Annotated in this window: 52 protein-coding genes (2 of these 52 cut by a window edge); 8 read left to right on the top strand and 44 right to left on the bottom strand. The window is 71.1% G+C overall.

The genetic code is table 11. The features are described from left to right. Both ACFYV1_RS24290 and ACFYV1_RS24285 read left to right on the top strand, forming a co-directional pair. A protein-coding gene (locus tag ACFYV1_RS24290; RefSeq protein ID WP_389397633.1) for a uracil-xanthine permease family protein crosses the window boundary here: on the top strand, positions 1-1047 show its 3' portion. It extends 426 nt beyond the left edge of the window; the window shows 1047 of its 1473 coding nt (coding positions 427-1473); the start codon falls outside the window, past its left edge; it ends in the stop codon at positions 1045-1047. 81 nt (positions 1048-1128) lie between these two features. Continuing rightward, a complete protein-coding gene (locus ACFYV1_RS24285) occupies positions 1129-1833 on the top strand; it encodes a DUF5995 family protein (protein ID WP_389397632.1) in 705 nt (234 codons plus the stop codon). 18 nt (positions 1834-1851) lie between these two features. Here ACFYV1_RS24285 and ACFYV1_RS24280 read toward each other — a convergent pair whose 3' ends face one another. Both ACFYV1_RS24280 and ACFYV1_RS24275 read right to left on the bottom strand, forming a co-directional pair. Further along, on the bottom strand, positions 1852-3549 hold the full coding sequence (locus ACFYV1_RS24280) for a flavin monoamine oxidase family protein (protein ID WP_389397631.1): 1698 nt from the start codon (positions 3547-3549) through the stop codon (positions 1852-1854). A gap of 64 nt (positions 3550-3613) precedes the next feature. Continuing rightward, positions 3614-4447, bottom strand: a complete 834-nt coding sequence (locus tag ACFYV1_RS24275; RefSeq protein ID WP_389397630.1) for a carbon-nitrogen hydrolase family protein — start codon at positions 4445-4447, stop codon at positions 3614-3616. Positions 4448-4788: 341 nt separating this feature from the next. Between ACFYV1_RS24275 and ACFYV1_RS24270 the strand changes: the two genes are divergently transcribed. Further along, the gene (locus tag ACFYV1_RS24270) at positions 4789-5349 is read left to right on the top strand and encodes a Repetin (protein WP_389397629.1); all 561 of its coding nucleotides are present in this window, start codon (positions 4789-4791) and stop codon (positions 5347-5349) included. A gap of 131 nt (positions 5350-5480) precedes the next feature. Here the strand turns inward: ACFYV1_RS24270 and ACFYV1_RS24265 are convergent, their stop codons facing one another. Beyond that, positions 5481-5933, bottom strand: coding sequence for an Lrp/AsnC family transcriptional regulator (locus ACFYV1_RS24265; protein WP_389397628.1), 453 nt, complete (start codon positions 5931-5933; stop codon positions 5481-5483). A gap of 97 nt (positions 5934-6030) precedes the next feature. Then, positions 6031-7485, bottom strand: coding sequence for an amino acid permease (locus ACFYV1_RS24260; protein ID WP_389397627.1), 1455 nt, complete (start codon positions 7483-7485; stop codon positions 6031-6033). Between the two features lie 344 nt (positions 7486-7829). On the opposite strand from ACFYV1_RS24260, the gene ACFYV1_RS24255 reads away from it, so the two are divergent. Continuing rightward, entirely contained in the window at positions 7830-8240 is a 411-nt protein-coding gene (locus tag ACFYV1_RS24255; protein ID WP_389397626.1) for an ATP-binding protein, read from the top strand. A gap of 303 nt (positions 8241-8543) precedes the next feature. Here the strand turns inward: ACFYV1_RS24255 and ACFYV1_RS24250 are convergent, their stop codons facing one another. The 6 genes from ACFYV1_RS24250 to fmt form a co-directional block, all read right to left on the bottom strand. Further along, the gene (locus tag ACFYV1_RS24250) at positions 8544-9419 is read right to left on the bottom strand and encodes an RNA polymerase sigma factor SigF (RefSeq protein ID WP_389397625.1); all 876 of its coding nucleotides are present in this window, start codon (positions 9417-9419) and stop codon (positions 8544-8546) included. A 141-nt stretch (positions 9420-9560) separates the two neighbouring features. Continuing rightward, positions 9561-11003, bottom strand: coding sequence for a GuaB1 family IMP dehydrogenase-related protein (locus ACFYV1_RS24245; protein ID WP_389397624.1), 1443 nt, complete (start codon positions 11001-11003; stop codon positions 9561-9563). Between the two features lie 175 nt (positions 11004-11178). Next, positions 11179-12243, bottom strand: coding sequence for a sugar-binding transcriptional regulator (locus tag ACFYV1_RS24240; RefSeq protein ID WP_389397623.1), 1065 nt, complete (start codon positions 12241-12243; stop codon positions 11179-11181). Positions 12244-12363: 120 nt separating this feature from the next. Continuing rightward, positions 12364-13050, bottom strand: coding sequence for a ribulose-phosphate 3-epimerase (gene rpe, locus ACFYV1_RS24235; protein WP_389397622.1), 687 nt, complete (start codon positions 13048-13050; stop codon positions 12364-12366). Positions 13051-13479: 429 nt separating this feature from the next. Then, positions 13480-14913: an RsmB/NOP family class I SAM-dependent RNA methyltransferase gene (locus ACFYV1_RS24230; protein ID WP_389397621.1), complete on the bottom strand. Its 1434-nt coding sequence runs from the start codon at positions 14911-14913 to the stop codon at positions 13480-13482. Between the two features lie 34 nt (positions 14914-14947). Next, positions 14948-15892 carry a methionyl-tRNA formyltransferase gene (gene fmt / locus ACFYV1_RS24225; RefSeq protein WP_389397620.1) on the bottom strand — a complete coding sequence of 315 codons (945 nt, stop codon included), beginning with the start codon at positions 15890-15892 and terminating at the stop codon, positions 14948-14950. 199 nt (positions 15893-16091) lie between these two features. On the opposite strand from fmt, the gene ACFYV1_RS24220 reads away from it, so the two are divergent. Beyond that, positions 16092-16595 carry a hypothetical protein gene (locus ACFYV1_RS24220; protein WP_389397619.1) on the top strand — a complete coding sequence of 168 codons (504 nt, stop codon included), beginning with the start codon at positions 16092-16094 and terminating at the stop codon, positions 16593-16595. 448 nt (positions 16596-17043) lie between these two features. On the opposite strand, the gene ACFYV1_RS24215 is transcribed toward ACFYV1_RS24220, so the two are convergent. From ACFYV1_RS24215 to pyrR, 14 genes are all read right to left on the bottom strand, one after another. After that, on the bottom strand, positions 17044-19164 hold the full coding sequence (locus ACFYV1_RS24215) for a primosomal protein N' (RefSeq protein ID WP_389397618.1): 2121 nt from the start codon (positions 19162-19164) through the stop codon (positions 17044-17046). A gap of 101 nt (positions 19165-19265) precedes the next feature. Beyond that, on the bottom strand, positions 19266-20474 hold the full coding sequence (gene metK / locus ACFYV1_RS24210; protein WP_389397617.1) for a methionine adenosyltransferase: 1209 nt from the start codon (positions 20472-20474) through the stop codon (positions 19266-19268). A gap of 262 nt (positions 20475-20736) precedes the next feature. Continuing rightward, positions 20737-22047: a bifunctional phosphopantothenoylcysteine decarboxylase/phosphopantothenate--cysteine ligase CoaBC gene (gene coaBC / locus ACFYV1_RS24205; protein WP_389397616.1), complete on the bottom strand. Its 1311-nt coding sequence runs from the start codon at positions 22045-22047 to the stop codon at positions 20737-20739. A 97-nt stretch (positions 22048-22144) separates the two neighbouring features. After that, complete coding sequence (gene rpoZ / locus ACFYV1_RS24200; protein WP_005319902.1) at positions 22145-22417, bottom strand: DNA-directed RNA polymerase subunit omega; 273 nt, start codon at positions 22415-22417, stop codon at positions 22145-22147. A gap of 42 nt (positions 22418-22459) precedes the next feature. After that, on the bottom strand, positions 22460-23023 hold the full coding sequence (gmk, locus tag ACFYV1_RS24195) for a guanylate kinase (RefSeq protein ID WP_389397615.1): 564 nt from the start codon (positions 23021-23023) through the stop codon (positions 22460-22462). 38 nt (positions 23024-23061) lie between these two features. After that, positions 23062-23385, bottom strand: a complete 324-nt coding sequence (locus ACFYV1_RS24190; RefSeq protein ID WP_003956414.1) for an integration host factor — start codon at positions 23383-23385, stop codon at positions 23062-23064. Between the two features lie 461 nt (positions 23386-23846). Further along, positions 23847-24689, bottom strand: coding sequence for an orotidine-5'-phosphate decarboxylase (pyrF, locus tag ACFYV1_RS24185; protein WP_389397614.1), 843 nt, complete (start codon positions 24687-24689; stop codon positions 23847-23849). Next, a complete protein-coding gene (locus ACFYV1_RS24180; RefSeq protein ID WP_389397613.1) occupies positions 24686-25795 on the bottom strand; it encodes a quinone-dependent dihydroorotate dehydrogenase in 1110 nt (369 codons plus the stop codon). Before ACFYV1_RS24180 ends, pyrF begins: the two co-directional genes overlap by 4 nt. Positions 25796-25853: 58 nt before the next feature. Next, positions 25854-29162 carry a carbamoyl-phosphate synthase large subunit gene (gene carB, locus ACFYV1_RS24175; protein WP_389397612.1) on the bottom strand — a complete coding sequence of 1103 codons (3309 nt, stop codon included), beginning with the start codon at positions 29160-29162 and terminating at the stop codon, positions 25854-25856. Continuing rightward, on the bottom strand, positions 29155-30306 hold the full coding sequence (carA, locus tag ACFYV1_RS24170) for a glutamine-hydrolyzing carbamoyl-phosphate synthase small subunit (RefSeq protein WP_389397611.1): 1152 nt from the start codon (positions 30304-30306) through the stop codon (positions 29155-29157). The genes carB and carA overlap by 8 nt, the downstream gene beginning before the upstream one ends. Then, positions 30303-30872, bottom strand: a complete 570-nt coding sequence (locus ACFYV1_RS24165) for a hypothetical protein (protein ID WP_389397717.1) — start codon at positions 30870-30872, stop codon at positions 30303-30305. The genes carA and ACFYV1_RS24165 overlap by 4 nt, the downstream gene beginning before the upstream one ends. Positions 30873-30883: 11 nt before the next feature. Beyond that, the gene (locus ACFYV1_RS24160; RefSeq protein ID WP_389397610.1) at positions 30884-32170 is read right to left on the bottom strand and encodes a dihydroorotase; all 1287 of its coding nucleotides are present in this window, start codon (positions 32168-32170) and stop codon (positions 30884-30886) included. 4 nt (positions 32171-32174) lie between these two features. Then, positions 32175-33176, bottom strand: coding sequence for an aspartate carbamoyltransferase catalytic subunit (locus ACFYV1_RS24155; RefSeq protein ID WP_389397609.1), 1002 nt, complete (start codon positions 33174-33176; stop codon positions 32175-32177). A gap of 88 nt (positions 33177-33264) precedes the next feature. After that, complete coding sequence (pyrR, locus tag ACFYV1_RS24150) at positions 33265-33843, bottom strand: bifunctional pyr operon transcriptional regulator/uracil phosphoribosyltransferase PyrR (protein ID WP_389397608.1); 579 nt, start codon at positions 33841-33843, stop codon at positions 33265-33267. 228 nt (positions 33844-34071) lie between these two features. On the opposite strand from pyrR, the gene bldD reads away from it, so the two are divergent. Next, the gene (gene bldD, locus ACFYV1_RS24145; protein ID WP_005319862.1) at positions 34072-34572 is read left to right on the top strand and encodes a transcriptional regulator BldD; all 501 of its coding nucleotides are present in this window, start codon (positions 34072-34074) and stop codon (positions 34570-34572) included. A 393-nt stretch (positions 34573-34965) separates the two neighbouring features. On the opposite strand, the gene nusB is transcribed toward bldD, so the two are convergent. The 15 genes from nusB to ACFYV1_RS24070 form a co-directional block, all read right to left on the bottom strand. Then, complete coding sequence (nusB, locus tag ACFYV1_RS24140; RefSeq protein ID WP_389397607.1) at positions 34966-35394, bottom strand: transcription antitermination factor NusB; 429 nt, start codon at positions 35392-35394, stop codon at positions 34966-34968. Positions 35395-35396: 2 nt separating this feature from the next. Next, positions 35397-35963: an elongation factor P gene (gene efp, locus ACFYV1_RS24135; protein ID WP_366698241.1), complete on the bottom strand. Its 567-nt coding sequence runs from the start codon at positions 35961-35963 to the stop codon at positions 35397-35399. Between the two features lie 62 nt (positions 35964-36025). Continuing rightward, entirely contained in the window at positions 36026-37132 is a 1107-nt protein-coding gene (locus ACFYV1_RS24130) for an aminopeptidase P family protein (RefSeq protein WP_389397606.1), read from the bottom strand. Positions 37133-37615: 483 nt separating this feature from the next. After that, complete coding sequence (locus ACFYV1_RS24125) at positions 37616-38512, bottom strand: Pro-rich N-terminal domain-containing protein (protein WP_389397605.1); 897 nt, start codon at positions 38510-38512, stop codon at positions 37616-37618. A gap of 208 nt (positions 38513-38720) precedes the next feature. Then, positions 38721-39161, bottom strand: coding sequence for a type II 3-dehydroquinate dehydratase (locus ACFYV1_RS24120; RefSeq protein ID WP_389397604.1), 441 nt, complete (start codon positions 39159-39161; stop codon positions 38721-38723). Then, a complete protein-coding gene (aroB, locus tag ACFYV1_RS24115; RefSeq protein ID WP_389397603.1) occupies positions 39158-40252 on the bottom strand; it encodes a 3-dehydroquinate synthase in 1095 nt (364 codons plus the stop codon). The genes ACFYV1_RS24120 and aroB overlap by 4 nt, the downstream gene beginning before the upstream one ends. Beyond that, positions 40249-40731, bottom strand: a complete 483-nt coding sequence (locus ACFYV1_RS24110) for a shikimate kinase (RefSeq protein ID WP_389397716.1) — start codon at positions 40729-40731, stop codon at positions 40249-40251. Before ACFYV1_RS24110 ends, aroB begins: the two co-directional genes overlap by 4 nt. A gap of 29 nt (positions 40732-40760) precedes the next feature. Next, on the bottom strand, positions 40761-41945 hold the full coding sequence (aroC, locus tag ACFYV1_RS24105) for a chorismate synthase (RefSeq protein ID WP_389397602.1): 1185 nt from the start codon (positions 41943-41945) through the stop codon (positions 40761-40763). A gap of 149 nt (positions 41946-42094) precedes the next feature. Next, positions 42095-42454 carry a hypothetical protein gene (locus ACFYV1_RS24100; protein ID WP_389397601.1) on the bottom strand — a complete coding sequence of 120 codons (360 nt, stop codon included), beginning with the start codon at positions 42452-42454 and terminating at the stop codon, positions 42095-42097. Between the two features lie 41 nt (positions 42455-42495). Then, entirely contained in the window at positions 42496-43326 is an 831-nt protein-coding gene (locus tag ACFYV1_RS24095) for a shikimate dehydrogenase (RefSeq protein ID WP_389397600.1), read from the bottom strand. Beyond that, positions 43326-45140 (bottom strand): endolytic transglycosylase MltG, encoded by a 1815-nt coding sequence (mltG, locus tag ACFYV1_RS24090; RefSeq protein WP_389397599.1) that lies wholly within the window; start codon positions 45138-45140, stop codon positions 43326-43328. Before mltG ends, ACFYV1_RS24095 begins: the two co-directional genes overlap by 1 nt. Before the next feature lie 102 nt (positions 45141-45242). After that, a complete protein-coding gene (gene ruvX, locus ACFYV1_RS24085) occupies positions 45243-45713 on the bottom strand; it encodes a Holliday junction resolvase RuvX (protein ID WP_389397598.1) in 471 nt (156 codons plus the stop codon). Further along, a complete protein-coding gene (alaS, locus tag ACFYV1_RS24080; RefSeq protein WP_389397597.1) occupies positions 45713-48397 on the bottom strand; it encodes an alanine--tRNA ligase in 2685 nt (894 codons plus the stop codon). The genes ruvX and alaS overlap by 1 nt, the downstream gene beginning before the upstream one ends. Further along, positions 48397-48798, bottom strand: a complete 402-nt coding sequence (locus ACFYV1_RS24075) for a hypothetical protein (RefSeq protein ID WP_389397596.1) — start codon at positions 48796-48798, stop codon at positions 48397-48399. Before ACFYV1_RS24075 ends, alaS begins: the two co-directional genes overlap by 1 nt. A gap of 6 nt (positions 48799-48804) precedes the next feature. Next, positions 48805-49236, bottom strand: coding sequence for a DUF948 domain-containing protein (locus ACFYV1_RS24070; protein WP_389397595.1), 432 nt, complete (start codon positions 49234-49236; stop codon positions 48805-48807). A gap of 157 nt (positions 49237-49393) precedes the next feature. Here ACFYV1_RS24070 and ACFYV1_RS24065 point away from each other — a divergent pair, with 157 nt between their 5' ends. Next, positions 49394-51541, top strand: coding sequence for an ATP-binding protein (locus tag ACFYV1_RS24065; protein ID WP_389397594.1), 2148 nt, complete (start codon positions 49394-49396; stop codon positions 51539-51541). A 49-nt stretch (positions 51542-51590) separates the two neighbouring features. Here the strand turns inward: ACFYV1_RS24065 and rpsD are convergent, their stop codons facing one another. Then, positions 51591-52205, bottom strand: coding sequence for a 30S ribosomal protein S4 (rpsD, locus tag ACFYV1_RS24060; protein ID WP_389397593.1), 615 nt, complete (start codon positions 52203-52205; stop codon positions 51591-51593). 188 nt (positions 52206-52393) lie between these two features. Between rpsD and ACFYV1_RS24055 the strand changes: the two genes are divergently transcribed. Next, a complete protein-coding gene (locus ACFYV1_RS24055) occupies positions 52394-53089 on the top strand; it encodes a DUF2470 domain-containing protein (RefSeq protein ID WP_389397592.1) in 696 nt (231 codons plus the stop codon). 9 nt (positions 53090-53098) lie between these two features. On the opposite strand, the gene ACFYV1_RS24050 is transcribed toward ACFYV1_RS24055, so the two are convergent. The 4 genes from ACFYV1_RS24050 to ACFYV1_RS24035 form a co-directional block, all read right to left on the bottom strand. Beyond that, on the bottom strand, positions 53099-54454 hold the full coding sequence (locus ACFYV1_RS24050) for a replication-associated recombination protein A (RefSeq protein WP_389397591.1): 1356 nt from the start codon (positions 54452-54454) through the stop codon (positions 53099-53101). 89 nt (positions 54455-54543) lie between these two features. Next, entirely contained in the window at positions 54544-55188 is a 645-nt protein-coding gene (locus ACFYV1_RS24045; protein ID WP_389397590.1) for a vitamin K epoxide reductase family protein, read from the bottom strand. 238 nt (positions 55189-55426) lie between these two features. Then, positions 55427-56689 (bottom strand): histidine--tRNA ligase, encoded by a 1263-nt coding sequence (gene hisS / locus ACFYV1_RS24040; RefSeq protein WP_389397589.1) that lies wholly within the window; start codon positions 56687-56689, stop codon positions 55427-55429. A 13-nt stretch (positions 56690-56702) separates the two neighbouring features. Beyond that, positions 56703-56932, bottom strand: the end of a protein-coding gene (locus ACFYV1_RS24035) for an MBL fold metallo-hydrolase (RefSeq protein WP_389397588.1). It continues 481 nt past the right edge of the window; 230 of the gene's 711 nt are visible here — the last part of the coding sequence; its start codon lies beyond the right edge, outside the window — the gene reads right to left on this strand; the stop codon is at positions 56703-56705.

Below are 56932 nucleotides of genomic sequence, written 5' to 3'. Positions count from 1 at the left end.
ACCGGCGCGGTCGTGATGCTGATCGGCTTCAACCTCGCCCCGGTGACCGCCTCGACGTACTGGCCGCAGGACCAGTGGACGGCCCTGCTGGTCATGCTCTTCACCGGGCTCGCCGTGGTGTGCCTGCGCGGGTTCTTCTCCCGTGTCGCGATCTTCCTCGGGCTGATCTTCGGCTACGCGCTCTCCTGGGTCCTCGACCGGATCTTCGGAAAGATCCACTCCCCCGTGGGCGGCGCGGAGGCCGTGGACCACTGGCGACTCGACCTGTCCGCCGTGGGCCGGGCCGACTGGATCGGCCTGCCGTCGTTCCACGCCCCGAGCTTCGAGTGGTCCGCGATCCTGGTGGCCCTGCCGGTGGTGATCGCGCTCATCGCGGAGAACGCCGGGCACGTCAAGGCGGTCGGTGAGATGACCGGCGACTCCCTCGACGACAGGCTGGGTACCGCGATCGCGGCCGACGGGGCCGCGTCCATGCTCTCCACCGCCGTCGGCGGGCCTCCGAACACCACGTACTCGGAGAACATCGGCGTCATGGCCGCGACCCGCGTCTACTCCACGGCCGCCTACTGGGCCGCCGCCGGCTTCGCCCTGCTGTTCGGCCTGTGCCCCAAGTTCGGCGCGGTCGTCGCCGCCATCCCCGGCGGGGTGCTCGGCGGGATCACGGTGATCCTCTACGGCATGATCGGGCTGCTCGGCGCACAGATCTGGATCAACGCCGAGGTTGATCTGCGCAACCCGCTGAACCTCGTGCCGGCCGCGGCGGGCATCATCATCGGCGTGGGCGGCGTCAGCCTGAAGATCACGGACAACTTCGAGCTGAGCGGTATCGCGCTCGGCACGATCGTCGTCATCACCGGCTACCACGTACTGCGTGCCTTCGCCCCCGCCCACATGAAGGAGCGGATGAAGGACGAGGAGCCGCTGCTGGACTCCGGTACCTCGTCGTACGACACCGGAGCCGACGCACCGGGACCTGACGCCCCCGGCTCTGGCTCCGGCTCCCGCGACGGCTCCGGAGGGACCGGCGGCACGGGCACCGGCCGCTAGGCGCTGCGGAAACGTCCCTCTTTCCGGCGAAGCCCCGGCCCGTCACCGCCTCGGACGCTCCCGTACTGCGACCCTGCACCCATGGCGCAGATGGAACAGTTCGCGGTGCGGGCGGCCGACGGCCGGCCCGCGGTCGACTCCGTGGTGGAGCGGATGCACTCGCTGCGCTCCGCACTGCCCGCGACCGACGGGCTCGCCGTGTTCAACCGGGTCTACCTCGCGGTCACCGAGGAGTTCGGCCGGCATGTCGACGGCGGCCGGTTCCCCGACCGGCGGGCCGCCGCCACACTCGGCGTGCTGTTCGCGCACCGCTATCTGGCGGCCGTGGACACCGCCGACGGTGGAGGACGTCCGCCCGCCTGCTGGCGGCCGCTGTTCCAGTTCCGCCGCCATCCCGGAGTGCGGCCGCTGCAGTTCGCGCTCGCCGGGATCAACGCTCACATCGGACACGACCTCGCCCTCGCGGTGGTGGACACCTGCCGCGCGCTCGGCTGTGAACCGGCCGACCTCGAGGGCGGCTTCGAGCGGGTCGGGGACATCCTCGTACTGCTCGAGGAACGCATCCGCGAGGATCTGATGCCCGGTCCCGACCTGCTCGACATCGCCGACCCGCTGACCCATCTGGTGGGTGCCTGGAGCCTGGAACGGGCCCGCGACGGCGCCTGGTCGGCGGCGCGCCTGTTGTGGGGCCTGCGGGACGTGCCCGGCCTGGCCGGGGAGTTCACCGAACGTCTGGACGCGGGTGTCGGCCTGGTCGGACGCTGTCTCCTCACACCCTGTCGGTGAACTCCCGGCGCGGCGGCGTCAGTCCTCGGGCAGCTCGACGGGCGCGATCTCGTCGTACAGGTCGCCGGGGCCCGGGTTCGACGGGTCGGTCGTGCCGCCGAAGTGGGCCATCACACCCCACACCGCGTTGAGCGCGGTCTGCACGGCGCCCTCGGCCCAGCCCGCCGTCCACGAGATGTCGTCGCCGGCGAGGAAGATGCCGCGCTTGTCCTCGGGCAGCCGGTCCTGCATGAAGTGGGTGAACAGACGGCGCTGGTAGCGGTAGTGGCCGGGCAGGTTGGCCTTGAACGCGCCCATGAAGTACGGCTCGTTCTCCCACGACACGGTCACCGGGTTGCCGATGACGTGGCTGCGGATGTCGACGTTCGGGTAGATCTCGCCCAGCGACTTGAGCATGACCTCCATCCGCTCGTTCGCGGACAGCGGCAGCCACTTCAGGCTGTCGTCGCACCAGGTGTACGACAGGCAGATCACGGCCGGCTTGTCCGGTCCGTTGTCCAGCAGGTACGTGCCACGGGTCATCCGGTCGGTCAGCGTCATCGACATGGTGTCGCGCCCGGTCGACTCGTCCTTGTCCAGCCAGAACGGCCGGTCCACCGGCACGAACAGCTTGGAGGACTCCATGTAGTGGGTGCGCTCCATCGCCGTCCAGTGGTCGATGGGGAACAGCGCGTCGTCACAGGCGATCTTGGAGAGCAGCATCCACGACTGGGCCGTGAAGATCGCGGCACCGTACGTACGGATGTCGCCGGACGCGTCGGTGACCGTGATCCGGTTGCCGGCCGTGCGGTTCAGCCGGGTGACCGCGGGGCGGGGAGCGCCGTCGTGCAGCGAGGACAGCGAGGTGCCGAGCGGCCAGTGGACGATCTTCTGCGGCTCCCGCTCCCACAGGCGCAGCGGCAGCTGCTGGCTGCCCTCGACGATGCCGCGGTGGTGGTCGTCGGCCTCCGAGTAGACGACCCGCAGGATCTCCAGGATGGAGTTGGGGAAGTCGGTGTCCCAGCCGCCGGTGCCGAAGCCGACCTGGCCGAAGATCTCCCGGTGACGGAAGGACTTGAAGGACTCGGAGTCGCAGAGGAATCCGTAGAAGGTCTGGTTGTCGAGCTTCTCAACGAGCCCGGCCCAGATCTCGCGGATGCGCGGGACGTCGCGCTCGCGCATGGCCTGGTTCATGTCGGAGAAGTCGGCGCCCTCCTCCAGAGCGGCGTTCCACGCGTCCATCACGTCGCGGTAGACCTGCGGCAGGTCGTCGATGGTCTCCGCGTAGTGCGACTCGCCCTTGAGGTCGACGACGGTCGACGGGGTGGAGGGGGCGAGCGGGTTGGGGAACGGCGCGGTGGTCAGACCCACCAGGTCGATGTAGTGCTGGAGCGCCGTGGAGGAAGGCGGGAAGCGCATGGCGCCCATCTCGGCGGACAGTCCGTCCGTGCCGGTGCCCTCGAAGCCGACGGTGCGCAGCCGGCCGCCGATCCGGTCGGCCTCGTAGACGACGGGCCGCAGGCCCATCTTCATCAGCTCGTACGCGGCGACGATGCCGGAGAGGCCGCCGCCGATGACCGCGACCTCATTGCCGTGCTCGGTCGCGGGTATCTGGCCGATGCCGGCGGGGTGGGCCAGAAAGTCGTCGTAGGCGTACGGGAAGTCCGGACCGAACATGGTGATCGGCGGCTGCACGTCGCTGTGCTGGACGGCGGTGGTGGGCACCGTGGACGTCATGGGGTACGGACTCCTTGCACGGAACTGAACGAAGCGGGGGTGCGGGGGGAAAGCAGGTGGGATGTCAGCTCAGGGAGCCGTACAGCCCGGGGCGGCGGTCGCGCAGATACGGGTTGATCTCGCGGGAGGCGCCGAGCAGGACCGGGTCCACGTCGCCGATCACGAGTTCCTCACCGCGCCCGGCCCGGGTACGGACGGCGCCGTCGGGACTCGCGAGGCAGCTGAGGCCGGTGAACTCGTACTCGCCCTCCGTGCCGGTCCTGTTGGCGTAGGCGATGTAGAGCTGGCTCTCGAACGCCCGGACCGGGACGACGGACTCGGCCACGAACGGGAACGGGTGCATCAGCGCCGTGGGAACCAGCAGCAGGTCGGTGCCCGCGAGCGCGTGGGCCCTGACGTTCTCGGGGAACTCAACGTCGTAGCAGATCAGCATGCCGACGCGGACGCCGTCGAGGTCGGCCTGCACGACCGGCTCGTCGCCCGGGGTGAACCACCGCTGCTCGAATCCGCCGAAGAGATGCGTCTTGCGGTAGTTGGCGAGACGGCGGCCGGTCGCGTCGACCAGCTGGGCGGAGTTGTGAATCCTCCCCCGCTCCCCGGCCGGTGAGATCCCCGTCCCGCTGCCCTCGTCCGCGCGCTCGGGATAGCCGTAGTGGATCGCGATGCCGTGGCGTACGGCGATCTCCGAGACCGCCTGCGCGCCCGGCCCGTCGGCGGGCTCTGCCAGCACGGGGACGTCGTCACCGATCGCGTACCCGGTCAGGAACATCTCCGGGCAGACCAGCAGCCCGGCGCCCGCCTCGGCTGCCCGGCCCGCGGCCTCGTCCAGCACCTTCAGGTTCTCGGCGACCGAGCCCGGCCGGCCGGAACTCTGGAGCAGTGCGGTGCGCAGGGGCATGGGTGACCTCGGGCATGGGGCGGGTAATGGGAGACGCCTATGACGGTACGGTCCGGCGATCCGCCCGGACAAGGCGCGACCGTTGCGCGCGGATGGTCGATCCGTTGCGTCGTCGGGGCGGGGCCCGGCGATTCGTTGCACGGACCCCCGGCCACCTGCCGTCGGCACCCCTGAGTCGCACGCCGGCTACGACCGTGGGCGCACGCGGGGCGGGTCGCGTACCCGCCGCGGGGCGGAGCCGGATCACTCCCCGGCGCGACGTGCGGCGGGCGTGCGACCAGAAGAGTGGTGGTCGTCCGGTCGACACCCACCGAGGGGTCGGCCCCGAACGAGGGAACCTCATGAACCGTCCACTCCACCGCCGTACGAAGCTCACCGCTGTCGCCGCCGCACTGCTGATCACCGCGGGCGCGGCGGGTTCGGCCGTCGCGTCCGGCGAGTCGCGCACCAGCGGCAAGCCGCGCGAGGCGGCGGCCCTGACCGGCACCGCCAAGCTGTACCGGTCCCTCGGCGACGACATCACCTTCACCTTCGACGCGCACCTGGCGGCCGAGGACAAGGACGATCCGTCGAAGGCGACCGGTACGTTCCGGTTCAGCCACTACCTCGACGGGAAGGGTGCCTTCGCGGAGGCGGAGGTCGACTGCCTGGTCACCGGTGGGAAGGTCGCCGTCGTCTCCGGCGTGATCACGAAATCGGACAGGGAGGGAGCAGAGGGCAAGCGGGTCGGCGTCACGGTCCACGACGCGGGCCGAAAGGACCGGCTCGGCTACAGCTGGGCCTCCACCGGCAGCCCCGCGGCCACTCCGGATCTGCCCAAGTGCGTCAGCTCCGCGCCTTTCGAGAAGGTCAAGGCGGGCACCGGCGACTTCCATGTGCTGCCCTGGCAGCCGGCCCTCTAGGACCAGGGCCTCACGTCAGGACCATGGCCTCACGTTTTGATCAGGACCTCACGTTTTGATCAGGCCGGGCTGGCCTGCCCTGGCGCGCACGCGAGCCGGCCGGATCCGGCCCCTGGTCCGATCGAAGGACCCTAGGCCGGCGCCCCCGACGAGAAGCGCCGCAGCAGCGGCGACAGCACGAGCACGGACTTGGTGCGCTCCACGAACGGCTCCCCCGCGATCCGCTCCAGCACCCGCTCGAAGTGCCGCATGTCGGAGGCGAAGACCTGGACGATCGCGTCCGCCTCACCGGTCACGGTCGACGCGGAGGCGATCTCCGGGTACCGCTTCAGACCGCGCTCGATCGCCTCCGGCGACGTGTTGCGGCTGCAGTAGATCTCGATGAACCCCTCGGTCGCCCAGCCGAGTGCCTTCGGGTCGACCCGTACGGTGAAACCCGTGATGGCGCCTTCCGCCCGCAGCCGGTCCACCCGCCGCTTCACCGCCGGGGCGGAGAGTCCCACGATCGAGCCGATGTCGGCGAAGGAGCGGCGGGCGTCCTCCGCCAGTGCGTGGACGATGCGCTCGTCGAGGTCGTTCAGCAACTTTCACACCATGCTCGGTCCTTGCCGGGAAGCGACGGCTCCCCGGCAAGGACAGTATCCATCAGTGGGACGGGCGGACGTTTTCCCTCGCCGGTCGTCAGCGCAGTGCGGACCTGCGCACGCCGTAGCCGAAGTAGATCGCGAGGCCCACCGCCATCCACACCCCGAACACGATCCAGGTGATGGTGTCGAGGCTGAACATCATCCACACGCAGAAGATGAAGCCGATCACCGGGAACAGCGGTGACAGCGGCACCTTGAAGGTCCGCTTCATGTCGGGCCGGGTACGGCGCAGCACGATGACGGCCACGTTGACCAGGGCGAACGCGAACAGTGTGCCGATGCTGGTGGCGTCGGCCAGCCGTCCGAGCGGAACCGCGGCGGCGAGGACGCCGCAGAACAGCGACACGATCACGGTGTTGGCCCGGGGCGAGCCGGTCTTCGTGTGCACCCGCGAGAACACCTTGGGCACCAGGCCGTCGCGCGACATCGCGAACAGGATGCGGGTCTGCCCGTACAGCACGGTCAGGACGACGCTGGCGATCGCGATGACCGCGCCCGCGGCGAGCAGCACGGCCCAGAAGCTCTCGCCGGTGACGTCCTCCATGATCCCGGCCAGTGCGGCCTCCGACTCGCCGAAGCCCTCCCACGGGCGGGCGCCGACGGCGACGGCCGCGACCAGGACGTAGAGCACGGTGACGATCAGCAGCGACAGCATGATGGCGCGCGGCAGGTCCCGCTGGGGGTTCTTCGCCTCCTCACCGGCGGTGGAGGCGGCGTCGAAGCCGATGTACGAGAAGAACAGCGAGGCTCCGGCCGCACTGACGCCGGCCATGCCGAGCGGCATGAAGTTCTCGTAGTTGCCACTGCGGAAGCCCTGGACGCCGACGGCGCAGAACAGCACCAGCGCGGCGATCTTCACCACGACCATGACGGTGTTGGCACGGGCGCTCTCACGCGCCCCGCCGAGCAGGAAGACCATGGCGAGCAGCACCACGATCAGCGCGGGCAGGTTGAAGAACCCGCCGTCGCCGGGCGGCGCGGACAGCGCGTCGGGGATGGTGACGCCGATCGTGCCGGCGAGCAGTTCGTTGAGGTACTCGCCCCAGCCGACCGCCACGGCGGCGACGGAGACCCCGTACTCGAGGATCAGGCACCAGCCGCAGACCCAGGCGACGAGTTCGCCCATGGTGGCGTAGGCGTACGAGTAGGAGGAGCCGGCGACGGGGATCGTGCCCGCCAGTTCCGCGTAGGAGAGGGCGGAGAACAGCGCGGTCAGGCCGGCGATCACGAACGCGACCGTGACGGCGGGACCGGCCTTGGGAACGGCCTCGCCGAGGACGACGAAGATTCCGGTGCCGAGCGTCGCGCCGATGCTGATCATGGTCAGCTGCCACATGGACAGCGAACGGCGCAGCGCGCCGCCCTCGCCCTGCCCGCCTTCCGCGACCAGGCGTTCGACCGGCTTGCGCCGCATCAGCCGGGCGCCGACGCTCCGGGGCCTGTCCGGCGACGGCTCGGTCATGGGTGGCGCTGCGCCTTGGTCCGGCACGTCGGGGCTCCTTCATCGCTGCGGGTCGACGGGGACGGCCACGCGGCGGCCCACGGACATGCGGAAGAAGCCCGCGCATGGGTGAGGGAACCGCCGAGCAGACGGCCACCGCCACTCCTGGTACGGGGGTCGAGCCTACGAGTCCGCTGGTCACAGCCGTAATGCATCGTTGTTGCGCATGAGTGGACGATCATTGCGTGCTCCGGGGAGGCACGGGGAAACATTGCGCCCCGGCGCGCGACGGCGTCGCGGGCGTCACGACCCGGCGCATGGGGGCGCCGGGAACAGGACGCGGCCGGTTCGCGACATTGATACTTGCGCGACTTCTGGGTAAGCGAGCCTTGATGAACGCGCAGCCGCAGGTGGTGATCGAGGAATCACCGCACGAGGAGAGCAGACACAGCGCGGGGGCCCGTACGGCCACCGCGGACTTTCTGGTGCAGCACTGCCCGTGGGTGGACCCGGACGCGGTGCTGCTCGTCGTCTCCGAACTCGTCACCAACGCCGTGCGCCACACCGCGGCCGGGTGGTGGCGGCTGCGTCTGACCGCGGGGCACGACACCCTGCTCGTGCAGATGGACGACTCGAGCCCGCTGCCTCCGATCGCCCGCGAACCCGACTTCGCGGGCGGCGGCGGATTCGGCTGGCACATGGTGCAGCGGCTCGCCGGCCGGGTCGAGGTCCGTCAGCTTCCGTACGGAAAGAGCATTCGGGCGACGTGGGTGCGGCAGCCACTCGCCCCGTCCCCCGCCTGACCGGGTCCCACAGCCAGCCAGGTCCCACAGCCGACCGGGTCCCACAGCCGACCGGCGCTTCCCGGTCCGAGGTGACTCACGGGTCGCCGGGCCTTCGGCGGCTGGAGCGCACGGAGCACGGAGCCGGCGGAGGAAACAGAAGCGGCGTCCCGGTCGACCAGGACGCCGCTTCTGCCCGTGGGGGGCTTCGGTCTTGAAAACATGCGCACGGGAGTGCGTCGCGAGGCGTCAGCCACGGCACCGGCAAGGGGCCGCCGGAGCGCCCGCGGGGCCCGGCGGAAGGCCCCGCGGTGGTACGCCTCGTCACTCCACCACGAGCAGTCCTTCGCGCAGCCGGCCGGTGATCCGCGACAGCAGCCGGGAGACGTGCATCTGGGACACACCCAGCTCCACGCCGATCTCCGACTGCGTCATCTCCTCGCCGAACCGCATCTGCAGGATGCGCCGGTCGCGGTCGTCGAGCTCCTCGATCAGCGGCTTGAGCGCCTGCACGTTCTCCGCGGTCTCCAACTCGGCGTCCGGTGCGCCCAGCCGGTCGGACAGCGGCACCGCCGTGTGGTCGGAGGCGTCGTCCATCGGCATGTCGATGGAGCCCGCCGTGTACCCGTTGCTCGCGACCACACCCTCGATGATCTCTTCCTCGTCCAGACCGAGGTGCTCCGCGAGTTCCGCGGTGGTGGGTGTGTGGTCCAGCTTCTGGGAGAGCTCGTCGACGGCCTTGGCGAGGTCTATCCGCAGCTCCTGGAGCCTGCGCGGCACATGCACGGCCCAGCTGGTGTCACGGAAGAAGCGCTTGATCTCCCCGACGATGTAGGGGACGGCGAACGTCGCGAACTCCACCTCGCGGCTCAGCTCGAACCGGTCGATGGCCTTTATCAGGCCGATCGTGCCGACCTGGACGATGTCCTCCATCTGTTCCGCACGGTTGCGAAAGCGGCCCGCGGCGTACTTCACGAGGGCCAGGTTGAGCTCGATCAGGGTGTTGCGCACGTACTGGTGCTCGTGGGTTCCTTCTTCGAGGGAAGCGAGCCGCACGAAGAAGACCTTCGAAATCTCACGTGCGTCCTTGGGTGCAACCTCCCCCGGGTTCTGCACGTCCGGGAGATCCAGCGCCGCCGGTTCCGGGCGCGCTGCTCCAGGCTGCGTGAGTTCGGTCGGGACCGTGCTCGCCGTGGACACTTCGTCCTCCCCTGCTCCGATGTCAGTGCGAAGACGCGCCTACCCGCGTTCCTTCAGCACATGCGCCGAATGTCGAGTTGGCCGAAAACGACGAGGTCCGGCCCGCCACTCCTGTGACGGGCCGGACGAGGTGACTGCGGGTCAGCTCCAGCTGGCGTGCAGCGGCTTGCCCTCGGCGTAGCCGGCGGCGCTCTGGATACCGACGATCGCGTTCTTCGCGAACTCGTCGAGTGAGCCCGCCCCCGCGTACGTGCAGGAGGAACGGACGCCCGCGATGATCGAGTCGATCAGGTCCTCGACTCCCGGACGGCTGGGGTCGAGGAACATCCGCGAGTGCGAGATTCCCTCCTCGAACACGGCCTTGCGGGCGCGGTCGTAGGCCGACTCCTCGCTGGTGCGGTTGCGCACGGCACGGGCGGAGGCCATACCGAAGGACTCCTTGTAGAACCGGCCGTCGGGGGCCTGCTGGAGGTCGCCGGGGGACTCGTACGTCCCGGCGAACCAGGAGCCGATCATGACGTTGGACGCGCCGGCGGCCAGTGCCATCGCCACGTCGCGCGGGTGACGGACACCGCCGTCGGCCCACACGTGCTTGCCGAACTTCCTGGCCTCCGTGGCGCACTCGAGGACGGCCGAGAACTGCGGGCGGCCCACGCCGGTCATCATGCGGGTGGTGCACATGGCACCGGGGCCCACTCCGACCTTGACGATGTCCGCCCCGGCCTCGATCAGGTCCCGCACACCCTCGGCGGCGACGATGTTCCCCGCGGCGATCGGCACCTTCGGGTCGAGCGCCCGGACGGCCTTGACCGCGCTGATCATCGACTCCTGGTGGCCGTGCGCCGTGTCGACGACGAGCGTGTCGACGCCCGCGTCGAGCAACTGCCCGGCCTTGCCCGCCACATCGCCGTTGATGCCGACGGCGGCGGCGACGCGCAGCTTTCCGTGGGCGTCGACGGCGGGCGTGTAGAGGGTCGCGCGCAGCGCGCCCTTCCGCGTGAGCACTCCGGCCAGCCTGCCGTCGCCGTCGACGGCCGGTGCGTAACGCCGGTTGGCGCCGTCGAGGGTGTTGAACGCCTCGCGCGGGTCGATGTCCGCGTCGAGCAGCAGGAGGTCCTTCGACATGACCTCGGACAGCTGGGTGAAGCGGTCGACTCCGGCAAGGTCGTGGTCGGTGACGATGCCGACGGGCCTGCGGTCCGCGTCCACGACGACACCGGCGCCGTGCGCACGCTTGGGCAGCAGGGACAGCGCGTCGGCGACGGTCTGGTGGGGCTCGAGGACGATCGGGGTGTCGAGTACGTGGTGCCGCGTCTTCACCCAGGAGATGACGTCGGTGACGACCTCCATCGGGATGTCCTGCGGAATGACGACGAGCCCGCCGCGACGTGCGACGGTCTCGGCCATCCGGCGGCCGGCGATGGCGGTCATGTTGGCCACGACCAGCGGCACGGTCGTACCGGTCCCGTCCGGGGAGGAGAGGTCCACGCCCTGCCGCGAGCCGACGGCCGAACGGCTCGGCACCATGAAGACGTCGTCGTACGTCAGGTCGTACGGGGGCTTGATGTCATTGAGGAAACGCACGTGCTTAACATCCCAGTCGATCGGAGTCGGCCCCCCGGCGATGCGGCCGGAGGAAAACGCACGTACTTCATTCTCCCATGCCGATCCCCTTGACCGGTCCGGGACAATCGTCCAGGTCAGCGGTGGTGCTCCGGTGTGATCGTACAAACGCCGCCGACGGCTCGGCCGAGCACCCCTACCGTCCCGAGGCGATGCCCTGGTCGTCCGGGTCGGCACGCTCGAGGGCGGGCCGCGGGTTGGGGTCGGCGGCGAGCAGGAGGTCGGCCGCCGCCGTGTCCGTCACCAGGCTGGTGACCAGGCCGGAGCGGAGCACGGCGTTGATGGCCTCCGCCTTGCGGGGGCCGCCGGCGATGGCGACGACCTCGGGGATGCGCCGCAGCCGGTCGGCCTCGACCGTGATGCAGCGCTCGCCGAGGTCACGGCCGACCCGGCGGCCCTGGGCGTCGAAGAGGTGCGCCGACATCTCCGCGGCCACACCGAGGGAGGCGTAGTGGGAGCGCTCCTCGTCGGAGAGCATGTCGTGCACCGTGGAGATGCCGGGCTCCCAGGAGCCGATCGAGACGCACGCGACGGTGACCTTGTCGAAGTACTCGAAGGCCCGCGCGATGCCCGTCTGGTTGCGCAGTGCCGCCGCGGTCGCGGGGTCGGGCAGCAGCATGGGGGCGTAGATGGGGTGGGCCTCGCCACCCGACACCTGGGCCGCTCTTCGAACCGCCTCGACCGAGCCGCGCTCGGCGGTGCCCGCGTCGTACACGCCGGTGAGCTGGACGACGGTGCACGGGGGCAGCCGGTCGAGGGCCGCGGCCATGTGGATGGTCGAGCGGCCCCAGGCCAGGCCCAGTACGTCGCCCTCCGCCACCAGCTCGCCGAGCAGGTCGGCGGCGACTTCACCAAGGTTCTCCGGGTCCGGCGACTCGTCCGCGCCCTCCGACGGGGACTCGACGACGACCGCGTGCCGCAGACCGTAGTGGGCGCGCAGCGCGTCGGAGCGCTCGGCGTCCAGTTCGGCGGGGACACGGATCTCGATCCGGACGAGATCACGCTCGAGCGCCGTCTCCAGGACCCTCGCCACCTTGAAGCGGCTGACGCCGAACTCCTCAGCGATCTGGATCTTGGATTTGCCCTCGAGATAGAAGCGACGGGCCATGGCCGCCGCCTGCACAAGCTCAGCGGGCCCCATCCGCAGGGCAGACCGTCCCGCCGACCTAGCAGACACCGCGATCTCCTCACTGCTGTTCATGCCGTACACACGCAAACCCTGTACACACTCCGGATCCGCCATCCTGTCAGATCCGGCCGTCCTTGATCAGCCCTGCCGGGCCAACATCGGTTGAACAAGCACCGCCGACGCGGGCTTCGCTCAGTGGCCGCAGGCCCATGGCGCGGAGGCCGTCACCGCCGCGGCCCGCTCACGCAGCATCCGCACCGCCGCGGCCGGGTCGTCCGCGCTGTAGACGGCCGATCCCGCCACGAACACGTCCGCGCCGGCCTCGGCGCACCGCTCGATGGTCGACGCCGACACCCCGCCGTCGACCTGCAGCCACAGCTGCAGACCGTGCTTGGAGATGAGCTCCCGGGTGCGGCGGATCTTCGGCAGCATGATGTCGAGGAACGCCTGCCCGCCGAAGCCCGGTTCCACGGTCATGATCAGGAGCATGTCGAGTTCGGACAACAGGTCCTCGTACGGCTCGATGGGCGTGGCCGGCTTGAGTGCCATCGAGGCCCGCGCGCCCTTCGCCCGGATCTCACGCGCCAGACGCACGGGCGCGGCCGCGGCCTCGACGTGGAAGGTGACGGAACCGGCGCCGGCCTCGACGTACTGAGGGGCCCAGCGGTCCGGGTTCTCGATCATCAGATGGCAGTCCAGCGGGGTGTCCGTCGCTTTCGCGAGCGACTCGACGATCGGCACACCCAGGGTGAGGTTGGGCACGAAGTGGTTGTCCATCACGTCGACGTGGAGCCAGTCGGCGCCCTCGACAGCCTTCGCCTCGTCCGCGAGGCGAGCGAAGTCCGCGGAGAGGATGCTGGGGTTGATCTGAACGGCCATGGCCCAAGCCTGCCATGCCCTCGGACACTTCCCCTCCTCGGGACGGCACTCGGTACGGACCAAGTGCTCGCCGGACCGCCACAGTCCGCCGCAATCCCGGTGATTTCGTCGGCGACGATTCGGCCATGGGTCCGTCGGGGCGGACGGGGAGCGGGATCCGGCGCCGCGGCAGGCGGCCCGGCAGCCTGCCGCGGCGGACCGCCCAGGGTCCTCCGCCCGGATCAGGCCGTCCAACGACCGGGGGTCCCGCACGGCCGTCGGGTGCGGGGGAGGGTCCGGTGGGTGCGGCCGGAGGGCGGAGGGAGCGCCTCCCGTGCGGAGGGCACGGGAGGCCATGGAGAGCCGACGACCGACGGCGAAGCGGCATGGGGCGGTTCCCGCGCGTCCCCGCCGGGACGCGCGAGCCGGGCGTGATCCGAACCAGAGTCCCTAGGCCGTGCGTCGCAGCAGCGCCAGGTACATCGCGTCCGTGCCGTGCAGATGCGGCCACAGCTGGACGTCGGGACCGTCGCCGAGGGCCGGGACGCCGGGCATCAGCGGCCGGGCGTCCACCCACTCCGCCGCGGCGGCGGGGCCACCCCGCCCGCGCAGGACGTCTTCCACGACGACGCGGGTCTCCGCGAGATGCGGGGAGCAGGTCGCGTATCCCACCACGCCGCCGACCCTGACGGCCTTCAGCGCCTCACGCAGCAACTCCCTCTGGAGCGGTGCGAAGCCCTCCAGGTCCTCCGGGCGGCGGCGCCAGCGGGCCTCCGGGCGGCGGCGGAGGGCACCGAGTCCCGAGCAGGGGACGTCGACGAGCACCCGGTCGAATACGCCCTCGCGCCACGGCGGACGCGTGCCGTCGGCCGAGATCACCTGGTACGGGCCGGGGTTTCCCGACAGGGCCCGCTCGACCAGCCGCGCACGGTGCGGCTGCTTCTCCGAGGCCAGCAGGGCCGCGCCGCGGCCGGCCGCCAGGGCCCCGAGCAGCGCCGCTTTGCCGCCGGGCCCCGCGCAGCCGTCGAGCCACCGCTCGTCGCTGCCCTCCAGCGGCGCGTTCGCGAGGGCGACGGCCACCAGCTGGCTGCCCTCGTCCTGGACGCCGGCCCGTCCGTCCCGCACGGCGTCGATGGCGCCGGGTTCGCCGCCCTCGGCGAGCCGGACGGCGTACGGCGACCAGCGTCCCGGCAGGGCCGAGTCCTCCCCCAGCACCTCCAGCAGCTCGCCGGTGGTCGAACGCCCGGGGCGTGCCACGAGCGTCACCTCGGGCCGTTCGTTGTCGGCCTCCAGCAGGTCCTCGATGCCCGCACGGCCTCCGCCGAGCGAGTCCCACAGAGCGGAGACGACCCACCGGGGGTGCGAGTGGACGACCGCGAGGTGGTCCTCCGCGTCCTCGTCGTACGGAGGCGCGACCCGCTCGAGCCAGGCGTCCAGATCGTGCTGGGAGATCTTGCGCAGCACGGCGTTCACGAACTTCGCCCGCCCGTCGCCGAGCACGACCCGGGCCAGTTCCACGCTCGCGGAGACGGCCGCGTGCGTCGGGATGCGAGTCCCCAGCAGCTGGTGCGCACCCAGGGCGAGCACGTCCAGCACGGGCGGGTCGACCTCGCGCAGCGGCCGGTCGATGCAGGCCGCGATGATCGCGTCGTACGTGCCCTGGCGACGCAGCGTCCCGTACACCAGCTCCGTCGCCAGCGCCGCGTCACGCCCGTCGAAGTCGTCCTTCTCGCGCGCCTTCTTCAGCAGCGGCGGCAGGACGAGGTTGGCGTACGCGTCCCTCTCGTCGACGGCCCGCAGCGCCTCGAAGGCGAGGATCCGCACGGGATCCTTCTTGGGGCGGCGGTGCGGCTTGGGGGGACGGCGACGGGACTGCTCACTCAAAAGGTGCTCCGCGTTAGAGAAGTGCTGATCTCCCTCAGCCTACGGCCGGTGCGCCCACCCGCTCGCCCGGGGCGATCCGGACGCCGCGCGCCCAGTCCGCCGCCCGCATCGGCTTCTTGCCCTGCGGCTGCACCCACAGCAGCTCGACGGCATGGGACCCGGTCCCCACATGCACGTAGTTCTTGCCCGTGTCGAGCTCGCCCGCCTCCAGGTCCTTGCGGTCCGGCAGCAGGCCGACCTGTACGAGCTTGAGGCGCTCGCCCCGGAAGGCCGTCCACGCTCCCGGCGCGGGAGTGCAGCCCCGGACGACCCGGTCGACGCGGAGCGCGGGGGCGGACCAGTCGACGTGGGCGTCCTCGACGGTGATCTTGGGCGCGAGGGTGATGCCCTCCGCGGGCTGCGGTACGGCGTGCAGGGTGCCGTCCTCGATGCCGTCCATGGTCGCCGCGAGCAGTCCGGCCCCGGCGAAGGCCAGCCGGGTCAGCAGGTCGCCGCTGGTGTCCGTGTGACGGACGGGCTCGGTGATCACCCCGTACACCGGTCCGGAGTCGAGCCCCTCCTCGATCTGGAACGTCGCGGCGCCCGTCATCTCGTCACCGGCCAGGATCGCGTGCTGCACGGGTGCGGCGCCCCGCCAGGCCGGCAGCAGCGAGAAGTGCAGGTTCACCCAGCCACGCGCCGGCACGTCGAGAGCCACCTTGGGGAGCAGCGCGCCGTAGGCGACGACCGGGCAGCAGTCCGGTGCGATCTCCCGGAGCCGCGCCAGGAACTCCTCGTCTCGCGGCTTCACCGGCTTGAGCACCTCGATCCCGGCTTCCGCGGCGCGCTCCGCGACCGGGCTGGCGACCAGCCGCCGGCCGCGGCCCGCGGGCGCGTCCGGCCGGGTGACGACCGCGGCGACCTCGTGCCGGTCGGAGGCGATCAGGGCGTCCAGGGCGGGAACGGCGACCTCGGGGGTACCTGCGAAGACGAGCTTCATCGGTGGCTGACTGCCTCTCAGACTGGGACGTGCGGTGACGAGCAGCACACCAGTCTATGAGCCCCGGGATCAGGGGGCGTACGGGTGACCGTGCGCCCCGCGCACATGCGCATACGCCCCGAAGCGTGACCAGACCGGCCGCCGACGCGTTGGTCAAGAGAGATTGACCCTTTTAATCGCCGGTTCGAGAGGCTTGTCAATGGCCGACCACGCAACCCACGACGCCCAAGCCCGGGCGAGCCTGCACCTGTTGGTACGGGACATCGAGCGGGTCCGCCGGCAGGTGGACGCGCTGCGCACGCTCACCGCCCAGTTGGGGAACGTCTACCGCCCGCGCCGCTCCGGCCCTTCCACGGGCTTCGTCGTCTACGGCAGGGCGCCCGCCCCGACCGTCCGCCTCGCGCAGGAACTGCGGGACAGCGTCGAGACGCTGGTGACCGCGGCCGTGGACTTCGACCGCTCCCTCGGCTTCTCCTGGGACGCCGTCGGCTCGGCGCTGGGGGTCACCAAGCAGGCGGTCCACCGTCGCTACGGCTCGCGGCGGCAGGCGTCCACATCCGCCGCGGAGGCGGAGTCCGAGGCTTCCGCGGTGACCCGCACTCTCCCGCCGCCCGGCCTGGCCGCGGTCCCGGCGGCGCGCTCGATGCCGCCCCAGACGGCGGACCCCCGGCCCAGCGCGTTCCCGGCGCCCCGCAACGGCTGACCTGCCCCCTGGGGGGGCGGCGGACCGGGCCACGTCCTCGGGCCGGGCCCGGTCCGGTGTGCTCGGCGTCCGGGTACGTTTCCCGGCGGCCCGGCTTCGGCGTCTCGGACAGGGTCCGGTGGGTGCGCGGCGCCGGGCAGGGCCCGGTCCGTGTTGCTTGGTGTCCGGGTGCGGTTCCGGGCGTTGCCCGGTCTTTGCGCGTCTCGGGCGGGGCCCGGTCCGTTGGCCTTGGTGTCCGGGGGCCGCTCCGGGGGCATGTCCGGGACTGCTTTCCCGAGCCTGCCTCCCCCTGGGCTCACGACGCCTTACGTCCCGAACACGCCCCCTGCGCGTCCCCCTCCCCCCGGCTCACGCCCCTCGCCCCCGCCGCACCCCAGGCCGACGGGGCCCCCGCCGGAGGGCTGGTGCGGCCCCGTGTGCGACCCGGCTGCCGCGAGCGTCAGCGAGCTCAGCCGATGTCGGGCGGGTCGATACGGATGCGCACCTGGTCCTGGCCGCCCCGCGCCAAGCGGCCCGCCTGGGCCGACTTGAGCGCGGCGGCCAGCGCCGCGCCCCTGCCCGGCGGCACCCGCAGCAGCGCGCGTTCCCAGCGCTCCCCCGCGACGGGACGGGCCGGGCCCTCCACCGGTACGGGCCCCAGTACCTCCGCCTCCTCCGGGAGCTCCATGCCGTCCAGGAACGCGGTCACAGCGGCTGCCCGCCCCGTCACCTCTGCCATCCGCGACACGGGCGGGAAGCCGAGCTCGGCCCGTTCCGCCAGCTCCCGCACCGCGTGTCCGACCGGGTCCCACCGCACGAGCGCCTGAACCGCGCGCAGTGTCGGCTCTGCTACCACCACGACGATGCCGCCCTCCGACTGCGGCCGGACCAGTGAGCCCGCCGCAATCCAGCGGCGCAGTGCCTCCTCGCCGGCCCGCAGGTCGGGCCGGCCGAGCATGGCCCAGCCGTCGAGGAGCAGGGCGGCCGCGTACCCGCCCTCGGCGACGGGCTCCGCGCCGGGCGTGGAGACGACGAGCGCGGGCCGGGCGGGCACGGAGTCCAGGATGTGGTCGCGGCCCGAGGTCCGCACCGGCACGGCGGGGAACGCGCGGCCCAGTTCCTCGGCCGTACGACGGGCGCCGACGATCTGCGCCCGCAGGCGGTTGGATCCGCAGGCCACGCAGTGCCATGCCTGCTCCTCGCGGCCGCACCAGCCGCACCGCAGGTCGTGCTCGTCGGGTGCCTCCAGGGGACCGGCGCAGTGGCGGCAGCGGGCGGGGGTCCGGCACCGCTCGCAGGCGAGCTTGGGTACGTAGCCGCGTCGGGGCACCTGGACGAGTACGGGCCCGTCGGCGAGCCCGTCGCGTACGGCCTGCCAGGCGATGCTGGGCAGGCGCGCCGCGCGGGCGGCCTCGTCGCGGGCCAGGTCGTGGTCGCCGACGGTCCGTACCAGGGGCGCGTGTTCCCTGACCTGTGTCCGGTCGGCGACGAGGGGCGCCGCCCAGCCGCTCTCGACGAGCTGGGCGGCCTCGACGGTGCAGCTCGTGCTGCCCAGCAGGAACGCGCATCTGTCGTGGCCGGCCCGCAGCTCGAGTACCTCGCGGACGTGCGGGAAGGGTGCGTTGTCGTCGCTGTGGCTGGAGTCGCCGTCGTCCCAGACGGCGACCAGTCCGAGGTCCTGGACGGGCGCGAACATCGCGGCCCTGGTCCCCACGACCGCGCGGACGGATCCGCGCCGCACCGCGAGCCATTGGCGGTACCGCTTCTCGGGGCCCGACTCGGCGGTCAGCAGGGCGTGCCGTCCCTCGCCGAGCAGTGCGGTGAGGGCGGCGTCGACCCTGGCGGCCCGCCGACCGTCGGGAACGACGACGAGCGCGCCCCGTCCGGACGCGAGGGTCGCGGCCACCGCGCGGGCCAGTTCGTCGGGCCAGCGCGGCCCGGGCAGCGCGGTCCACACGGCCCGCGGGGCGCCTCCGGCCGCGAGGGACCCGAGGAAGGCCGGGCCCCGTCCGTACCGCTCCCAGGTGCCGGGATCGGGTGCGGGCGGCGGGGGCAGCGGGGCGGGCGAGGGCTTGGACTCGGCACGGCCGTTCCTCGGCGGGACGGCGAGCTGGAGCACGTCGGCGAGGCTGCCCGCGTAGCGGTCGGCGACGGCGCGGGCGAGGGAGAGGATCTCGGGGCTGAGCACCGGCTCCGGCGATACGACATAGGCGAGTGCGGCGAGCGCTCCCCCGTAGTCGGATTCGGCGCGCCGTTCCACGAGGAAGCCGTCGATGAGTCCGCCGCCCTCGCGGCGGCCGTCGCGGACCCGGTGCGCCCCCGCGCCGAAGCGCACCCGCACCCGCACCCCCGGTTGGGCGTCGGCGTCGAGCTCCTCGGGGACGGCGTAGTCGAAGTACTGGTCGAGGTGCAGTACGCCCTTGTTGACCACGACGCGGGCGACGGGCAGTTCCCCGGCGAGCGCCGCTCCGCGCCAGGTGCGCGGTTTGGCCTTGGGCGGTCTGGCCTTGCGGACGCTCTCACGGATGAGCGCAAGCTGCTCGGGCCCGTCGGCGGCGGGCTCTGGAGGCTGCCTGTCTTCACTGCTCACGGAAAGATCCTGCCAGAGACCACTGACAGCACCGGCCGCCGCACATGCGAGGGCCCGGACCGCTGACGGTCCGGGCCCTGGTGCAGGCGGAAGCCGCGGGTCTACAGGCCCGCCGCCGCGCGCAGCGCGTCCACCCGGTCGGTGCGCTCCCAGGTGAAGTCGGGCAGCTCGCGGCCGAAGTGGCCGTAGGCCGCGGTCTGGGCGTAGATGGGCCGCAGCAGGTCGAGGTCGCGGATGATCGCGGCCGGGCGGAGGTCGAAGACCTCGGCGATGGCCTGCTCGATCTTGTCCACCTCGACGGTCGCGGTGCCGAACGTCTCGACGAAGAGACCGACGGGCTCGGCCTTGCCGATGGCGTACGCGACCTGGACCTCGCAGCGTGCGGCGAGGCCGGCGGCGACCACGTTCTTGGCGACCCAGCGCATGGCATACGCGGCGGAGCGGTCGACCTTGGACGGGTCCTTGCCGGAGAACGCGCCGCCGCCGTGACGGGCCATGCCGCCGTACGTGTCGATGATGATCTTGCGGCCGGTGAGGCCGGCGTCGCCCATCGGGCCGCCGATCTCGAAGCGGCCGGTCGGGTTGACCAGCAGACGGTAGCCGTCGGTGTCGAGCTTGATGCCGTCCTCGACGAGCTGCTTCAGCACGTGCTCGACGACGAACTCGCGGATGTCGGGCGCGAGCAGCGAGTCCAGGTCGATGTCCGAGGCGTGCTGCGAGGAGACGACGACGGTGTCGAGCCGGACGGCCTTGTCGCCGTCGTACTCGATGGTGACCTGCGTCTTGCCGTCGGGGCGCAGGTAGGGGATGGTCCCGTTCTTGCGGACCTCCGACAGGCGGCGGGAGAGCCGGTGTGCCAGGTGGATGGGCAGCGGCATCAGCTCGGGCGTCTCGTCGCACGCGTAGCCGAACATCAGGCCCTGGTCGCCGGCGCCCTGCTTGTCGAGTTCGTCCTCGTCGCCCTCGACGCGCTTCTCGTAGGCCGTGTCGACACCCTGCGCGATGTCCGGGGACTGGGCGCCGATGGAGACGGAGACGCCGCAGGAGGCGCCGTCGAAGCCCTTCTTGGAGGAGTCGTAGCCGATCTCGAGGATCTTGCTGCGCACGAGGGTCGGGATGTCGGCGTACGCCTTGGTGGTCACCTCACCGGCCACATGCACCAGGCCGGTGGTGATCAAGGTCTCGACGGCGACCCGGGAGGTCGGGTCCTCCCGCAGGAGGGCGTCGAGAATCGTGTCGCTGATCTGGTCGGCGATCTTGTCGGGGTGACCCTCGGTCACGGACTCCGAGGTGAAGAGACGGCGGGACACATCGCTCCCTGGGGTTGCAGCGGCTGCTGGCTGATCATTGACGGACCGGCAGGGGGCTGCGCCCCGCGACGTTCCACGAACCAGTTTATCGGTCGCGCTCCGACACCGGACACCCCGTCTCGCAGGCTGGGAGTCCGCTGACCTGGGGCCACGGCCGAGACAGTACGACGATAGCGCCTGCGGACCGAGCGATTCGCCACATTTCGCGGGTTTCCGATGCCGGGGCGGCCCTCACGCGTCACCGCGCGTTCAGGAAGGGTTCTCACCGCAGACGCGGCGCGACCAGGTCCCACACCGTGTCCGCGAGGGCTTCCTTGGGACCGTACGGCACGGGGGTCTCACCGCCGTCGGCGGACAGCACGACCGCCTCGCTCTCCTCCGCCCCGAAGGTCTTGCGCTCCCCCACCTCGTTGACGACGAGGAGGTCGCAGCCCTTCCGGCGCAGCTTCTCCCGGCCGTTGGCGAGGACGTCGTCGGTCTCCGCGGCGAAGCCGACGATCACCTGCCCCGGCCGGGCACGCTCGGCGGAGATCTCGGCGAGGATGTCGGGGTTGCGGACCAGGGTCACGACGGGCGCCTCGACCCCGTCCTTCTTCTTGATCTTGCCCGGCGCGTAGTCGGCGGGGCGGAAGTCGGCGACGGCGGCCGCCATGACCACGGCGTCGGCGTCCGCGGCCGCCTTGAGCACGGCTTCGCGCAGCTGCACCGCCGTACCGACGCGGACGACGTCGACGCCGGCCGGGTCGGGCAGCCCGGTGCCGGCCTCGACGAGGGTGACGCGGGCGCCGCGGGCGGCCGCCGTACGGGCCAGTGCGTAGCCCTGCTTTCCGGAGGACCGGTTGCCGAGGTAGCGGACCGGGTCGAGGGGCTCACGGGTCCCGCCCGCGCTGACCACGACGTGGCGTCCGGCCAGATCGGGGGCCTCCACGCCGCGGGCGAGGACCCGGCGGCAGATCTCGAAGATCTCATTCGGGTCCGGCAGGCGGCCCTTGCCCGTGTCGACGCCGGTGAGCCGGCCCACGGCGGGCTCGATCACGACGGCCCCACGACGGCGCAGCGTGGCCACGTTCTCCCGGGTGGCCGGGTGCTCCCACATCTCGGTGTGCATCGCCGGGGCGAAGACGACCGGGCAGCGGGCCGTGAGCAGGGTGTTGGTCAGGAGGTCGTCGGCGAGGCCGTGGGCGGCCTTGGCGAGCATGTCGGCGGTGGCCGGGGCGACGACGACGAGGTCGGCGTGCTGGCCGATGCGTACGTGCGGGACCTCGTGGACGTCGGACCAGACCTCGGTCGAGACGGGGTTGCCGGACAGTGCCGACCAGGTCGCCTCGCCGACGAAGTGCAGCGCCGACGCGGTCGGCACGACCCGGACGTCGTGGCCGGACTCGGTGAGCCTGCGCAGCAGCTCGCACGCCTTGTAGGCGGCGATGCCCCCGCTGACCCCCAGAACGACCTTCGGCCTGCGTGCCGCGCCCAACGAGTCCACTGCGTCCACTGCGTCCACTGCGTCCACCACCGCGTCTCCCGCCTCCGTCGCGCCCACCGCGTCGCTGGGCCCGGATCCGTACGTCCTCATGCTGCATCACCCGCGAAGGAGCGTCTCGCGCGCCCCTCGATACACGCCACAGGCCCGGCGGAGATCCGCCGGGCCTGTGGTGAAGAGCTTCGTGCGCCTACTGGGCCGGGCCCTCGATGGCCTCGGAGGTCAGCAGACCCGCGTTGATCTCGCGCAGGGCGATCGAGAGCGGCTTCTCGTGGACGTGGGTGTCCACCAGCGGTCCGACGTACTCGAGCAGGCCCTCTCCGAGCTGCGAGTAGTACGCGTTGATCTGACGCGCGCGCTTGGCGGCGTAGATCACGAGGCTGTACTTCGAGTCGGTCGCCTCGAGCAGCTCGTCGATCGGAGGGTTGATGATGCCCTCGGGCGCGGTGATGGAAGAGGACACGCTATGCCTTCCGAAGAACTTGCAGAAAGATCGGACAAAAGATCAAACAACTGCCATCAAGGCTAGCAGCTCACGCGCCACGTCCTCGACGGAGGTGTTGACCAGAGTGGTGTCGAACTCCGGCTCCGCCGCGAGTTCCACCTTGGCGACCGTGAGCCGGCGCTCGATGACCTCCGGGGACTCGGTGCCGCGGCCGGTGAGGCGGCGGACCAGTTCGTCCCAGCTCGGCGGCGCCAGGAAGACCAGCTGGGCCTGCGGCATGGACTCCTTGACCTGCCGGGCGCCCTGCAGGTCGATCTCCAGCAGCACGGGCTCACCCGCCTCCAGGCGGTCGAGAACCGCGCGGCGGGGCGTGCCGTAGCGGTTGCCCGCGAACTCGGCCCACTCCAGCAGCTCGTCACCCGCGACCAGCTTGTCGAACTCGTCGTCGGTGACGAAGAAGTACTGGACACCGTGCTTCTCGCCGGGACGCGGCTTCCTGGTGGTTGCCGACACCGAGAGCCAGACCTCGGGGTGGACCTTGCGCATATGAGCGACGACCGTGCTCTTGCCGACCCCAGACGGGCCGGAGAGCACGGTCAGCCGCGGACGTACCTCTGCTGCCATGCAGCGATTATCCAGGTTCTCGGGAGTGCCCGGGAACGTCAGGCGGGGCCGCCGCCGAACTCGCGCTCCAGAGAGGCGATCTGGTTGGAGCCGAGACCACGGACCCGGCGGCTCTCGGAGATGCCGAGCCGCTCCATGATCTGCTTGGCGCGGACCTTGCCCACGCCAGGCAGGGACTCCAGGAGGGCGGAGACCTTCATCTTCCCGATGACGTCGTTCTCCTGGCCCTGCTTGATGACCTCGTGGAGGGAGGCGCCGGAGTGCTTGAGTCGATTCTTGACCTCGGCCCGCTCCCGGCGAGCCGCGGCGGCCTTTTCGAGCGCGGCTGCGCGCTGTTCAGGGGTAAGGGGCGGAAGAGCCACGCCTACGTCACCTCGGATGTCGAACTGTCGGATACGGACCGGTGAGGAACGCAAGTGCCCCACACCTGGCGAGCGACGTGCAGCGCAGTACGCCTGCCCTGCACGTTCCCTCTTCGACGGAGACTAGCGGCCAAGGCCGCTCCAGTCAGCGAGAACAGACGAAAAGTCCTGGTCAGCATCGATCGACTGGGACATTTCAGGCAAAACGACCAGGATTCGCGTGAAGAAACTGTCAAGGAACCCTCCGGTCGGGCTCCGGCGCCGTTCCGCGACCGCTCCGCGGCGGCCCGGACGACACGCCGCCGACGGTCCCCGCTGGTCGGCGGGGTCACGCAGCGCAGACACACCGTGCGCCGAGAGCTATCGGACGACCCACCGGCCGGTGGGTCGTCCACGTCGGTGAGTCGTCCGGTGTGAGCGACGACACCGGGCGGCGCGGCGGAAGCCGGCCGGGCGGCCCGCTAGACGGAGGCGACCGCCGCGCGCACCTCGTCGGCGAAGCGCTCCGCCGCCGCGCGCAGCCCCGCCGTGTCCGGCCCGTGCCTGAGGACCCCGCGGCTCACGCTCGGCACCACGTTCCGTACCGCCGCGCCGAAGACCCCGGGAAGGTCGGCCGGTGTGGCGCCCTGGGCGCCGATGCCCGGGGCGAGCAGCGGGCCGTTGATGTCGAGGTTCGCGCCGGTGTCGCCGAGCGTCGCACCGACGACCGCGCCGACCGAGCCCAGGGGCGCGGCACCGGCGTTCTCCGCGGCCATGTGGTCGAGCATCACCTGGGCCAGCGACGCACCGCCGGCCGCCGTGGAGCGCTGCACCTCGGCGCCCTCCGGGTTGGAGGTGAGGGCCAGCACGAAGACCCCGCATCCGCTCAGCACGGCCTGGTCCAGCGCGGGCCTCAGGGAGCCGAAACCGAGGTACGGGGAGACGGTGACCGCGTCGGAGAAGAGCGGTGAGTCCTTGTGCAGGTACGTCTCCGCGTAGGCGCCCATGGTCGAGCCGATGTCGCCCCGCTTGGCGTCCATCAGCACCAGCGCGCCCGCCGCACGCGCCTCGGCCACGGCCTTCTCCAGGACGGCGATGCCCCGCGAACCGAAGCGCTCGAAGAACGCGGACTGCGGCTTGAGCACGGCGACCCGGTCGGCCAGGGCCTCCACAGTGGTGCGGGTGAACCGCTCCAGTCCGGCGATGTCGTCGTTCAGTCCCCAGGCGGTGAGCAGCGACGCGTGCGGGTCGATGCCGACGCAGAGCGGGCCACGGGTGTCCATGGCGTGCCGCAGCCGGGCTCCGAAGGTCTCCTCGAGGGTCATGCGGTGGCCTTTCGCGTCTCGGCGCCGACGGCCTCGGCGAGGGTGGCGTACGGGCTCGCGGCGAGGCGCGCGGCGAGCCCCTTGTGGATGGCGCGGGCGTAGCAGGGGCCCTCGTAGACGAAGGCGCTGTAACCCTGGACGAGGGTGGCCCCGGCGAGGATGCGCTGCCAGGCGTCCTCCGCGTTCTCGATGCCGCCGACACCGACGAGGGTGATGCGGTCGCCGACGCGTGCGTACAGCCGGCGCAGCACCTCCAGCGAGCGCTCCTTGACCGGCGCTCCCGACAGGCCGCCGGTCTCCGCGACGAGCGAGGGGTCCGAGCGCAGGCCGAGACCCTCGCGGGCGATGGTGGTGTTGGTGGCGATGATGCCGTCCAGGCCCAGCTCCAGGGCGAGATCGGCGACGGCGTCGACGTCCTCGTCCGCCAGGTCGGGCGCGATCTTGACGAGCAGCGGCACCCGGCGGCCGGTGACCGTGCGGTCGGCGGCCTCGCGTACGGCGCGCAGGAGCGGGCGCAGCGACTCGGTGGCCTGAAGGTTGCGCAGGCCGGGCGTGTTGGGCGAGGAGACGTTGACGACGAGGTAGTCGGCGTGTGCGGCGAGGCGCTCGGTCGAGGTGACGTAGTCGCCGACCGCTTCCTCCTCCGGGACGACCTTGGTCTTGCCGATGTTGACGCCGACGACCGTACGGAAGATCTCCCGGCGGGCCGCGAGGCGGGCGGCGACGGCGGCGGAACCCTCGTTGTTGAAGCCCATGCGGTTGATCAGGGCGCGGTCCGCCACCAGCCGGAAGAGGCGCTTCTTGGGGTTGCCGGGCTGCGGCTGCGCGGTGACGGTGCCGATCTCGACGTGGTCGAAGCCGAGCATCGACATGCCGTCGATCGCGACGGCGTTCTTGTCGAAGCCGGCCGCGAGCCCGAAGGGGCCGTGCATCCGCAGTCCGAGGGCCTCGGTGCGCAGTTCCCTGTGGCGGGGCGCGAGCGCCGCGGCGACGAAGGTGCGCAGCACGGGGACACGGGCCGCGAGCCGGATCCAGCGGAAGGCGAGGTGGTGCGCCTGCTCCGGGTCCATCCGCTTGAAGACCAGGTTGAAGAAGAACTTGTACATGCGAAGTGGTGTCCTCATGAGGAGGGGGACACCGTTTCCGGTGTCCCCCTCGTCGTTGCTAGTCGCGGGCCGTGGTCAGGTGTTCCGCGTGTTCCTGCAGTGAACGGACGCTCACGTCACCGCGGCCCAGCGCGTCGATGCCCTGGACGGCGGCGGCGAGCGCCTGGACCGTGGTCAGGCACGGGACTCCGCGTGCGACGGCCGCCGTGCGGATCTCGTAGCCGTCGAGACGGCCGCCGGTGCCGTAGGGCGTGTTGACGATGAGGTCGACCTCGCCGGCGTGGATCAGCTGGACGATGGTCTTCTCGCCGTTCGGGCCCTCGCCGTCGGACTGCTTGCGCACGACGGTGGCGTTGAGGCCGTTGCGCTTGAGGACCTCGGCGGTGCCGGAGGTGGCCAGCAGCTCGAAGCCGTGGGCGACCAGCTCGCGGGCCGGGAAGATCATCGAGCGCTTGTCGCGGTTGGCGACGGAGACGAACGCGCGGCCCTTGGTGGGCAGCGGGCCGTACGCGCCGGCCTGCGACTTGGCGTACGCGGTGCCGAAGACCGAGTCGATGCCCATGACCTCGCCGGTGGAGCGCATCTCCGGGCCGAGGACGGTGTCGACGCCGCGACCGTGCACGTCGCGGAAGCGCGACCACGGCATGACGGCCTCCTTGACGGAGATCGGCGCGTCGAGCGGCAGGGTGCCGCCGTCGCCGTTCTTCGGCAGCAGGCCCTCCTCGCGCAGCTCGGCGACGGTGGCGCCCAGCGAGATGCGGGCGGCGGCCTTCGCCAGCGGCACCGCGGTCGCCTTCGAGGTGAAGGGGACGGTGCGGGAGGCCCGCGGGTTCGCCTCGAGGACGTAGAGGATGTCACCGGCCATGGCGAACTGGATGTTGATCAGTCCGCGGACGCCGACGCCCTTCGCGATGGCCTCCGTGGAGACGCGCAGCCGCTTGATGTCGTGGCCGCCGAGGGTGATCGGGGGCAGGGCGCAGGCCGAGTCGCCGGAGTGGATGCCGGCCTCCTCGATGTGCTCCATGACGCCGCCGAGGTAGAGCTCGTGGCCGTCGTAGAGCGCGTCGACGTCGATCTCGATGGCGTCGTCGAGGAAGCGGTCGACGAGGACCGGGCGGGTCGGGGAGATCTCGGTGGACTCGGCGATGTACGCCTCGAGGCGCGTCTCGTCGTAGACGATCTCCATGCCCCGGCCGCCGAGCACGTACGACGGGCGGACCAGGACCGGGTAGCCGATCTCGTCGGCGATGGCCTTGGCGCCGGCGAAGGTGGTGGCGGTGCCGTGCTTGGGCGCGGGCAGCCCGGCCTCTGCCAGGACCTGCCCGAAGGCGCCGCGGTCCTCCGCGGCGTGGATCGCCTCCGGCGGGGTGCCGACGACGGGGACGCCGTTGTCCTTGAGTGCCTGGGCGAGGCCGAGCGGGGTCTGGCCGCCGAGCTGGACCACGACTCCGGCGATCGGTCCGGCCAGCGACTCGGCGTGCACGATCTCCAGCACGTCCTCGAGCGTCAGCGGCTCGAAGTACAGGCGGTCGGAGGTGTCGTAGTCGGTGGAGACGGTCTCCGGGTTGCAGTTGACCATCACGGTCTCGTACCCGGCGTCGTGCAGCGCGAAGGAGGCGTGGACGCAGGAGTAGTCGAACTCGATGCCCTGGCCGATGCGGTTCGGACCCGAGCCGAGGATGATCACCGCGGGCTTGGAGCGGGGCGCGACCTCGGATTCCTCGTCGTAGGACGAGTAGAAGTACGGGGTACGGGCGGCGAACTCGGCGGCGCAGGTGTCGACCGTCTTGTAGACGGGGCGGACGCCGAGCGCGTGGCGGACCTCGCGGACGACGTCCTCGCGCAGGCCGCGGATCTCGGCGATCTGGGCGTCGGAGAAGCCGTGGCGCTTGGCGTCGGCGAGCAGCTCGGGGTAGAGCTTGTCGGCGGCCGCCAGCTCGTCGGCGTGCTCCTTGATCAGGAACATCTGGTCCACGAACCAGGGGTCGATCCTGGTGGCCTCGAAGACCTCCTCGGGGGTGGCGCCCGCCCGGATGGCCTGCATGACCGTGTTGATCCGGCCGTCGGTGGGCCGGACCGCTTCGCGCAGCAGCTCGTCCTTGTCGCCCGGCTCGCCGGTGAAGGCGAACTGGCTGCCCTTCTTCTCCAGGGAGCGCAGGGCCTTCTGCAGCGCCTCGGTGAAGTTGCGGCCGATGGCCATGGCCTCGCCGACCGACTTCATGGTGGTGGTGAGGGTGGCGTCGGCGGACGGGAACTTCTCGAAGGCGAACCGGGGGGCCTTCACGACGACGTAGTCGAGGGTCGGCTCGAACGACGCCGGGGTCTTCTCGGTGATGTCGTTCGGGATCTCGTCCAGGGTGTAGCCGACTGCCAGCTTCGCGGCGATCTTGGCGATCGGGAAGCCGGTGGCCTTGGAGGCCAGCGCCGAGGACCGCGACACGCGCGGGTTCATCTCGATGACGATGATCCGGCCGTCGTCGGGGTCGACCGCGAACTGGATGTTGCAGCCACCGGTGTCGACGCCGACCTCGCGGATGATCGCGATGCCGATGTCGCGCAGCCGCTGGTACTCGCGGTCGGTCAGCGTCATCGCCGGGGCGACGGTGATCGAGTCGCCGGTGTGCACGCCCATCGGGTCGAAGTTCTCGATGGAGCAGACGACCACCACGTTGTCGTGCTTGTCGCGCATCAGCTCCAGCTCGTACTCCTTCCAGCCGAGGATGGACTCCTCCAGGAGCACCTCGGTGGTCGGGGAGAGCGTGAGGCCCTGGCCGGCGATGCGGCGCAGCTCGTCCTCGTCGTGGGCGAAGCCGGAACCGGCGCCGCCCATGGTGAAGGAGGGACGCACGACGACCGGGTAGCCGCCGAGGGTGTCGACGCCCGCGAGGACGTCGTCCATGGAGTGGCAGATGACCGAGCGGGCGGACTCGCCGTGACCGATCTTCTCCCGGACGGCCTCGACCACGCCCTTGAACAGGTCGCGGTCCTCGCCCTTGTTGATGGCCTCGACGTTGGCACCGATCAGCTCGACGCCGTACTTCTCCAGCACACCCTGCTCGTGCATGGAGATGGCGGTGTTGAGCGCGGTCTGGCCGCCGAGGGTGGGCAGGAGCGCGTCGGGGCGCTCCTTGGCGATGATCTTCTCGACGAACTCCGGGGTGATCGGCTCGACGTACGTGGCGTCGGCGATCTCCGGGTCGGTCATGATCGTGGCCGGGTTGGAGTTGACCAGGATGACGCGCAGGCCCTCGGCCTTGAGGACGCGGCAGGCCTGGGTGCCGGAGTAGTCGAACTCGGCGGCCTGGCCGATGACGATCGGGCCGGAGCCGATGACCAGGACGGACTGGATATCGGTGCGCTTAGGCACGCTCGGCCTCCATCTGGGCGGTGCTCATCAAAGACGTGAAGCGGTCGAAGAGGTACGCGGCGTCGTGCGGACCCGCGGCCGCCTCGGGGTGGTACTGGACGCTGAAGGCCGGCTGGTCGAGCAGCTGGAGGCCCTCCACCACGTTGTCGTTGAGGCAGACGTGGGAGACCTCGGCGCGGCCGTAGGGGGTGTCGGACACCTTGTCGAGGGGGGCCTCGACGGCGAATCCGTGGTTGTGCGCGGTGACCTCGACCTTGCCGGTCGTGCGGTCCTGCACCGGCTGGTTGATGCCGCGGTGGCCGTACTTCAGCTTGTACGTGCCGAAGCCGAGGGCACGGCCGAGCAGCTGGTTGCCGAAGCAGATGCCGAACAGCGGCGTCTTCCGCTCCAGGACCTGCCGGATGACGGTGAGGTCGGCCGTGGCCGGGTCGCCGGGGCCGTTGGAGAGGAAGACGCCGTCGGGGTTGACGGCGTACACCTCGTCCACGGTGGCGGTGGCGGGCAGGACGTGGACCTCTATGCCGCGCTCCGCCATCCGGTGCGGGGTCATGCCCTTGATGCCGAGGTCGAGGGCGGCGACGGTGAACTTCTTGCTCCCGATCGCCGGGACGACGTACGCCTCGGCGGTGGCGACCTCCGCGGAGAGGTCGGCGCCCTTCATCTCGGGTGCCTGCTGGACTCGGGCGAGCAGCGTGGCGTCGTCAGCCAACGCGTCGCCGGAGAAGATGCCGACGCGCATCGCGCCGCGCTCACGCAGGTGGCGGGTGAGGGCACGGGTGTCGATGCCGCTGATGCCGACGACGCCCTGGGTCTCCAGCTCGTCGTCGAGGGTGCGGCGGGAGCGCCAGTTCGAGGGAATCCGGGCGGGGTCGCGGACGACGTAGCCGGCGACCCAGATCTTCTTCGACTCGTCGTCCTCGTCGTTGACGCCGGTGTTGCCGACGTGCGGCGCGGTCATCACGACCACCTGGCGGTGGTACGAGGGGTCGGTGAGGGTCTCCTGGTAGCCGGTCATGCCGGTGTTGAACACCGCCTCGCCGAAGGTCTCCCCCACGGCCCCGTAGGCACGGCCGCGGAAGATGCGGCCGTCCTCCAGGACGAGTACGGCGGGAGCTTTGGCGGCTCCCCGGGTGGAGATCGTCATCGTGCGGTGCCTTCCGTCGTCTTGGTCATGTCGTTCAGGGTGTCGGCCCAGGTGCTCTGCTCGGCCGCGTGGTCGAAGCGGAAGCCGGAGTCGATGAGTTTGTCGCCGTGCGCCCAGGTGACGATCAGCAGACCGCCCTCGGCGAGGACCTTGCCCGCGATGCCCTTGTCGAGCCGGGCCTCGCGCAGCGCCGCCGCCGGTACGAAGAAGTCCTGCGCACCGGGTCGTACGACGTCGAGTCCCGCGTCGGTGAGCGTGAGCTCCACCCGGCTGCGGGTGCCGAGTCCGTGGGCGACGATCCGGTCGAGCCACTGCCCGGCGGTGGTGGAGCCGTGGTAGCGGCCGGTCGTGTTCAGTCTCGTCTCGCCGGGCTCCGCCGGCGCGGTGGGCAGCTCGGGCAGGTCCGACTGGAGGGATCCGCGCCACTTCCAGCCCTGTCGCATCAGCCAGTAGACGAAGGCGATGAAGAGCAGGAGTCCCACGACCCAGCCGATACGGGCGGCCCAGTCGGTCACCTCCGCCGACTTGGGTTCCGCGGCCACGGCGGCCTCGGCGGCCAGATTCATCAGTGCAGGTGTCACGCCAGCTTCCCGTCCACGAGCGTCGCCCGGCCCCGCAGGAAGGTGTGGGTGACGCGTCCCGGCAGCTCGCGGCCCTCGTAGGGGGTGTTGCGGCTACGGGAGGCGAAGCCCGCGGGGTCCACCTCACCACGGTATGCCGGATCGACCAGGGTGAGGTTCGCGGGCTCACCAGCCGAGACGGGCCGGCCGTGGCCCTTGGCCTGTCCGATCTGCGCGGGCTTGACGGACATCCGGTCGGCGACGCCGGCCCAGTCGAGCAGTCCCGTCTCGACCATCGTCTGCTGGACGACGGAGAGCGCGGTCTCCAGGCCGACCATGCCCATGGCGGCCGCGGCCCACTCGCAGTCCTTGTCCTCGTGCGGGTGCGGGGCGTGGTCGGTGGCGACGATGTCGATCGTGCCGTCGGCGAGCGCCTCGCGCAGTGCCATCACGTCGCGCTCGGTGCGCAGCGGCGGGTTGACCTTGTAGACCGGGTTGTAGGAGCGCACCAGCTCGTCGGTGAGCAGCAGGTGGTGCGGGGTGACCTCGGCGGTGACGTCGATGCCGCGGGACTTGGCCCAGCGGACGATCTCGACGGAGCCTGCGGTCGAGAGGTGGCAGATGTGGACTCGGGAGCCGACGTGCTCCGCGAGCAGCACGTCGCGGGCGATGATCGACTCCTCCGCGACGGCGGGCCAGCCGCCGAGACCGAGCTCGGCGGAGACGATGCCCTCGTTCATCTGGGCGCCCTCGGTGAGGCGCGGCTCCTGGGCGTGCTGGGCGACGACGCCGCCGAAGGCCTTCACGTACTCCAGGGCCCGGCGCATCATCACCGCGTCGTCGACGCACTTGCCGTCGTCGGAGAAGACGGTGACACCGGCCGCGGACTCGTGCATGGCGCCGAGTTCGGCGAGCTTCTTGCCCTCGAGGCCGACGGTGACGGCGCCGATGGGCTGCACGTCGCAGTAGCCGGACTCCTTGCCCAGTCGGTAGACCTGCTCGACGACACCGGCGGTGTCGGCGACGGGGAAGGTGTTGGCCATGGCGAACACGGCGGTGTAGCCGCCGCTCGCGGCGGCGCGGGTGCCGGTGAGGACGGTCTCGGAGTCCTCACGGCCGGGCTCGCGGAGGTGGGTGTGCAGGTCGACGAGGCCGGGCAGGAGGATCTGCCCCTCGGCCTCGATCACCTGTGCGCCCTCGGCGGACAGGCCGGTGCCGACCTGCGCGATCGTGGCGCCGTCGATCAGGACGTCCTGGGCTTCGCCGCCGAGTACCTTCGCACCGCGGACAATGATCTTGCTCATGGTCTTACTTCTCCTCGGTACGGCTGGTGGTGGTGGGTGCGTCGGACACATTCGGTGAAGCGAACACAGCGCCGCCGAGCAGCAGGTAGAGCACGGCCATGCGGATCGAGACGCCGTTGGCGACCTGCTCGATCACCGTGCAGCGGTCGGAGTCGGCGACCTCGGCGGTGATCTCCATGCCGCGGACCATCGGGCCGGGGTGCATCACGATCGCGTGCTCGGGCATCCGTGCCATGCGCTCGCCGTCCAGGCCGTAGCGCCGCGAGTACTCGCGCTCGGTGGGGAAGAACGCGGCGTTCATCCGCTCGCGCTGGACCCGGAGCATCATCACGGCGTCGGACTTGGTGAGCGTGGAGTCCAGGTCGTACGAGACCTCGCAGGGCCAGGTCTCCACGCCGACCGGCACCAGGGTGGGCGGGGCTACGAGGGTGACCTCGGCGCCGAGGGTGTGCAGCAGGTCGACGTTGGAGCGGGCGACCCGGCTGTGCAGCACGTCGCCGACGATCGTGATGCGCCGGCCGGCCAGGTCCTTGCCGATCCCGGCGTCCCTGCCGACGAGGCGGCGGCGCATGGTGAAGGCGTCCAGCAGGGCCTGGGTGGGGTGCTGGTGGGTGCCGTCGCCCGCGTTGATGACGGGGGCGTCGATCCAGCCGGAGTTGGCGAGACGGTAGGGGGCGCCGGAGGCTCCGTGCCGGATGACGACGGCGTCGACGCCCATCGCCTCCAGGGTCTGCGCGGTGTCCTTCAGGGACTCGCCCTTGGAGACGCTGGAGCCCTTGGCGGCGAAGTTGATGACGTCAGCGGAGAGGCGCTTCTCCGCGGCCTCGAACGAGATCCGGGTGCGGGTGGAGTCCTCGAAGAAGAGGTTGCAGACGGTACGGCCGCGCAGGGCCGGAAGTTTCTTGATCGGCCGGTCGGCGACCCGGGCCATCTCCTCGGCGGTGTCGAGGATGAGGACGGCTTCGTCGCGGGTGAGGTCGGCGGCCGAGATGAGGTGGCGCATCATCTGGGTGTTTTCTCCAGGTCTGTGGAGGTTTTCGAGGCATGCGGGCGCGCGGCAGGGCACGCCGTACGCAGGGGTGGGCGTACGGGTGCTACCGCTCGCCGACCGGGGCGGTCTCTCTCAGACCGAGCAGCACGGTGTCGCGACCGTCCTCCTCGGCGAGCTGGACCTTGACCGTCTCGCGCAGCGACGTGGGGAGGTTCTTGCCGACGTAGTCGGCCCGGATGGGCAGCTCGCGGTGTCCGCGGTCGACGAGGACGGCGAGCTGCACGGCACGGGGCCGGCCGAGGTCGCCGAGGGCGTCGAGCGCGGCGCGGATGGTGCGACCGGAGAAGAGCACGTCGTCGACGAGGACGACGAGACGGCCGTCGATGCCGTCACCGGGGATCTCGGTGCGGGCCAGCGCACGCGCGGGCTTCATCCGCAGATCGTCCCGGTACATCGTGATGTCGAGGGAGCCGACCGGTACCGTCCGGCCGGTGATGCCCTGAAGCTTTTCGGCCAGCCGACGGGCGAGGTACACACCGCGGGTCGGGATGCCGAGGAGAACCACGTCGTCGGCGCCCTTGGCACGCTCGACGATCTCGTGGGCGATGCGGGTCAGTACCCGCGCGATGTCGGGGCCCTCGAGAACGGGCCTGGCGGCATCGGAACTGCTCGAAGCGTCCATAAGAAACGGACCTCCTTCTCCGCCTCACGGGACGGACCTTAAAGGACGTCGGAATTGCGCCGTCCACGTTACCAGGGCTTGATGGGAGTACTGATCCGGGTCCTCGGCGTTGGCCGAAACCGGTCCGGACCATTCGGCTTGACTCATCCAAGTCACGCTGCGTAACCTCACAGTGAGTTACCAGTCGCGCGGCGGAGCCGCACGTTGTCACAGCGTCCGGGGAGCTATATGTCCAGCGAATACGCAAAGCAGCTCGGGGCCAAGCTCCGCGCCATCCGCACCCAGCAGGGGCTTTCCCTCCATGGCGTGGAAGAGAAGTCCCAGGGGCGCTGGAAGGCCGTCGTCGTCGGCTCCTACGAGCGCGGCGACCGTGCCGTGACCGTGCAGCGCCTCGCCGAGCTGGCGGACTTCTACGGCGTCCCGGTCCAGGAGCTGCTTCCGGGCACCACGCCGGGAGGTGCCGCGGAGCCGCCGCCGAAGCTCGTCCTCGACCTGGAGCGCCTGGCCCACGTCCCGCAGGAGAAGGCCGGCCCCCTGCAGCGGTACGCGGCCACGATCCAGTCGCAGCGCGGCGACTACAACGGCAAGGTGCTGTCGATCCGCCAGGACGACCTGCGCACCCTGGCCGTGATCTACGACCAGTCGCCGTCGGTCCTGACCGAGCAGCTGATCAGCTGGGGCGTTCTGGACGCGGACGCCCGTCGTGCGGTCGCGCACGAGGAGAGCTGACACCCGCGCAGAAGCGCGCTGAAAAAACGTCACGTCGCAGAGGGCGGGGCCGGTCCTGACCGGCCCCGCCCTCTGACGTGTCACCAGCCGCCGCGTCGCCGCGCGCAGCGCGGCCGGGGCACGCCGGGGACCCGGACGGCCGTACGGGACCGCTCCGCTCCAGGGGCGCCTCTGCCTCCGGCTCGCGGCTCGGCGGGTCGGTGGCTCGGCGGGTCGGTGGCTCAGCGGGTCGGTGGCTCGGCGGGTCGCGGCTCGGCGGCTCGGCACGGGCGCCGTGAGGGAGTCCGCCCCGGTCCGGGCGGCTGCGGCACGGACGCAGAAACGGCACCGGGCCCGGTCCGGAAGACGGGACGTCTTCCGGACCGGGCCCGGGAAACCGATGGCGCCGTGCGCTCAGTCTCGGCGCAGGCTCGGCTTGAGGTCCTTGAAACGGCCCAGCAGGCCGTTCACGAACGCCGGCGAGTCGTCGGTGGAGAACTCCTTGGCGAGCTGCACCGCCTCGTCGATCACCACCGCGTCCGGGGTCTCGTCCTTCCAGACCAGCTCGTAGGCACCGAGCCGGAGGATGTTCCGGTCGACGACCGGCATACGGTCGAGCGTCCAGCCGACGGCGTACGTGGCGATGAGCTCGTCGATACGGGCCGCGTGCTCCGCGTACCCCTCGACGAGGTCCATCGTGTACTCGGCGACCGGCGGCTGCCGCTCGTCGGTACGGGCATGCCGGACCCAGTCCGCGAGAACGCTCTGCACGGACACACCGCGCTGGTCGGCCTCGAAGAGGATCTGGAAGGCGCGCTTGCGCGCCTTGTTACGGGCAGCCACGGTTAGCTGTTCACCCGGCCGAGGTAGTCGCCGGAACGCGTGTCGACCTTGATCTTCTCACCGGTGGTGATGAAGAGCGGGACCTGGATCTCGTACCCGGTCTCCAGGGTGGCGGGCTTGGAACCACCGGTGGAGCGGTCGCCCTGCACGCCGGGGTCGGTGTGCTGGATCGTGAGCTCGACGGCGGCCGGCAGCTCGACGTAGAGCACCTCGCCCTCGTGCTGCGCGACGCTGGCGGTGAAGCCCTCGATCAGGAAGTTCGCGGTGTCACCGACCTGCTTGCGGTCGATCATCAGCTGGTCGTACGTCTGCATGTCCATGAAGACGAAGTACTCGCCGTCCATGTACGAGAACTGCATGTCGCGGCGGTCGACGGTGGCCGTCTCGACCTTCACGCCGGCGTTGAAGGTCTTGTCGACGACCTTGCCGGAGAGCACGTTCTTGAGCTTGGTGCGCACGAAGGCAGGGCCCTTGCCGGGCTTGACGTGCTGGAACTCGACGACGGACCAGAGCTGGCCTCCGTCGAGCTTGAGCACCATGCCGTTCTTGAGGTCGTTCGTGGAAGCCACGGTTGCGGAATCTCCTGGACTGACGCTGGATGGACGACCAAAGCTTTCACACCGCAGCTCGGCTACAGCGCGAGCAGCTCCTTGGTCGTGATGGTGAGTAGCTCGGGTCCGCCGTCCGCCTCCTGGCGCACGACGAGAGTGTCATCGATCCGGACCCCGCCCCGGCCCGGGAGGTGGACCCCCGGTTCGACGGTGACCGGCACACAAGCGTCCAGTTTACCCATGGCCGCAGGGGCGAGCTGCGGGTCCTCGTCGATTTCGAGCCCGACACCGTGCCCGGTGCGCGCCGCGAGCGCCTCCCCGTGTCCCGCCGCGTCCAGGATCTGCCGGGCCGCATGATCCACGTCGCGGTACTCGGTCCCGGGCACCAGAGCCTCCCGCCCGGCCCGCTGAGCGGCGAATACGAGGTCGTAGAGCTCGATCTGCCAGTCGGCCGGGGACGTGCCGATCACAAAGGTCCGGCCGATCTCGCAGCGGTATCCGCGGTAGTTCGCGCCGAGGCACACGGAAAGGAAATCACCCTCCTCGACCCGCCGGTCACCCGGACGATGGGCGCTGCGGCCCGAGTTGGGACCGGTGGCGACGGAGGTCGCGAAGGCGGGGCCGTCGGCGCCGTGGTCGACGAGCCGGCGCTCGAGCTCGAGCGCTAGATGCCGCTCCGTACGGCCCACCAGGATGGACTCGAGCAGCTCGCCGAGGGCCTGGTCGGTGATCTCCGCCGCGATGCGCAGACAGGCGATCTCGTCCTCGTCCTTGACGATCCGCTGCTGCTCCACCGCGGGACCGAGATCCGCGAGGCGCAGCCTGGGGGCGACGGAGCCGAGCGCCCGGTGGCGGGTGACCGTCAGATGGTGCTCCTCGACGGCCAGCGAGTCGACGCCGTCCGTACGGGCCAGCTCGGCGGCCGCGACCGCGGCGTCGCCGGAGGACGTCGGCAGCACGGTGAGCCGCAGTCCGTCGTCCGGCCGGCCGTCGGCGGGGTCGACGCTCGGATTACGGGGGCAGAGCAGCACGTCGTCACGCGGCCCCAGGAGCAGTACGGCGCCGGGCGGGGCGCCTCCCGCGAGATAGCGGACGTTGGCGGGCCGGGAGATCAGGGCCGCCGCGCTGCCGGTCGCGGCGGATCTGTCCCGCAGCCGGCCACGGCGGACCGCATACACCTCAGACATTCTCCGAGCGTACGAGCGTGGCGGGCCGGGGGCCCGGTGACGCGGCCGAGCGGGGGTTCGCTGCGCGGGCGTGTTCCCTACCCTCGACTTCCCAGTGCACCGATGTGCGGCTCCGCGGCGTGGCGGGCCCCGCCCGGACCCGGTACCGCGGTCCGCGCGGTGTTTTCGGGGGCGCTGCCCCCGGACCCCCGCGCCTCAAACGCCGGCGAGGCTGGAGTTGCCCCCGCCGCTCGGGGCGATTTCGCGGAGCGGAATCAGCCCGGGCTGTGGCACCACCCACGGCTGCCAGGCCGTAGGGGGCGTTGAGGCCACCACGCGGAGCGCGGTACACCGCCCGCCAGGGCGGCCCAGGTCCGGGCGGAACCCGCCCGCCAGGGCGGCAGCGGGTCCGGGCGGAGCCCGGACGCGGCAGAGCCGCACATCAGTACAGCGGGATGGGACGGGAAGGGGGACAGGCGGCGACCGCCACCGCGCCTGGCCCGGCTACCAGCTCGGAGGGCTCGCGATCGCCCGCGCCAGCACGTCGTCCAGGACGCGTGCCGTCGTCTCCACGTCGTACTTCGAGTTGTCGATGATCGGCAGACCCGACCCGTACCACCCGGCCATTCGGCCGTGTATGCCGGCGACCTCCTCGTCGGACAGGCGCCGGTTCCCGCTGCGCTCCGCGTTTCGTTCGAGGACGATCTCGAGGCCGGGCAGGAGCACCACCGGCAGCAGGCCGGGGCCGACATGCCGCTTCCAGCCGCCGAGGCCGACGACGGGGCGGTCCGGGAAGACGGCGTCGTCGAGGATGCAGGAGATCCCGTTCGCCAGGAAGTTGCGGGCGGCGAAGCCGCAGGTGCGGCGGGCGAGGCGGTACTGGGCCTCGGAGTTGTCGTTCCAGCCCGACTGCGGGTCGGCGAAGCCGGAGCACACCCATTCGCGGACGTCGTCGAGGCTGATGTGCGCGGTGGGCACCCGGCGGTTGTTGGCCCAGTGCCTCGCCACCGTCGTCTTGCCGGCGCCCGCCGGGCCGATGAGCAGCACGGCCAGCATGGCCGCGCCGGTGCCGCTGTCCGCCGGAGGCGGGGCGGGTACGGGGACCGGTCCCCCGGGCGGGAGCTGGATGTGCCCCGTCGTCTCACGGGAGGGATGCGACGCCGGCGGCCCGGTCCAACCGGCACCGGGCGGCGCAGCGAGCGGCGGCGGCGGTGGCGGCCCTGTCGGGGCACCGGGGGCCGCCGGAGGGGGCGGGGGCCCCGCGGGGGCCGCGGGCGGTGGTGGTGGCCCCACGGGCAGTCCCGGGCCGGGGCCCGGGTGCTGTGCGCTGTGTATCCATCCGGCCGGTCCCTGCCCCGGTCCGTGGGGCGGCGGCAGCGGAGCCCCCACTGCGTGCTGCATCCGGTGCCACTCCGTCTCGTGCGACTGACGCTTGATCAGGCGGCCGGTGGCCGCCGCGCTACCGAACGGTACCTTCCCGGTGCGGCACGCACGGGCGGTCGGCCCCGGCCGCCGTAGCGACAACGGCCGGGAACGGCTCGAAGTGCCCCGTCCGGACGCCGGGACGGTTGCGGCCGCCTGCGGGCGCCCCGCGGGGCACCGCCGCGTGTCAGTCGCCGAGTTCCTCCGCCAGCGCGCGCAGCGCGAGCCGGTAGGACCCGATGCCGAAGCCGGCCACCGTGCCGCTGGCGACCGCGGCCACCACCGATGTGTGGCGGAAGGCCTCACGGGTGTACGGGTTGGAGATGTGCACCTCGATGAGCGGCGCGGTGCGCTGGGCCGCGGCGTCGCGCATGCCGTACGAGTAGTGCGTGAACGCACCGGGGTTGAGAACGACCGGAATCGAACCGTCCGCCGCCTCGTGGAGCCAGCGGATCATCTCGCCCTCGTCGTTCGTCTCCCGCACGTCCACGTCGAAGCCGAGCTCCTTGCCCAGGGCCCGGCAGGTGTCCACCAGACCGGCGTAGGAGGTCGCGCCGTAGACGTCCGGCTCGCGGGAGCCGAGGCGGCCGAGGTTCGGGCCGTTGAGCACGAACACCCGGCGGGTCACGCGGAGACCTCCCCGTATGCGGCGAGGAGGACCGCCGGGTCGGGGCCCTCGAGCACGGTCGGCTTGCCGAGGCCGTCGAGGACGATGAAGCGCAGCAGATTGCCGCGGGACTTCTTGTCGACCTTCATGGTCTCGAGCAGCTTGGGCCACTGGTCGCCGCGGTAGGTCAGCGGCAGTCCGACGGACTCGAGGACCGCGCGGTGCCGGTCGGCCGTCGCGTCGTCCAGCCGCCCCGCGAGGCGGCCGAGTTCGGCGGCGAAGACCATGCCGACGGAGACCGCGGCGCCGTGCCGCCACTTGTAGCGCTCGTTCTTCTCGATGGCGTGCGCGAGGGTGTGCCCGTAGTTCAGGATCTCGCGGAGGCCGGCCTCCTTGAGGTCGCTGGAGACGACATCGGCCTTGACCTGGATGGAGCGCACGATCAGCTCCGCCGTGTGCGGGCCCGCCGGTGTGCGGGCGCCCTGCGGGTCCGACTCGACGAGGTCGAGGATGACCGGGTCGGCGATGAAGCCGGCCTTGATGATCTCCGCCATGCCGCTGACGTAGTCGTTGACCGGCAGCGAGTCCAGCGCGGCCAGGTCGCACAGCACACCGGCCGGCGGGTGGAACGCGCCGACGAGGTTCTTGCCCTCCGCGGTGTTGACGCCGGTCTTGCCGCCGACGGCCGCGTCGACCATGCCGAGCACCGTCGTCGGGACGGCGATCCAGCGCACGCCGCGCAGCCAGCCGGCCGCGACGAAGCCCGCGAGGTCGGTCGTGGCGCCGCCGCCGACACCGACGATGACGTCGCTGCGGGTGAAGCCGGTCTGTCCGAGCGCCTTCCAGCAGTAGGCCGCGACCTCGATGGTCTTGGCCTCCTCCGCGTTCGGCACCTGGATCGCCACGGCCTCGTACCCCTGGTCCGCGAGGTCCGCGCGCAGGGCCTCACCGGTCTCGGCGAGCGCCTCCGGGTGGATCACGCCGACCCGCTGGACCCGGTCCCCGATCAGGCCGGGCAACTCGCCCAGCAACTGCCGGCCGACCAGCACCTCGTACGGGTCCGAACCGGCCGTACCGCCGACCTGGATACGGGTCACTGCCTGGTCAGTCATACGTCCTTCAGCTCCAGTGCGTCGAGGACCGCCTGCGCGACCTCTTCGGGGGTGCGGTCGTCGGTGGCCACGACGACGCGGGCCACTTCGGTGTAGAGGTGGCGGCGGGCGTCCATCAGCTCTCGCCACTGACGGCGCGGGTTGACGGCGAGCAGCGGCCTGGCCGCGCCCAGGCCGACGCGCTTCACGGCCTCCTCCACGTCCATCGAGAGATAGGCGACGCGGAGGCCCGCCAGCAGCTCGCGCGTCCCGTCGTCGAGGATCGCGCCGCCTCCGAGGGCGAGCACGCCCGGGTGCTCGGCGACGGCCGTCCGCACCGCCGCACGCTCGAGGGCGCGGAAGTGCTCCTCGCCGTCCTCGACGAAGACGTCGGAGATCTCACGGCCCTCCGCGGCGACGATGTCGGCGTCGGTGTCCCGGAAGGCCACGCCCAGTCGCTCGGCGAGCAGCTCGCCGACGGTGGACTTGCCCGAGCCCATCGGCCCCACCAGGACGATCAGTGGCCCGCTCACCGGATGTGGAGGTTCTCGAGGTACGAGCTGACGTTGCGGCGGGTCTCGGTGACGCTGTCGCCGCCGAACTTCTCGGCGACGGCGTCGGCGAGGACCAGGGCCACCATCGCCTCGGCCACGATGCCCGCGGCGGGCACGGCGCACACGTCGGAGCGCTGGTGGTGCGCGGCCGCCGGTTCGCCCGTCTCCACGTCGATGGTCCTCAGGGCCCGCGGCACGGTCGCGATCGGCTTCATCGCGGCGCGCACGCGCAGCAGTTCGCCGGTGGACATGCCGCCCTCGGTGCCACCGGAACGGCCGGACGTGCGGCGGATTCCCTCTTCCGTGGGCACGATCTCGTCGTGCGCCTTGGAGCCGGGGACCCGCGCCAGGTCGAACCCGTCGCCGACCTCCACGCCCTTGATGGCCTGGATGCCCATGAGCGCGGCGGCGAGCCGGGCGTCGAGCCTGCGGTCCCAGTGGACGTGCGAGCCGAGGCCGACCGGCACGTCGTACGCGAGGACCTCGACCACGCCGCCGAGGGTGTCGCCGTCCTTGTGGGCCTGGTCGATCTCGGCGACCATCGCCTTGCTCGCGTCGGCGTCGAGGCAGCGCACGGGGTCGGCGTCCAGCCGCTCCTCGTCGGCGGGCACGGGGACCACACCGTACGGGGCCTTCGCCGCGGCCAGCTCCACCACGTGGGAGACGATCTCGATACCCGTCGTCTCCTTCAGGTACGAGCGGGCCACCGCGCCCAGCGCGACCCGCGCCGCCGTCTCGCGGGCGCTCGCGCGCTCCAGGACGGGCCGGGCTTCGTCGAGCGCGTACTTCTGCATGCCGGCGAGGTCGGCGTGACCGGGCCGGGGACGGGTCAGCGGCGCGTTACGGGCCAGCTGGGCCAGCTCGTCCGGGTCGACGGGATCGGCCGCCATGACCTTCTCCCACTTCGGCCACTCGGTGTTGCCGACCATGACCGCCACCGGCGAGCCCATGGTCAGACCGTGCCGTACGCCGCCGAGGAAGGTGACCTCGTCGCGCTCGAACTTCATCCGCGCGCCGCGCCCATAGCCGAGACGCCGCCGGGCGAGATGGTCCGCCACCATGTCGGTGGTGATGGGCACACCGGCGGGAAGACCCTCCAGCGTCGCCACCAGTGCGGGTCCGTGCGACTCGCCCGCGGTCAGCCAACGCAACCTGCTCAACGGTGCTCCTCATGCTCGCGCCTCGAACTGCGACGGCGCGACCGGGTGCGCGGCCCTGGCCCGCCTGCCTCGATCCTCCCACGACCGGGGCGGCCGTTTGGTCGCCGGTCCAGCAGGCGGACGGACGGCGGACGGCCCGGGGGTGTCCCTCAGTCGCCGTCCCGGCGCTGCTGAGGGGCGTACGCGCCGAGGAAGTCCGCTCCGCTCGAGCCGTGCGCGGCGGGCTGCTGGACTGCGGACTGCTGGGCTGCGGGGTGCTGCGCGGCCGGGGCGTACGGGCCGAGGTGGTCGGCTCCGCGTCCCTGACCGCCCTGCGGCGGGAGGACGGGCTGCGGCGCCCTGGCGGCACGCCGTCGGGCGATCTTCCCCCGGATCGACTGCACCCAGCCGAAAAGGATGACGGCCAGGAGCAGGCACAGGAGCGGGATCTCCAGCCAGTCGGGCAGGAACTGGATCAGTCCCTCGAAGACGTTCTTGAGGATCGACGCCTGCGGCTGGCCTGTTTCCATGACCGTTCTCCCCCGGTGCTGTGACGGAATCAGGGAAGATCCTAGCGAGTGCCGAGTGCGCTTTCGCCCGCGAGCCGCATGGCCCGCAGCGGAGCGGGGGAACGGCCCGTCATCTGCTCGACCTGGAAGGTGGCCTGGTGCACCAGGAGGTCGAGTCCGCCCACGACGGTGCCGGACTTCCGCGACCACGCCTCGGCGAGGGCGGTCGGCCAGGGGTCGTACAGCACGTCGAAGAGCGTGCCGGGAGTTGCGGGCACCTCGGACGCGAGGGCGTCCGTCGTACCGGCGGGCGTCGTGGCGATCACCAGCGGGGCGCGCAGCGCGCGGGCCGCGTCGGACCAGTCGGCGGTGCGCACCTCGACTCCGAGGCGCTCGCCCCAGCCGCGCATCTCGGCGGCCCGCGCCTCGCTGCGCACATAGGCGGTGACGGGGCCGGTGCAGACACGGGCGAGGGCGGCGAGCGCAGAGGACGCGGTGGCGCCGGCGCCGAGGATCGCGGCGGAGTCCACCTTCTCGACGCCGCGCTCCCGCAGCGCGGCAATCATGCCGGGAATGTCGGTGTTGTCGCCGAGACGACGGCCGTCCTCGGTGAACACCACCGTGTTGACGGCCTCGACGGAGGCCGCCGTGTCGCTGATCCCGTCGAGCAGCGGGATGATCGCCCGCTTCAGCGGCATGGTCAGCGACAGTCCGGCCCAGGACGCGTCCAGCCCGGCGACGAACCCCGGCAGCGCGGCCTCGTCGACCTCGAACCGGTCGTAGGACCAGTCGGTGAGGCCGAGCGCGGCGTACGCGGCGCGGTGCAGCACCGGGGAGAGGGAGTGCGCGATGGGCGATCCGAGGACCGCCGCGCGGTGACGGGACGACGACATCAGTTGCCCCGCGAGTCGTTGAACTTGTCCACCAGCTTCTGGTGCTCGGCATACGTCTTCGCGAACTCGGTCTTCTTCATCCCGTCAGTCGCCACGAAGTACAGCCAGCCGTCGTCCGTCGGGTTGAGGGCGGCGGACAGCGCCTCGTTGCCAGGGTTGCTGATGGGTCCCGGCGTCAGGCCTCTGTGGAAGTACGTGTTGTAGGGATCGTCGCTGCTGTTGATCTCCTCCTCGGAGATGTCGATCTCGCTCTGACCTCTGAGGTAGTTGAACGCGGAGTCGAACTGGAGCTTCTGGTTGGTCTCGGTGTTGGCGGGGTCGAGACGGTTGTAGATGACTTCGGACATCTTGCGGAAGTCGTCGTGCGTCTTGCCCTCGACCTGCACCAGGCTGGCGAGGGTGAGCAGCTCCCAGGGGCTCTCGAGCCCGAGGCCCTTCGCCTTCGACTCGAGACCGGCCTTCTCGTACTCCGCGTTGGCGCGGGCGACCATCTTCTTGAGGATCGCCTCCGGCTTGTCGCCCTTGGAGACGGGATAGGCAGCGGGGAAGAGGAACCCTTCGAGGGGGTCCTTGACGTCCTCGTGGTTCTTCGCCCACTCGGGCAGGCCGAGGCTGTCCGCCTGCTTGCCCGCGGTCTCCTTCGTCGTGCCGACCTTGAGCTTCAGTCTCTTGTCGATCAGTTCGTAGATCGTGGCGTTGCGCGTGCCCTCGGGGATTGTCAGGTTGTTGCGGCTGGCCGGGTCGAGCATCGCCTTGACCGCGCTCTCGGCCGACTGCTCCTTCTTCAGGACGTAGACGCCCTCCTGAATCAGCTTGCCCTTCGGATTCTTGGCCTGGGCGGAGACGAACGCGTCGACGCTCTTGACGACGCCGTTCCTCTTGAGGACGGCTCCGATCTCGTAGCCGCCCGCGCCCTTGGGGATCGTCACCTCGACGGTGGTGGCGATGCCGGTGCCCTCGAAGTCCTCGGGCTCGCCGAACTGGCCCTTGACGAACTCGTACCCGTAGTAGCCGATGGCGCCGACGCCGCCGACGAGGACCGCGGCGACCACGAGGCAGGCGAGACCGTTGCGGCCGCCCTTCTTCTTGGTCCTGTCCTTGCCGCGGCGGTCACGGCCACCGCCACCCCCGCGGGGAGCACGCCCGTCGTCGTCACCGTCGTCACCGTCGTCGCCGTCGCCGTCGCCGTCGCGGTCGCGGTCGTCGCCGTCGCCGTCGCCGTCGCGGTCGCGGTCGTCGTCGTCACGACCGTCGTCGCCGGTGAAGAAGGGGTGGGTCTCCTCCTGCTGGGCCTCCGCGTCCCAGTCGGTGACGGGCTCCGGCTCGGGCTCGGCACGCCGACGGTTCGGCGGCTGCGGCGGCGGGTACGCCTCCGGCGTGCCGTAGTAGTCGGCCTCCTGCTGGGTGGCGTAGCCGCCCTGCTGGCCGCCGTACGGCATCGCGGCCTGCCGACCCGTCTCCCAGCCGCTGTCGTACTGGTCCTGCTGCTGGTGCTGCGGGTTCTGATAGTGCTGACCGGTCTGCTGATAGGAGTCCTGGTACGACTCCTGGTACGGGCCCTGACCCGTGCCGTACTGGTCCTGCGAGTACTGGCCCTGCGGGTACTGGCCCTGCCCGTACTGATCCTGCTGGTACTGCTGCTGCGGCGCCTGCTGGTACTGCTGCTGGTGCTGGTGCTGCGACTGGGCACCGTACTGGCCGTCGTAGGGATCGTGACCGGCCGCGGGCTGCTGTCCTCCCCACCCCTGGTCCCCGTACAACGGGTCCTCGGGGTGCCACGGTTCGGAGCCGGGGCCCCGGCCATACTCAGTCATCGATCCCCTAGGGCCGCGAGACGGCGCGGAACGATCCGCCTCTTTTCTGTGCGGCGGCTGTTCGAACACCGCCGCATCGCGCGGAACGTTACCGTATCGCGATCAGACAATCGGTTCGACGCCCTCGCCTGGGGCATTGCCTGACGCCCGTTCGGACTCCAGAGCGTTCTGGAGGATCACCACAGCGGCAGCTTGGTCGATGACGGACCTGCCCTTTTTGGACTTCACGCCCGAAGCACGCAGCCCCTGAGTGGCCGTTACTGTGGTCATCCTCTCGTCGACCAGTCGCACCGGTACCGGTTTGACGCCCTGGGCGAGCGTCTGGGCGAAGCTACGGATCTTCTTCGCCGCCGGCCCCTCCCGTCCGTTGAGCGAGCGGGGCAGACCGACCACGATCTCGATCGGCTCGTACTCCTCGACGAGTTGGCGCAGCCGCCGGTGGGCGGCCGGGACGTCGCGTCCCGGCACGGTCTCCACCGGCGTGGCGAGCACCCCGTCGGGGTCGCACGAGGCGACCCCGATACGGGCGTCCCCGACGTCGACCGCGAGCCGACGTCCTCTGCGCATGGTCATCAGACGGTCTCGGCGACGAGACGCTCGACGGCGGCCACGGCGTCGCCGATGGCGGCCGGGTTCTGGCCGCCGCCCTGGGCGACGTCCGGCTTGCCGCCACCGCCGCCACCCAGCGTCTTGGCGGCGGTACGGACCAGGTCACCGGCCTTCAGCCCGCGCTCGCGGGCGGCCTCGTTGGTGGCGATGACGGTCAGCGGACGGCCGTTGGCCGTGGTGAACACGGCGACGACGGCCGGGCGGTCAACCGCCCCTGACGACTGGTCCAGCCGGCCGCGCACGTCGAGGACCAGCTTGCGCAGGTCGTCGGCGGACGTACCGTCAGGGACGGTGCCCGTCACCAGGGCGACGCCGCGGACGTCCTTGGCTCCCTCGGCGAGACCGGCGGCGGCACCGAGCACCTTCTCCGCGCGGAACTTCTCGATCTCCTTCTCGGCGTCCTTGAGCTTGCCGAGCATGGCGGCGATCTTCTCCGGCAGTTCCTCGGAGCGGCCCTTGACCAGTTCCTGGAGCTGGGCGACGACCGTGTGCTCCTTGGCGAGGAAGTTGTACGCGTCGACGCCGACGAGGGCCTCGACACGGCGGACGCCGGAACCGATGGACGACTCTCCGAGCAGCTTCACCAGGCCGAGCTGGGCGGTGTTGTGGACGTGCGTGCCGCCGCACAGCTCCTTGGAGAAGTCGCCGATGGTCACGACGCGCACCCGCTCGCCGTACTTCTCGCCGAACTCGGCGATGGCGCCCTGCTTCTTGGCCTCGTCGATGCTCATGACCTCGGCGTGGACGTCGAGTTCACGGGCGAGAACCTCGTTGATCTTCTGCTCGACGTCGGTGAGGACCGTGCCGGGAACGGCGTTCGGGGAACCGAAGTCGAAGCGGAAGCGGCCCGGGGAGTTCTCGGAACCGGCCTGGGCGGCCGTCGGGCCGAGGGCGTCGCGCAGCGCCTGGTGGGTCAGGTGCGTGGCGCTGTGGGCGCGGGCGATGGCACGGCGGCGGCGTACGTCGATGGCGGCGTAGGCGGAAGAGCCCACGGTGACCTCGCCGACCTGGACGACGCCCTTGTGGACGCTGACGCCGGGAACCGGCTGCTGCACGTCGCGGACCTCGATGACGGCACCGGAGTCGAGCCTGATCCGGCCCTGGTCGGCGAGCTGGCCGCCGCCCTCGGCGTAGAACGGGGTCCGGTCGAGGACGACCTCGACCTCGTCGCCCTCGGAGGCGGCCGGGGACGAGACGCCGTCGACGAGCAGGCCGACGACCGTCGACTCGCTCTCGGTGGAGGCGTATCCGGTGAACTCGGTGTTGCCCGAGTTGTCGGCGACCTCGCGGTAGGCGGACAGGTTGGCGTGACCGGTCTTCTTGGCCTTGGCGTCGGCCTTGGCCTTGTCCCGCTGCTCCTTCATCAGACGGCGGAAGCCGTCCTCGTCCACGCTCAGGCCCTGTTCGGCGGCCATCTCGAGGGTGAGGTCGATCGGGAAGCCCCAGGTGTCGTGGAGCAGGAACGCCTTGTCACCGGGGAGGACGGTGCCGCCGGAGGCCTTGGTCTCCGTGACGGCGGTGTCGAGGATGTTGGTACCGCTCTTGAGGGCCTTGAGGAAGGCGGCCTCCTCGGCGAGGGCGACGGTCTCGATCCGCCTGCGGTCGGTGATCAGCTCCGGGTACTGCTGCCCCATCGTGTCGATCACGACGTCGACGAGGTCCTTGACGACCGGGCCGGTGGCGCCCATGAGGCGCATGTTGCGGATGGCGCGGCGCATGATGCGGCGCAGCACGTAGCCACGGCCCTCGTTGCCGGGGGTGACGCCGTCGCCGATGAGCATCGTGGACGTGCGGATGTGGTCGGCGACGACGCGCATGGAGACGTCGGAGCCGTGGTCGGTGCCGTAGCGGACGCCGGTCAGCTCGGTGGCCTTGTCCATGACGACGCGCAGGGTGTCGGTCTCGTACATGTTCTGCACGCCCTGCAGGATCATGGCGAGACGCTCGAGGCCGAGGCCGGTGTCGATGTTCTTCGACGGCAGGTCGCCGAGGATCGGGAAGTCCTCCTTGCCCTCGCCGGCGCCGCGCTCGTACTGCATGAAGACCAGGTTCCAGATCTCCACGTAGCGCTCGTCGTTGACGGCGGGGCCGCCCTCCTCACCGAACTCCGGACCGCGGTCGTAGTTGATCTCGGAGCAGGGGCCGCAGGGGCCGGGGACGCCCATGGACCAGAAGTTGGGGCCCATGCCCAGACGCTGGATGCGCTCGGCGGGCACGCCGATGACGTCGCGCCAGATCTGCTCGGCCTCGTCGTCCTCCTGGTAGACGGTGATCCACAGCTTCTCCGGCTCGAGGCCGTAGCCACCGTCCGCCACGGAGCTGGTGAGCAGCTCCCAGGCGAGCTTGATGGCGCCTTCCTTGAAGTAGTCGCCGAAGGAGAAGTTGCCGCACATCTGGAAGAACGTGCCGTGCCGGGTGGTCTTGCCGACCTCTTCGATGTCCGGCGTGCGCACGCACTTCTGCACGCTGGTCACGCGCGGGGCGGGCGGCTTGACCTCACCCAGGAAGTACGGCTTGAAGGGGACCATGCCGGCGGGGACCAGGAGCAGAGTCGGGTCGTCCGCGATGAGCGACGCCGAAGGGACGACGGCGTGCCCGCGCTCCTCGAAGAAGCTCAGCCAGCGGCGGCGGATTTCAGCCGACTCCATCAGTGGTCCTCATTCCGGTTGTACGAAGGCTCGCCACTCGGCTCTTCGCCGTGCGAGTGCTCGGTGTTCGAATGCTTGTCATACGGCTTCTTGCCGTGCAGGTATGTGATCGGCGCGGGCTCTCCCCGCACGATCGCGGCGCGGCCCCGCTGCACGGGGAGCTCACGCCCGGGCGACGCGTGCAGTCCCAGCACCTCCGCCAGTTCGCCCTCGCGCTGCACCATCGACGACCTGACGTCGAGCGCGAAGTCCTTGAGACGGTGACCCGCGTCGACCGCCTTGTTCGCCGCCTGCGCGGCGAGGCTCTCCGGGGTGAGCTGCTTGAGCTTGCGGTTGACCTTGGTGGTGGCCCACACGCCGGCTGCTGCACCGGCGGTGAACCAGAACGTGCGGCGGAACATGGTGCCTCAGCCCTTCCGGTTCCTGCGCCGGGCGCCCGGCACGGTACGGCCGACGATCACGGAACGCCGTGACGGGGCGGCCGGCTTGTCCTCGCTCCTGCGGCCGAGGGCACGGCGGACGCCGTAGCCGAAGGCCGCGACCTTGACGAGCGGGCCGCCGAAGGTGGAGGCGACGGTCGTGGAGAGCGCGGAGGCGTTGGAGGTGACTTCCTGGACGTCGCTGGCGATGGCGTCGACCCGTTCGAGCTGGGTCTGCGCGGAGCGCACCGTCGCGGAGGCGTCGGCCAGCAGGGGAACGGCCTGTTCTGTCACGTCCGCCACGAGTTCGGTGGTCGCCCTGAGCGTCTGGGCCAGCCTCACCAGCACCACGGCGAGGAAGGAGACCAAGATCGCCCAGAAGACGGCCACCAGAATCCCGGCAACCTCTCCACCGGTCACTGCGCACCGCTCTCTGCTCGTCTTCGGGTACTCGAGAAATCGTCCTCCGAGCCTATCGCGCCCTCGGTGGCGGGCCGTACCGCATTAGCGGTGCGCAACGGGTGGTCGTCTCGGCCGATTGCACGGAGAGCTCACGCTTGAGTACGCTGCGTGTTCCATGCGAGGCCGCCACCCCAGTCTCCCCGCGGAACCGAACCGATTCGTGGGACGCGACGACGAGCTCACGGCGCTCACCGGCGCCCTCGGAACCTCCCGTCTGGTCACCGTCGTCGGGCCCGCCGGCGTCGGCAAGTCGCGCCTGGCGTCCCACGCCGCGGCGGCACTGCAGAATCGGTACGGCGACGGGGCACGGCTCTGCGAACTGTCGCTGCTGCGCGATCCCGGCCTGCTCGCCCACGTCCTCGCGGAGTCGCTCGGGCTCACCGACCACACCCGCAGGCCTCCCCGCGACGTCCTTCTCGACCATCTCTCCGACCGCGGCCTGCTGCTCGTCGTGGACGGCTTCGAGCAACTCGTCGACGACTGCGCCGAGCTGGTACGGGACGTCCTGCGCCGGGCACCGGGCGTGCGGGTGCTCGCGGTGGGCCGCAGACCGCTGCGGGTCGACGGGGAGCAGGTCTTCGAGCTGGCCGCCATGACAGAGGCCGACGCCGCGGCGCTCTTCACGGCCCGCGCCGCCGACGTGCTGCCGCACTTCCGCGTCACGGACGCGAACCGCCGTGCGGTGCGAGAACTCTGCGGACGCCTCGAAGGCATCCCGCTGGCACTCGAGCTCGCCGCCGGCCGCCTGCCCGCGCTCTCCCTCGACCAGTTGCTGACACGGCTCGGTGACCGTTTCAACCTGCTCACCGGCGGCTGCGGGAGCGCGCTGCCCCGCCATCGGACCCTGCGGACGGCCGTCGGCTGGAGCCATGAGCTGTGCACACCGGAGGAACGGCTGTTATGGGCCCGGCTCTCCGTCTTCGCCGGGCAGTTCGACCTGGAGGCGGCCGAATACATCTGCAGCGGCCCCGACCTGCCCCACGAGAGCGTCCTCGACGTGCTCCATGAACTGGTCGCGCAGTCCGTGGTCTGCCGGGAGGAGACACCGGCCGGTCTGCGCTACCGCCTGCTGGACACGGTCCGCGCGTACGGCGCCGACTGGCTGGAGGCGATCGGCGACACGGGGCGTCTTCGCAGGCGCCACCGCGACTGGTACATGGGACTGGCCACCTGGTGCGAGCTCGAGTGGTTCAGCCCCCGCCAGGCGGAGATCGCCGCCTGCACCGACAGCGCCCTGCCCAACATGCGGGCGGCGCTCGAACTCTGCCTGGAGGACCCCGAGGAGACCCATCTGGGTCTGCACCTGGCGGGCACCCTGTGGTTCCACTGGGTCGGCTGCGGCCGGCTGGCCGAGGGCAGGCACTGGCTCGACCGGTGCCTCGCCCGGCAGTCGGAGCACGAGGGCTCCCGGCTCAAGGCACTGTGGGTGCTCGGCTACGTGGCCGTCCTGCAGGGCGACACAACGGCTGCCGCGGGCGCGCTGCACGAGTGCGCCGAGCGGGCGGCCCTCACCGGCAACGGGCTCGCCGCCGCCTACGCCGAGCACCGCAGGGGCTGCATGGCGCTGCTCTCCGACGAGATGCCGCGCGCCGAGGAGCTGCTGCGCTCGGCACTCGCCCGGTACGAGGAGGTGGGCGAGTTCAACAGCAATGTGCTGATGGGACGTGTCGAGCTCGCCATGGCACTGGTCTTCCAGGACGGGCTGGACGCCGCCGTCGCCCTGTGCGAGGAGGTCCGGCGGATCTGCGAGGACCACGGCGAGCTCTGGGTCCGTGCGTACGCGCTGTACGTACTGGCCTACGCGGCCTGGACGGAGGACGACTGCGGGCGGGCGCGTGAGCTGCTGACCGAGTGCATCGCGGTCGGCCACCGCTTCAACGACCTCGTGGGACTGGTCCTCGCTCTGGAACTGCTGGCTCTGGTCACCGCCGACGAGGGCGACCCGGCGGAAGCGGCGGTCCTGCAGGGAGCGGCCGCCCCGGTCTGGGACGCGGTGGGCCCGCCACTGTTCGGCTCCGGCCACTTCGGCGCGCCCCGGGCCCTGTGCGAGGAGCGGGCGAGCGCCCTGCTGGGCTCCGAGCGGTTCGAGGCATGTCTGCGAGAGGGGCGCGGTCTGTCGCTCGACGAGGCGGTGCGGCGCGCCCTGGCCGCGCCGGAGCGACCGCGGCCGGGAGCGGCGGGAACCCGGCTCGTACGGCCCCGGGAAACGCGCGAGCCCGCCGTCTCCCCCACCGGAAACGGCGGGGAGGCGGCGGGCTGCTGAAACACTGTGGGGCTACTCCCCCGGCTGACGCCGGGAGGGGCCCCGGGGATCAGCGGGCGTAGTACTCGACGACGAGCTGCTCGTCACAGATGACCGGAACTTCCTTGCGGTTCGGGTCACGGTCCAGGCGGAAGGCCAGGGCCTTGAGGTTGACCTGCAGGTAGCGCGGGGTCTCACCGTCGGCGGCGAAGCCACCCTCACGGGCCACCTGGAACAGGGGCTTCTCGCGGGAGCGCTCGCGGACCATCACGACGTCGTCGGGACGGACACGGAACGACGGCTTGTCGACCTTGCCACCGTTGACCTCGATGTGGCCGTGGACGACCATCTGGCGGGCCTGGTAGATGGTGCGGGCGATGCCCGAACGCAGGACCAGGGCGTCGAGGCGACGCTCGAGCTCGATGACCAGCGCCTCGCCGGTCTTGCCCTCGGCCTTCTTGGCGCGGTCGTACGCGCGGGCCATCTGCTTCTCGCTGATGTCGTACTGCGCGCGAAGGCGCTGCTTCTCGAGCAGACGGACCTTGTAGTCCGAGTTCTGCTTGCGGCCACGGCCGTGCTCGCCCGGCGGGTAGGGGCGGGCTTCGAAGTACTTGACAGCCTTCGGCGTCAGCGCGATACCGAGCGCACGCGACTTCTTGACCTTGGGACGCGACTGGTTAGGCACGTTCTCCAGACCTCCGTTGTAGGTTAGGTTAGGCTCACCTTACTCAAGGAGATCGTATGTCTCGCCCTGGGAACACCAAGCGCATCACGGACAGCACAAACAACGCCGATGCATCTGCGAGCATCGAGATGACGGAGGTCCGATCAGCTCATGGTCAGCCGCGTCCCAGCGGGCTTGAAATCACTCGAATGCCGTCAGCAGCCGAGCGCACACGAACTCTCGTACAGAGTACATGCTGCGGAGTGCTGCTCGTCCCCGGGCTGGAGGGCTCCCGGACCGAGCAGCTGAGCCCGCGGGCGCGGACCGTCGGCACCGACGGCGAGGTCTACCTGCTCTTCCCTGCCGACTCCCCGGCCGTACGCGCCGCCACACACGCGCAGGACGACGAACTGTCCGCCGTGCTGGAGATCATCGATGTCGCGCCGGTCGCCGTCCCCGACCGTATCCGCGGGCGGGCCCGCGTCCGCGGCTGGCTGACCAGCGCGCCCGGCCTCGCGGCGGAGCCGGGGTACATGATGCTGCGGCTGGAGGTCGGGGAGGCGAGCGTCGACGACCTGTGGGGCGCGGCGCAGGTGGAACCAGAGGCGTTCGCGAGCGCGTCCGTCGACCCTCTCGTCGCCCACGAGACCGAGTTGCTGCAGCATCTGCACTCCGCACACGGCGATCAGCTCCAGGCACTGGGCTCCCTGCTCGGAGAGCGGCAGGGCGCAACGGCCGCGGAGGGACTGCGGGCGGTCCCCCTGGCCCTGGACCGGTTCGGACTGCGGGTGCGGTTCACCGGTGAGCGCTGCTTCGACGCGCGCTTCGACTTCCCCGTACCGGTGGCGGACATCACCGGGCTGCGCAGGGCCATGCACACCCTTTTCGAGGCGGCGGCCCACTGACGGCGGCGGTCAGTTCTCCTCGCCGCGCAGTCGCTCGCGCACCTTCTCGACCACGTCCGCGTACCTCGCCTCCGCGCCGTAGCGCGTCGGCTCGTAGTACCGCCGGCCGTGCACCGCGTCCGGGGCGTACTGCTGGGCGGCGATGCCGCCCGGGACGTCGTGGGGGTACACGTACCCCTGGGCGTGGCCCAGCTTGGCCGCGCCCTTGTAGTGGCCGTCGCGGAGGTGCGTCGGGACCGGGCCCGCCAGGCCGTTGCGCACGTCCTGCTGGGCGGCGGAGATCGCGGTCGTCGCCGCGTTGGACTTCGGGGCGAGCGCGAGGGCGATCGTGGCGTGGCTGAGGGTGAGGGCGGCCTCCGGGAAACCGATCATGGCGACGGCCTGGGCGGCCGCCACCGCGGTGGGCAGGGCGGTCGGATCGGCCAGCCCGATGTCCTCGCTGGCCGAGATCATCAGCCGCCTGGCGATGAACCGCGGGTCCTCCCCCGCCTCGATCATCCGCGCGAGGTAGTGCAGCGCCGCGTCCACGTCGGAGCCGCGGATCGACTTGATCAGCGCGCTGGCGACGTCATAGTGCTGGTCGCCGTCGCGGTCGTACTTCACCGCCGCCCGGTCGACGGTCTCCTCCACCGTCTCCAGGCTGATGTCGCTCTCACCCTTGTCGATGGCCGCGCCGGCCGCGGCCTCCAGGGCCGTCAGCGCGCGGCGGGCGTCGCCGCCCGCGATGCGCAGCAGGTGCGCCTCCGCCTCGCTCGGGAGCGACACGGCACCGCCGAGGCCGCGCTCCTCCGTGAGCGCGCGGCGCAGCAGATCACGGACGTCGTCGTCCGTGAGGGACTCCAGCGTGAGGAGCAGCGAACGGGAGAGCAGTGGTGAGATCACCGAGAAGTACGGGTTCTCCGTGGTGGCGGCGATCAGCGTGACCCAGCGGTTCTCGACCGCCGGCAGCAGCGAGTCCTGCTGGGCCTTGGAGAAGCGGTGGATCTCGTCCAGGAAGAGGACCGTCTCCTTGCCGAAGCCGCCCGCGGCGCGCTTGGCGCCCTCGATCACCGCCCGGACCTCCTTGACGCCCGCGGTGATCGCGGAGAGCTCCACGAAGCGCTTGTTGGTCGCCTTGGAGACGACATAGGCGAGCGTGGTCTTGCCGGTGCCGGGCGGGCCCCAGAGGATCACCGACGAGACGCCTGCCGGTCCTCCCCCGCCCTCGCCCACCAGGCGGCGCAGCGGTGATCCGGGCTTGAGCAGATGCTGCTGACCGACCACCTCGTCCAGGACGCGCGGACGCATCCGGACCGCCAGAGGGCTGCTGGTCGGGTCCTTCTCCTGGCGGTCTTCGGCTGCGGCGGTAAAAAGGTCGGGCTCCACGTCGTGAAGCCTATGTCAGCGCACTGACACTCCCGGCCGGGGCCGGGACGGGGGCCGGCTCCGGGCCGGCCGGGACGGTCATGGCGCCGTCAGGAGGTCCAGAAGTCCCACCAGCGGGTCAGGACCAGCATCCCGATCACACCGATGTGCAGGGCCGGGAGCACCCAGGTGAACTCGTCGAGGAAGCCCCGCGCCCAGGCGGGGGCCGGCAGCAGCCCGTGGCGGACGTTGTGCGAGGTCACGTACCAGAACATGAGGATCGTGGCGACCCAGGCCAGACAGCACCACAGGCACAGCGCGTTGATCTCGTACAGCGACTGCTGCATCAGCCAGGTGCAGAACCCGACACCGAAGAGGGTGCCCGCGTTGAGGGTCAGCCAGTACCAGCGGGAGAAGCGCGCACCGGCCAGCAGGCTCATGCCGACGCAGACGACGATCCCGTAGGTGACGAGCCCGAGCATCGGGTTGGGGAAGCCGAAGACGGTCGCCTGGTCGCTCTCCATGATGCTGCCGCAGGAGACAACCGGGTTGAGGCTGCAGCCGGGGGTGAAGGTGGTCCCGGCGACCTTCGCCTCGAGGATCTTGAACTTGTCGATGGTGATGATCCAGGCGGCCAGCACCCCGGCCGCGCCGGTGAGCACGAGCAGCCAGGCGAGCGCGCGGCTGCCGCCGACACGGCGGGTATCGGGGGCGCCGTGGCCGAAGGACACGCCGTCAACTGCTGCAGTCGTCATATCGCTGTTCCGTCGCTCGGTGGTCAGTCGGGCAGGCTCATTGTGCCCCAGGGGAAGGGGCGTTGGCTGTTCGCTGTGGATAAGCGTGACGACCGGATGGCTTGTTCTTCGAGCGGGCGGTGCACCCCGCGTCGATGCGGGGGCTCGGTCCGTCGCCGGGCGGCAAAGGGTGCCGCCCTGTGCACCGCTCCCCACCCGCGCGGGGTGGCCGGACGGCAAGCGCCGTCCGGCCCCACGATCAAGCGAGGAGCGCGCCGATCCGCTCGACGACCTCGGTGAGCGCCACCGGCTCCTGCTCGCCCGACTCCATGTCCTTGAGCTGGACCACGCCTTCGGCGAGATCCCGCTCACCGGCGACGATCGCGTACCGGGCGCCACTGCGGTTCGCGTTCTTCATCGCGCCCTTCAGACCTCGTCCTCCGTAGGAGAAGTCGGTCGCGACTCCTGCCTTGCGCAGTTCGACGACCAGTCCGAAGAGCCGCCGCCGCGCCTCGTCGCCCAGCGGCACGGCGTACACGCTGGTGGCGGCCGGGATGTCGAGCTCGACGCCCTCCGCCTCCAGCGCCAGGACGGTGCGGTCCACGCCCAGCGCCCAGCCCACGGACGGCAGCGCCGGGCCGCCGATCATCTCGGACAGGCCGTCGTAGCGGCCGCCGCCGCCCACCGCGGACTGCGAGCCGAGACCGTCGTGGACGAACTCGAACGTCGTGCGCGTGTAGTAGTCGAGGCCGCGCACCAGCTTCTCGTCGTCCTCGAAGGAGACACCGGCCGACCCCAGCAGCGTTCGCACCTCTTCGTGGTACGCCTTGCACGCGTCGCACAGGTAGTCGCGCAGCATCGGAGCTCCGACCAGCTGCTTCCGCACCGCGTCGCGCTTGTCGTCGAGGACGCGCAGCGGGTTGATGTCGACGCGGCGGCGGGTGTCCTCGTCGAGATCGAGGTCGCGCAGGAAGGCCTGCAGCGCCTCGCGGTAGACGGGCCTGCAGACGCGGTCACCGAGCGAGTTGAGGAGGATGCGGAAGTTCCGCAGCCCCAGCGAGCGGTACGCCTGGTCGGCAAGGATGATCAGCTCGGCGTCCAGCGCCGGGTCCTCCGCGCCGATGGCCTCGGCTCCGACCTGTGAGAAGTGCCGGTAGCGGCCCTTCTGCGGGCGCTCGTAGCGGTAGTAGGAGCCCGAGTACCAGAGCTTGACGGGAAGCCCGCCCTGCTTGTGCAGGTTGGCCTCGAGCGCCGCGCGCAGCACGGAGGCGGTCCCCTCGGGGCGCAGCGCCAGTTCGCTGCCGCCCTTGGTGGTGAGGGTGTACATCTCCTTGGTCACGATGTCGGTGGACTCGCCCACGCCTCGTGCGAAGAGGGCGACGTCCTCGAAGCCGGGCGTCTCGATGTACCCGTATCCGGACTTCTTCAGCGGTGCGGCGATCGCCTCGCGCACCGCGAGGTACGTCGCCGAGTCCGGCGGCAGCAGGTCGTACGTGCCCTTGGGGGCCTGGAAGGTACTCACTTGGAAGGTCTCGTCACATTCCTCGTCGGGGAGCGGGCCGACCGCTCCCGTGGCCGGCGGCCACCTCACGCAGATACGGATTGGTGGCACGCTCGCGGCCGATGGTCGTCTGGGGGCCGTGGCCGGACAGCACCACGGTCGAGTCGTCGAGAGGCAGGCACACCCGTGCCAGCGATCCGAGCATCTCGTCCATGTCGCCGCCGGGCAGGTCCGTGCGTCCGACGGAGCCGGCGAACAACAGGT

The organism is Streptomyces sp. NPDC003023 (assembly GCF_042888225.1).
GTDB lineage: Bacteria > Actinomycetota > Actinomycetes > Streptomycetales > Streptomycetaceae > Streptomyces.
Note: the sequence above shows the minus strand (reverse complement) of the source record. Positions and strands in the feature narration are given on the sequence as shown.

Excerpts from the sequence above, each read along its gene's own strand:
- ACFYV1_RS24285 (WP_389397632.1), top strand. The coding sequence starts at position 1,129 with ATGGCGCAGATGGAACAGTTCGCGGTGCGGGCGGCCGACGGCCGGCCC.
- ACFYV1_RS24280 (WP_389397631.1), bottom strand. The coding sequence starts at position 3,549 with ATGACGTCCACGGTGCCCACCACCGCCGTCCAGCACAGCGACGTGCAG.
- ACFYV1_RS24275 (WP_389397630.1), bottom strand. The coding sequence starts at position 4,447 with ATGCCCCTGCGCACCGCACTGCTCCAGAGTTCCGGCCGGCCGGGCTCG.
- ACFYV1_RS24270 (WP_389397629.1), top strand. The coding sequence starts at position 4,789 with ATGAACCGTCCACTCCACCGCCGTACGAAGCTCACCGCTGTCGCCGCC.
- ACFYV1_RS24255 (WP_389397626.1), top strand. The coding sequence starts at position 7,830 with ATGAACGCGCAGCCGCAGGTGGTGATCGAGGAATCACCGCACGAGGAG.
- ACFYV1_RS24240 (WP_389397623.1), bottom strand. The coding sequence starts at position 12,243 with ATGAACAGCAGTGAGGAGATCGCGGTGTCTGCTAGGTCGGCGGGACGG.
- rpe (WP_389397622.1), bottom strand. The coding sequence starts at position 13,050 with ATGGCCGTTCAGATCAACCCCAGCATCCTCTCCGCGGACTTCGCTCGC.
- fmt (WP_389397620.1), bottom strand. The coding sequence starts at position 15,892 with ATGAAGCTCGTCTTCGCAGGTACCCCCGAGGTCGCCGTTCCCGCCCTG.
- ACFYV1_RS24220 (WP_389397619.1), top strand. The coding sequence starts at position 16,092 with ATGGCCGACCACGCAACCCACGACGCCCAAGCCCGGGCGAGCCTGCAC.
- coaBC (WP_389397616.1), bottom strand. The coding sequence starts at position 22,047 with ATGAGGACGTACGGATCCGGGCCCAGCGACGCGGTGGGCGCGACGGAG.
- gmk (WP_389397615.1), bottom strand. The coding sequence starts at position 23,023 with ATGGCAGCAGAGGTACGTCCGCGGCTGACCGTGCTCTCCGGCCCGTCT.
- pyrF (WP_389397614.1), bottom strand. The coding sequence starts at position 24,689 with ATGACCCTCGAGGAGACCTTCGGAGCCCGGCTGCGGCACGCCATGGAC.
- ACFYV1_RS24180 (WP_389397613.1), bottom strand. The coding sequence starts at position 25,795 with ATGTACAAGTTCTTCTTCAACCTGGTCTTCAAGCGGATGGACCCGGAG.
- carA (WP_389397611.1), bottom strand. The coding sequence starts at position 30,306 with ATGACGATCTCCACCCGGGGAGCCGCCAAAGCTCCCGCCGTACTCGTC.
- ACFYV1_RS24165 (WP_389397717.1), bottom strand. The coding sequence starts at position 30,872 with ATGAATCTGGCCGCCGAGGCCGCCGTGGCCGCGGAACCCAAGTCGGCG.
- ACFYV1_RS24160 (WP_389397610.1), bottom strand. The coding sequence starts at position 32,170 with ATGAGCAAGATCATTGTCCGCGGTGCGAAGGTACTCGGCGGCGAAGCC.
- ACFYV1_RS24155 (WP_389397609.1), bottom strand. The coding sequence starts at position 33,176 with ATGATGCGCCACCTCATCTCGGCCGCCGACCTCACCCGCGACGAAGCC.
- pyrR (WP_389397608.1), bottom strand. The coding sequence starts at position 33,843 with ATGGACGCTTCGAGCAGTTCCGATGCCGCCAGGCCCGTTCTCGAGGGC.
- bldD (WP_005319862.1), top strand. The coding sequence starts at position 34,072 with ATGTCCAGCGAATACGCAAAGCAGCTCGGGGCCAAGCTCCGCGCCATC.
- ACFYV1_RS24130 (WP_389397606.1), bottom strand. The coding sequence starts at position 37,132 with ATGTCTGAGGTGTATGCGGTCCGCCGTGGCCGGCTGCGGGACAGATCC.
- ACFYV1_RS24125 (WP_389397605.1), bottom strand. The coding sequence starts at position 38,512 with ATGCAGCACGCAGTGGGGGCTCCGCTGCCGCCGCCCCACGGACCGGGG.
- aroB (WP_389397603.1), bottom strand. The coding sequence starts at position 40,252 with ATGACTGACCAGGCAGTGACCCGTATCCAGGTCGGCGGTACGGCCGGT.
- ACFYV1_RS24110 (WP_389397716.1), bottom strand. The coding sequence starts at position 40,731 with ATGGGCTCGGGCAAGTCCACCGTCGGCGAGCTGCTCGCCGAGCGACTG.
- ACFYV1_RS24100 (WP_389397601.1), bottom strand. The coding sequence starts at position 42,454 with ATGGAAACAGGCCAGCCGCAGGCGTCGATCCTCAAGAACGTCTTCGAG.
- ACFYV1_RS24095 (WP_389397600.1), bottom strand. The coding sequence starts at position 43,326 with ATGTCGTCGTCCCGTCACCGCGCGGCGGTCCTCGGATCGCCCATCGCG.
- mltG (WP_389397599.1), bottom strand. The coding sequence starts at position 45,140 with ATGACTGAGTATGGCCGGGGCCCCGGCTCCGAACCGTGGCACCCCGAG.
- ruvX (WP_389397598.1), bottom strand. The coding sequence starts at position 45,713 with ATGACCATGCGCAGAGGACGTCGGCTCGCGGTCGACGTCGGGGACGCC.
- alaS (WP_389397597.1), bottom strand. The coding sequence starts at position 48,397 with ATGGAGTCGGCTGAAATCCGCCGCCGCTGGCTGAGCTTCTTCGAGGAG.
- ACFYV1_RS24075 (WP_389397596.1), bottom strand. The coding sequence starts at position 48,798 with ATGTTCCGCCGCACGTTCTGGTTCACCGCCGGTGCAGCAGCCGGCGTG.
- ACFYV1_RS24065 (WP_389397594.1), top strand. The coding sequence starts at position 49,394 with ATGCGAGGCCGCCACCCCAGTCTCCCCGCGGAACCGAACCGATTCGTG.
- ACFYV1_RS24055 (WP_389397592.1), top strand. The coding sequence starts at position 52,394 with ATGCCGTCAGCAGCCGAGCGCACACGAACTCTCGTACAGAGTACATGC.
- ACFYV1_RS24045 (WP_389397590.1), bottom strand. The coding sequence starts at position 55,188 with ATGACGACTGCAGCAGTTGACGGCGTGTCCTTCGGCCACGGCGCCCCC.